Genomic DNA, 49,567 nt, shown 5'->3' with positions numbered 1-49,567 from the left:
CGCGCATTCGGCCAGGAACACGCGGCCCTGCGTCACGCTGAGCCAGGCCAGGCCGCAGCGCGCGCGCGCGCCCTGGTGCACGGCCAGCAGCAGGGCCTCGGCCTTGTCGGACAGCAGCTCGCTGTCGGTCAGCGTGCCGGGCGTGACCACGCGCACCACCTTGCGCTCCACCGGTCCCTTGGCCGTGGCCACGTCGCCCACCTGTTCCGCGATGGCCACCGACTCGCCCATCTTGATGAGCCGGGCGAGGTAGTTCTCCAGCGCATGGAAGGGCACGCCCGCCATCACCACCGGCTGGCCGGCCGACTGGCCGCGCTGCGTGAGCGTGATGTCCAGCAGGCGCGAAGCCTTCTCGGCGTCCTGCCAGAACAGCTCGTAGAAATCGCCCATGCGGTAGAACACCAGCGTGTCCGGGTGCCCGGCCTTGAGGGCCAGGTACTGCTGCATCATGGGGGTGTGGTTTGAGAAGTCATTCTCCATGACTTGTGTTTTTACGTAAGCTGTTGAATTTTCTATATTTTTTGTCACTACTCAGCTTTCTTGTCTTGTCATGAATCGCATAGAACCGCACAGAACCGCACAGAACCGCCATTTTTGCGTAGCAAGAATGTAGCAAAATAGAGACCCTCATCACGCAATTTTGGGTGGGTATATGCGCTTCATCTTCACACGCGACAACCTCAAAAAGCTGACCCCGTCCGTGCGCCCTGTGGTGGCAAACGGCAAGATGGTCGGCCTAACTGACGTTGACGAGCCCAAGGCTTACATTGTCTCTGACAGTGGGCCCAACACGCCGCCAGGCCTGTGCTTGTATGTGGGGACGAAGCGTAAGACCTTCTACCTCCAAGTCCGCGTGGGGGGGAAGGTCACGAAGGTGGCCTTGGGTGACTATCCCCGGCTAAATGTGAACACCGACGACCCCCTCACTGATGTCCGACAGATTGCTGGGGATGTGCGTTTCTCGATGAAGCGGGGTGAGGACATTCAGGAACTCCGTGCCGAGGAGCGGGGAATTGTGGCCACTACCCTGGGGCACGTGATGGCGAATTATTTGGAGCAGTACAAGAAGGGGAAAGACCCCCGGCCCAATTCGGTAAAAGCCATTGAGGCGGCCATCCGTCGATTGAACCCGTGGCTTGGAAAGTCGCTGCGCACGATCGGCGTGAAGTCTGTTCAAGAAATCTGGCAACGCATTGCCGAGGAACAGGGACATCGCACGGCAGCAGAACAGACGTTGATGTGGTGCCGCGCTGCGTTTAACGTTCACATTGAAGACCAGCAGGCCAACCGAAACCGGGCATCCTTCGATGGCGAGCTGTTGGTCAACCCGTTCAATATTGCTCGCAGACACATGCGCACACGCGCAGAGTTAGAAGCTGAGTACGAAGACCGGAAAGTTCGCAACCCATTGGAGAACACACCTGAGAAGCTCGGGGTGTGGCTGGATGCGCTTTGGGCAAAGCGCCAGCGCAACCGCGATGCGGTGGACTACATGCTGCTGACGTTGTTGTTGGGTGCACGCAAGAGTGAGACAGCCAAGCTGGTTTGGCGTGATCAGCTGTTGGCGGAGGGCTTAGACGAGACGGAATTCAGCGTGCTGTCGCTTCCCGAGGGGGTGGAATGCGGCCAAGTTACTTTTAGGGGAACGAAGTCCGGCACAACCCACAGCGTGCCGCTCGGACGCTTTGCCACCTGGCTGATGAGATTGCGCCAGCAAGAGCAGCCGAACCAGCTCTACGTTTTCCCCGCGTCGTCCAAAAACCCCAAAACCGAGTCTGCCCACTACAACAGCCCTCGTGAGTTCGTCGCATCCCTTCGTTCAGCGCTAGAAAAAAAGAGCATGCAGGTGGCTTGGAGTGACTACGCCGCAAGCCGGGGTGCGGAGATTGCCGCGTCAGTAGAAGCCCAAGAGGAGTTTGAGCGGAGATACCGACCCCAGTGGGTGTTCACCATGCACGATCTCAGGCGGACCTTTTGCACCGTCGCCGTGAATATCGAGGGCATGCCCTATGCTGTTGTTCAGCAGCTCATGAATCACGGGCAAATGGGGAACGTAACCGCGCGATACGGTAAGCCCAATCAGGACACCCTGCGCCGATACATGCAGAAGCTAGAAGACGAAATACTCCGGCATGCCACAGTGCTGCCGAGACTTGACGGGGAGGCAGTCAGTGAGCATTGAAGATATGGATGCGGGGCAAAACGCTCTGTTGGCCGAGGTCATGGCGCTTTCGCCGGAAGTGCGGCGGGTCAAGTTGCTCTCAGCCGCAAAAGCCGCGCTGATGCTCGATATGTCAGTGAGCACGCTTGAAAAGCGGCGCAAGAAGTTGAAGCCACCGCCCCCAGCACCCAACTGGGCTGGCGGTAAAAAAGGCGACGAGGTGAAGTACCTGGCGAGCACCCTGGTGGAGTACATCGCGGGAGAGCCGATCAGCCAACCCAACCCCTACCCGTCCATGGAGCACCTGCCGATTGCCAAGAACGCAGCTGCTTCACGCAAAAACGGCCTGGGCATCCTCGGTATCAGGCGCCATCTAATGAAGTTCGGCTCCGTGATGGAAGTCGCTGATGACGATGCGGTTTGGCCGTTTTTTGTGGAGCAGCAGGGATTGGTGATAGCACCTTGCTGGGAAAACGTTCAGACCACTGCGGAAATGTTCATGGATGACCGCATTGAAGTGGTTTGGATGGATTGGGTGGCCGCTCTCGCAGGCGTTTGGGTCGACGAAGCCGCGCGAGGCCACTGGTTGACGGTTGCCGAGGAGGAGTCTCCCGGCCTGTGTCAACGCGTGGACGAGTCCAGGCGTGCAAAGCTCCTGGCTCTCTGACTGGTTGCTTTTCAATTCCCCATGAGACCAGCGGGTATGTCGTGGTCTACCGGTGCAATAAGAGGCACCCCATCCAGTGCCATGCGGACCCTGGCTGCCACAAATTCTGGCGGCATTGTCTCGATGAGTTGCTGCAACTCTGGCAACAGTGTCTGAGCCTTGGAAACGAGGTTCGGAAACCCGCGATACGCATCAACACCCTCTGGGGTCGCAAATGCTTCGAGTGCCGTGCGCGCGGAAATCAGAGACTTGTGCAGAAGCAAAAAGTCATGACGAAGTCGGGGGGATGGTGGTGCAGGACTTGGCTGGACGTGGTCAGACATGGCATCGATGCTTTGTTGGGTGCGATGGTCAGGCATTGGTGTTGTAGTCCAACCCCGCAAGAGTAGAGTCGTCTAACTCCTCATCATCTGACCTATAGACGGGCGGCACCCTCATCTCTTCATAGATTCTCAGCATGCCTGGTCGTGCATTGAAGTCCTGATCTGTCAGTTCGAAAAGGATCTCTACCCCCAACCTGAAACTGCCTGTCCCAGGGGGTAGACGCGGCGACAGCCTATTTATGTACAGGTGGTGCTTGTGGCCAGCCAGCAATACTATGGTCTTGCCATCAATCGTGCTGCAAACCCATTCGCCTTGGAACGAAACGCCGTCAACTTCAACACTCCAAAGTCCAGCACAGTCATAACGCTTGAAGTACTTCCCCTCGCCAAGGGTAAATTTAATCTTGGATAGATCGCGTTTTAGCCGCTCACGTGGGTTGACGATCTGCTTTTCCATATGGTCGATCCATTCCGTCAACACGGTTTCGAGTGGCTTATCAATGAGATATCGGTCACCTTCCGATGTCTCGTGATCCCACGGAAGATATCCAGCGTGTCCGCCGTACAAATGAAATCCAGTTGCATCTATCAGCGGACCGTCGCATAACAGGGCGTCAATCACCTGGCGTTGACGCTTAGATCCTTTTTGGATGTTCGCACCTTCAAAGAACCAGTCGATGTACTTGTGAAATCTTCCGAGCTCTTCCAGGCGCTCCGCCCGTGCCTCAATCGCAGGCCACACCCCAGCTGCGTTCTGGACCTCGGGTAGCTTTACCAAAAACTTGAATCGCTTGCCCCTCTTCTGGGGGTGCTCCTCGATAGGAAGTAACATTAACGCGACCTTCAAGGGACGCTGCTTGCACCCCACAAGAACCTGGCAACCCCACTTTTTCTCGAATCGCTGCTTCCACTTACCGCCTTCCGAATCTGTTCGGTCAAGTGCTTGCACGATGGAGTCGGCCACTCTTTGGGCCTCCTCTGTTACACCTTGTTGGTCATGCCCAAGATCGATATCGTCGCTCACCGATTGACCATTGATCGGGTTATTGTTTTGCTCATTCATCATTGATTGCTCCTATGTGCAACCAGATTCGCAAACCGATCCCCGATCTGTCAAGTGGGTACCCCGAAGCCAGTATTCATGCGGGTTTGCAAGCCATCATCGGTGTGAATGACGCCTGTTGCCCCCGAAAATCTTGGGCATGTCCTCGATCCCCAGGTTGCTGTGTCACCTTTGATGGGGTGCTCCGCATCCCACTCCACAGCTCACTGGACCTGTCGTACCAGGCTGGGCAAAAGGCGCTGATGGACTTCAACTCAGTGGGCGTGAACTGGTCCACCAACTCATCCCACCAAGCCCTTTGCCAGCCTTGGGGAGATCCAGCCAAGCGGTTGATGTCTGCTTGGAAGGTTTGCCAGGTGTACGTGCTACCCAGTCGTTGACAGCACGAACGGCGGTACTCGAAGTCCGCTAACTGTTGGGGCGTCAACACCTGCTCAACAGCCCACCGCGCTTGCAATTCAAGCTGCTGGAATGCCGATAAGGCTCTGGCCGCTTGTGCGTGGTTGGGCTCTCGGACTGTTCCGATCAGCGCATCCCGCACCAGCTCCTCAAAGAATGCTCTTCGCAACGGAGGTACAGCGCGCAGAGCAACTGCAAGACGATGTGGCCTGCGTTTGGCAGCGAAGACCAGGTCCTTGATCAGCAACGATTCGATCAGCGATTCGTTGTTGATGGGCTCCGGCAACTCCTTACCTTGCGTCATACGTTGCAAGCGCTTGCGCAGGATTTCCGGGGTAAAGGGTCGGTCAATCGCGGTTGCCAGGCGCTGACAGGCTGCAACGATGTCGGTTTCTGAGCCACCAAGATGGGACAGCTCGGGAAATGACACCAGCACCTCACGGAATGTTGCCGATGGCACTTTGAGCGCTGTCGCTTGAACGTCGGGTGCCGATGGGGTTGCACGCTGCCGGAATTCAGGCAGCCTGGATTGGGCCTGCTCGATCAGGGCCTCCAACTCCCCCAAGAGCTGGGGCTTGTTCTTGCCCACCCATTCCTTCACGCTGAACGCAGCCCGAATAACGTGGGGTGGATCGGCAGCGTCCAAGCAGTCCGGCAGACGTTGGTGGGCACGGCTCACCACCCACATCAGTTCTTTGGCCAGCAGTTCTGCCAAGGGGTTTTCTTGGCTCTTCCGAATGCGCTTGTACTGCCTCAGGAAAACTGACCAGGACCAAGATCGACCCAGCGTTTCACGCCATCGGGCCAATACGTTGAACGCTGTTTCTGCGTCAGGCCAGGCAAGCAACAGTTGACGCCGTGCATCTGCGTCAGACTGGTCGGCCAGTGCGGCATCGTCCAATGCTTTTGAACGCAACGCCAGTGGGTATGTGCGTGAAGGTTGCGCACCTTGATTTGCGGGGGCGAATCCTTCCCACGAACCAATGTGTCGCACCATCTGAACGCCACAGACACCGGCACGCAAGTGCACATGGGCACGTCGTTGGCGCTCCAATCGTCGGCGGTGGTTTCGCTCTTGGGCCTTCTTGTTGCGCGCGATCACCTCTTCACGCTTCTGAGCATATTGGGGGTTCGACTGCTCCACATGAGCGGGGCCGACATGGGTCGTCGCCTCTCTTTGCAGGCCCAGTTCTGCAAACGACTTGTGCGTGACCCGCTCTGATCGTCCTGCCCGTTGTAAGGCTGCGTTGCAGTGGTCTGCCCAAGATTTTCTCCACCCATAGAGGACCTTGAAAGTGTCGAGGGCACGGTTCTTGGGGCCGAATCCGTCAGCAGTCCAATGCCGGGTCGTACACATCATGTGGACATGCGGGTTGCCTGGCTTGTTGTGGATCGCGTAAGTCACCAGCACCCCGTGCGGCGTGAGTTGCTCTCGAATGAAGTTTTCAATCAACCTCACCCAGGCCTCTGGGGAGGCACCATCAGCGATTTCTTTGGGGAGGGCGCATTCAAATTCCCGAAAGATGGCAGCGTCTTTGCGCTTCTCGGACTGGTGAACGTGCTGCCACAAGGCTTGTGCACTGTCTTTCCAAGCAGGACCAAAGCTGGGGGTGATGGTTGCGTTGTGGATGACCTCACGGCTTTTCGAGGTGCTGTCGTAGATGTGCTGGGTGACTGGATCGATGATTCGCGATCCCGTGCGGTAGGCCAGTGCGCGCAGCGCATGGAGCTTCTTGTTTTTGGCACGCGAGTGCATCTTGACGGTGAGGTGGTAGATGCTCATAGCGCACCCCCGAACACTGAGAGGGTGGCACCTGTCTCATCAAGCTGGCGACCTCGACAGCGTGGTTTCCGATGTATGTGCGGGCGACCTCGACCGTGAAAGTTGAAGTCTCGACCACCGAAGGGTGGCGCACCAAAGCGTTGTCCCGAAGGGGCAATGCATAAGTGCGCTTGGACAAGTCCCGTGACCGGGATGAATGGCAATGAATGGGGCATGGAAAGGGTCTCCTTGCCATCCAAGGTGCCAGATGCTGCTCAAAAATGCAGCAATTTATGGGGGCTGACCGCCCGGATCGAGGCTGAGCGGTAGTGCGTGTTTGGCTCGTGGTCGAATCGACGTCGTTTAGTAGGCGAAACGGTGTCGAATCGTGGTGCAGACGACAACCTATCGTCGGCGGATCGCCGGGGATGTGGTGTGGGGCGTGGGTGATTGTCGAAACGACGTCGTTTAGTGGGCGAAACCTTGCTGATTCGTTGCTGTTTGGATCACTTCTGCACAACAAGGCTAAGCCTTCCTAGCCGCTATCAAATTGTCGTTAGTACAAGAGCCACACATGCAGCGCGGCACTACCGATAAGATGCTCACAGCTACCGGACTCGGAAGCTCATCACCGCGCAGACAAACAACACAGGGGGGGTCAATGGCAGCCAAGGTTCAGGTCAAATCGTTGTCTTTTGGAATGCCGCCTTTCCGGAAATTAGGCAACATCAACATCGATTTTGCTGAGCGGCTCACGCTCATTGCCGGACACAACGGGATCGGCAAATCAACCATATTGGGCTTGGTCGCCAACACCTTTGGTATGACTGACCGTAGTGGCCCCAAGAGCTACTTTGGGGAACCGTTCTACGCCAATATTGAGCGGATTGTTTACTTAGCCTTGGCTGAGGTGGCGGAGGCCCAGAAGGACCCATCAGCGGCGCCCGTTGTCACAGCTTGCGCGAACGGCACGGAGATCAAAAAACGCTGCTCAATGACTCATCGCTCCATTTGGAAGCGTGCTCGCGTCGTCCCTCGAACCATAGACAAGACCGAAGAAGACACCGTTGGGCAGGACGCCAAGATACCGCTACCAACCATATACCTTGGGATGCGACGCCTCGCCTCGATCGGTGAAGCTGACGAAAAAGAAGTTGCCAGTAGCAAAATGGATATGCATCCAGCCGACAGCACACTGATGGTCGACTTCGTCAGTTCAGTGATCCATGGCTCCGAACTGAACATGGATGTGACCCATCAAACCATTAGAGGCTCCAAGAAAAAAACCGCTCAACCTGGATACACCCGGCATGAAGCACTAGCCGTCTCCATGGGTCAAGATAGCCTAGCCAGCATGGCGACAGCGCTGGCGTCGTTCAACCAGTTGAAACGAGAAATGGGCCAAGAGTATCCAGGGGGGCTATTGGTCATTGACGAAATGGATGTCGGCTTCCATCCACACGCAGTTGAACGACTCGCCAAGTCTCTCAAGACCTATGCTAAGCAACTCGATCTGCAAATTATTGCTACCACGCACTCGCCTCGTCTCATTGAAGCGATACACCCAGATGGAGATGGGAATGCAAATGCACCTGACAAGGTGATTTACCTTCTTGACACCAAGTACCCCAGATTGGCTGACGATCAATCGCTTCGCGCCATGCTTAACGACATGGCCATGAAGCCAGACGATAAAAAGTCAACACGGAAGGTAAAGCCTACCCTAGCTGTCTACTTTGAGGACGATGAGGCAGCACAGTTTTGCGCCAGCCTGATCCCGACGGCGAAGAAGAACGCCCTGTCCAAAAAATATGGAGTTCGGATCAACTGGATACCGTTGGGCATTGGGGGATCACATTTGGTCAAGCTCCCAGAAAAAGATCCGCTGTTCCTGGACAGGGTCTTGGTAGTGGATGCGGACACCACAGTAACCCAGGAGGCATCAGCCAGAGGCAACATCGTCAAGTTACCCAACGTCCCCGGAACGACGGGTGTTGCCCGATCGCTGGAAAACACGATCAAACAATTCCTGCGCGACATCTCTAACACCCCCGACGGTCCATTGCGAAAAGCGCTGTTGGCACTCAACACGCCAAACCCTACCAGTGACAAGGTCCACGTCAACTTCTTCCAAGATGGTGATGGAGAAAGCACGAAACGTGAAAAAACCAAGATCTGGTGGAAAAAGCACTGGACCAAGTTAGACGCTTGGGGTGTGATTGGGCAATGGTCCGTAGTCTATGAGGCAGAGGTTGAGAAGTTTGAAGTTGCGTTTGAGGCAGCACTTAGTCGTACCGCAAGCCGGATGAAGAACAAGGGCTGAGGTAAGCTGCTCGACTACTTGCCTATCCATGTATTCCAACAAGCTATACACCCCTCTGCGCTACCCCGGCGGCAAAGCTCGCTTTGCGCCGTTGATCGCAGAGGTCATCACGACTAACAACCTTGCCGGTGGACACTATTTGGAGCCATTCGCAGGAGGTGCCGGTGTTGCTCTGTCACTGCTGATCGACAGCATCGTTGAACATATCCACATCAACGACGCAGACTCCGCTATCGCAGGGTTTTGGCGCGCTGCCACACGCCAAACAGCTGAATTGGTGCAAATGGTAGCCACCGAACCCATCACAATGGACGCATGGCACCACTGGCGTGGCGTGATGCTGGGGCAGCAAGCCGGAACAGAGCTGGAACGTGGCTTCGCCACGCTATTCATGAACCGGACCAACCGTTCGGGCATTCTCAAAGGCGGAGTAATCGGCGGCAAAGCTCAATCGGGTAGCTACAAAATCGATGCGCGATTCATGCGTGATGAGTTGTGCTCGCGACTAGAACGAATTGGCCTGCATGCCGATGGCATTCACGTTTACGAGGAAGATGCGCACGAGTTGCTGCGTCGCTGTCACCAGTTTTTGCCATCTAAGTCACTTATTTACCTAGACCCCCCCTACTACGTCAAAGGCGCGGGCTTGTACCGCAACTACTACAAACACGACGATCACTTGGAAATAGCGAAGCTTCTCGGGAGCGCTCGTTTCAAGCGACCCTGGATCGTGTCTTATGACAACGCAGAAGAAATAAGAGAGATGTACGCATACGCGACACCGTATGCGTACGGCCTCCACTACACAGCGCAGCGTCGTTATACAGGCTCCGAAGTCATGTTTTTTAGCAGCCGTCTTCAAGCACCTCTGGATGCGATGGCAAAAATCGCCGCCTGACGCATGAGGCACCTACCGTCGAAGCGCTGACGCACATCGCTGTGGCCTTCTATACCGACAAACGTTGACCCCAGCTAAGGCAATGCAGCATGAGAAAGATATCTCCTCAGGACATCCGAGATGACTTCCAGAAGCAGCTAGCAGATCTGACTAACTTCTACCGTGCTGGCACGTCCGCCTTGATATCCGAAAAGGATCAATCCACGCTGACTGAACACAGCCTCCTAGCATGCGCCGTAGCTTGGGAAGGATTCATCAGTGACATGTTCATCGGGTACATAAACGTCGATCCAACTCGCTTCAAGCAGCATCTGGAAGACTCTTTTGCAGAGCACCTTCAAACACAAGAGAAGTCGAAGCGGGTATTTGAGGCTTTTGGCAAGCTTCAATTTCCCGCACATCTGAGCAAAGCGGAAGTCCAGTCTCTTGCCAACAATACAGGCAATAACATCACGTTCCCGAACTTTGCAGATCTCGAGGAACGATCCAAGAGGTGGCTGGTTAAGCAGCACGCGGACAACTTCAAGGCACTATCGAAGCCTCAAAAGGCCTTGGTCGATGCGGTCATCGGACTCAGGAATCATGTCGCCCACAGAAGTCATCGCTCTGGTGAAGCCATGAACGGACTTCTTGCTGCTGGCGCTCTGCACACGACTGGCATCAAGCGTGGGGCAAACAATGTCAATAACGTGGGGGCGTGGTTGAAGGCGAGTCCGGTGGGATGTAACGAGTCGCGGATCGAGATGATCATCAAAGCCTTAGGAGTGATTGGCGCATCATGCTGATGTTATGGATGAGGCCCGTTGCTCACCCACATCCCATGGCTCAGCCCTATGCCGCGCCCCAGCTCTCCCCAAACACCTGCGCCTGCCTCAACACCAGGTCCACCGCCTCTTCCTGCAAGTCCGGCGGGTACTTGTACTTGCGCAAGATCCGCTTGACCATCAGCCGGAGTTTCGCCCGCACGCTCTCACGTTCCGACCAGTCCACCGTCAGGTTCTGGCGCAGGTTCTCGGTCAGTTCGTGTGCGATCTTCTTGAGGGTTTCGTCGGTCAGTTCTTTGACCGCTGATTCATTGGTGGCCAAGGCGTCGTAAAAGCGCACCTCGTCCTCAGTCAGGCCCAGCATCTCGCCTCGGCTCGCCGCCTCGCGGAACTTCTTGGCCATCTCGACCAGTTCTTCCATCACCTGCGCGGTTTCAATCGAACGGTTCTGGTAGCGCTTGATCACGTTGCCCAGCAGGTCGGAGAACTTTTTTTCCTGCACCACGTTGCTGCCGAAGCGGCTCTTGATTTCGCCTTCGAGCAGGCGTTCGAGCAGTTCCACCGCCAGGTTCTTCTCGGGCAGGTTTTTCACCTGGGCCAGGAATTCATCGTCCAGCAGGCCGATGTTGGGTTTGTCCAGGCCCACGGCATCAAAGATGTCCACCACCTGATCGGACACCACGGCGTTGCTGATGATTTGGCGGATAGCCTCGTCGCGCTGTTCGTCGGTGCGCTTCTTGGCGGTGATGTCCCGCTTGGTCAGGATGACCTTCACAGCCTGCATGAAGGCGACTTCCTCCCGCACTGCCTTGGCTTCGTCCAATGTGCAGCACAGCGAGAAGGCTTGGGTCAGTGCCAGCGTGGTGTCGGCGAATCGGCGTTTACCGTCTTTGCCGCCCTCTTCACGCAGGCCGAGGATGTGGTTGGCGGCACGTGCCAGGGTTTGGTGCCCCCCGGTCAAGAAGTCGCTGTAATTGCAGCCATGCAGCATGGATTGCAGGACATCGAGCTTTTCCATGAGGACGCTGTACGCCTCGCGGGCATCAACCGTGGGGCTGCCCCGGCCTTTGCTGGCTGTGTACTCCCTCATGGCGGCTTTGAGTTCGTTGCCAATGCCGATGTAGTCCACCACCAAGCCGCCCTGCTTGCCTTTGAACACGCGGTTCACCCGCGCAATCGCCTGCATGAGGTTGTGGCCCTTCATGGGCTTGTCTACGTACAGGGTGTGCACGCAGGGGGCATCGAAGCCCGTGAGCCACATGTCGCGCACGATGACCAGGCGCAATGGGTCGGCTGGGTCTTTGAAGCGCTTTTCCAGGCGTTTTTTGATCTTGCCGTCGTAGATGTGTGGGCGCAGCAGGGCTTTGTCGCTGGCTGAGCCGGTCATCACGATCTTGATGGCGCCTTTCTCGGGGTCTGGGTCGTGCCAGTCGGGGCGCAGCTTGATGATCTCGTCATAGAGGTGCACGCAGATGTCACGGCTCATGGCCACGACCATGGCTTTGCCCGATTGGGCGGTACTGCGCTCTTCAAAGTGCGCCACCAGGTCAGTAGCCACGCTGGCCACGCGGGGTTCGGCTCCAACGATCTTTTCCAAGGCGGCCCAGCGGCTTTTGAGCTTGGCTTGGGTACTTTCTTCTTCGTCCTCGGCCAGCTCGTCCACTTCGTCGTCAATGGCGGGCAAGTCTTCGTCTTTGAGGCGTAGCTTGGCCAGGCGGGACTCGTAGTAGATAGCCACGGTGGCACCATCTTCCTTGGCCTGCTGCATGTCGTAGACGTGGATGTACTCGCCAAACACCGCACGGGTGTCGTGGTCGGTACTGCTGACCGGGGTGCCAGTGAAGCCCACGAACGTGGCATTCGGCAAGGCATCGCGCAGATGCTGGGCGTAGCCCGCCTGGTATTTCTCTTCGCCAGGCTTTCCTTTGAGGGTTGCCTTGAAGCCATATTGGGTGCGGTGGGCTTCGTCCGCGATCACCACGATATTGCTGCGCTCGGACAGCACCGGGAAAGTGTCTTCATCCTCCCCCGGCATGAACTTCTGGATGGTGGCAAAGATGATGCCGCCCGAGGGGCGGTTGCCCAGCTTGGCGCGAAGGTCCGGGCGGGTCAGCGCCTGGGTGGGCTGCTCGCGCAACAGGTCTTGGGCCAGGCTGAACACGCCAAACAGCTGTCCATCGAGATCGTTGCGGTCGGTAATGACCACGATGGTGGGGTTCTCCATCGCGGTTTCTTGCATCACGCGGGCGGCAAAGCAGGTCATGGTGATGCTCTTGCCGCTGCCCTGGGTGTGCCACACCACGCCGCCCTTGCGAGAGGCGCCGGGTCGGGAAGCAGTCACCACTTCTTCGATGGCAGCACGCACCGCATGGAACTGGTGATAGCCCGCGATCTTCTTGACGAGCTGCCCGTCATCCTCGAACAGGACGAAGTAACGGATGTAGTCCAACAGGTACTGAGGTGCCAGCACACCACGCACCAGTGTTTGCAGTTCTTGAAACTGCCCCAGTGGGTCGATGTTCACCCCATCAATCGTGCGCCATGCCATGAAGCGCTCGGCGTTGGCAGAGAGCGACCCCATCAAGGCATCGGTGCCGTCCGAGATCACCAGCACTTCGTTGTACTGGAACACATCCGGGATTTGCTCCTTGTACGTCTCGATCTGGTCGAAGGCCTTCCAGATGTTGGCGTTCTCGTCGGCGGGGTTTTTGAGTTCCAGTAGCACCAGCGGCAGGCCGTTGACGAACAAGATGATGTCGGGACGGCGGGTTTTGTGGGGACCTTTGATGGTGAACTGGTTGACCGCACACCATTCGTTTTTCTCGGGGTGTTCCCAGTCGATCAAGCGAACAAAGTCGCCGCGTGTTTCGCCGTCCTTCTGATACTGGACGGGGACACCGCCCACCAGCAGCTTGTGAAACGCCCGGTTGGCCGACAGCAGGGACGGGATGCCGAGGTCCGTGACTTGCTTGATAGCGTCTTCGCGCGCAGCCACTGGGATGCCGGGGTTCAGGCGGTTGATGGCTTCGCGCAGCCGGAAGGGCAGAACGACCTGGCGATAGTCGGCACGCTCGGGCGAAGCACCATCGAAGGCAATGTCGGGGCCGTAGCGGTGGGTGTAGCCCACCTCTTGCAGCCAGGTCAGGGTTTCTTGTTCGAGTTGGTCTTCGGTCATGACTTCAAGTCCATGCTGATTTGCTATGAAAACTCACTCGTTGGGTCCCCAGCAAGTCCACCCAGATCAATTATTTGAATGATTCGATCAGGAGAGACGGTCTTTCCTTCGCCGCAAAAAGTACACGGGAAGTGGGATGTAACACCCATCGGCTCGCCTATCCAAGCCCTAAAAACGTATTGCCAGAGGTTCGTGATGTAAGCATCTGGATCGGACGACTTCCCGGAGAACTTCACCACCACAGGCTTCAGCTTGTTACGCAATGACTCCAAGATGGGAGCTGCGTAGCAAACCCCATATTTGTCAGCCCAGGAATTGCCCATAAAAAACTCAGGCAACGAATAGTCCATGCCCGCTTGATCGGCATACCTCGCGTTGTCAAACACATCAAAAGCATAAGGGCCACCGGCACCAGGCCCTTCGCAGCACTCTCTATCCCTGATGTTTGCCATCGCGATGGCGTGATCATCGCCATCAAGCGAAACTATCCCGGCAATCTTGTTTAGAAAGGCTTTGGCCCCTTCATGCGAAGCCAGTAACCCATCTTCAAACCAGTCTGCAGAGCCGTCATACGCTGTGCGATGGTAGTACGCCACCTCACCGAACTCCCAGTCAGGTCTCGCACTCAGATGCTGCGCCATCAGTGACGGAATGTACGGAGATTGAAATAGGTCATTCCACGAATCAGGCGATTCCAAAATAAAGGTCGGCCAATTCCCATCGGCAACCCTTGCGACCTCCCCAACGTCCACCCGATAAATTCTCGCCAGAGACCGAACGGCATCAGCCTTGTCATCGCAACTAATGTGAGTCATCCGATTGCGCACATGAGTTCGTTTTGCGCCTCAGGCAACCTAAGCTGGCCGGAGATCAGTCGAGGTAGCAGGGTGTCGCGGAGGGTGGAGAGGGTCATCGCCTTCTCGGTATTCATGCGAATGGCCTCATGAATCCCAGACGCCACTAAGTTGAATGAATCCAGAACAGGGTTGGGTGGAATCACTGTGAGGTAGGCCGAGACGATTGCTTTCGAGATGTTTTGCTGTGCGGCACCATTCGCTCTGCTGTTAAACCAGTCGCGTCCGTTGAGCAGCGTCCAAAACAAGAACCATGGGCCTACTTCATTTCTAGCGACCATGCCGGTACAGGCTTGATTGAAGGTCGCAGGCTCCACGAGTATTCCTAGCCTACCGACGGTCGGTGCAGCATAGATTGCCATCAACACGGCATCCTTAGGCAACAACTTGACAGACGATCCGATCAGCGCAGCATTTGTGATTCGCTCAGATGGCTGCAACAAGAAACCGTCGTGAAACTCTCCTGTCTTGAACCAAGGTATGGTTCCTTGCTCCCAGTACTCCGTCTTCGATCTGCTTGGCGTACCACCGTTTGTAACGGTCGAGCAGATATCGTCAATGCATCCGACCCTCCACCCCCTCGGCACCTCCCCCAACTCCGACGTTTCAAACCCATCGGGAAACAGCGCCGCAGTGGCCTCATCCATGCCTTCGGGCGTGCGGCCTTCCATTTTGGCGCGCACGGGGTCGAAATCGACGAACCAGGACTTGAACAGGGCCTGGGCGATGGCTTCGAGGGTGGCGTTGGTCTCGCGCAGGAGGGTGATACGGTCGTCGATGCCACCAAGCAAGGCAGCTATTGCACGTTGAGTTGCCAGTGGCGGCAGAGGAACAACGAAAGATTCAATATGTGCCTTTGTGATAGCTCGACGCGAACCGCCTGCATTGAACGACTCAATGTATGACTTGATGGTCGGGTGGGTAAGGTAGCTCACCACATATCCAGGGTCTGCTTGCTGCGAGTCCAGCCGGATGATTGATACGTGCTGATTGACACAAGCCGGTAGAGCTGTCGCAGGGACGAGGCAGGCTCTACCGAAGGTAACTCCGTCGCCCGTGATGTTCAACAAGATGTCATTTTTTTCGAGACGCACACCCCTTAGTGAATCAGCTTGCTCGTCTGAAATGAACGCAAGTCCAGCTTCGGAAAATTCGCGATCAAAGACGTTTTGACTTCTAACCAATGCAAATTTCGTGCGTGTCTTTTGGTAAGCAGCTTGTCCACCAGTGGGCGTAGCGCCAGAGCCGATCTTCTTGCAAATTGACTTCAAAGAAACAAGCGTCCAAGAGGGAGGGCATTCAATTGGCGAGACGAGGTCATCAGAACTCATACCCCAGCCCCCCCAGCTTCGCCCGAATCACCGCATCCAGCTCCGCGCCTTTGGCCATCTGCTCGCCCAGCTTCTCAGTGAGCTTTTGCATCTTGTCGGCAAAGGCTTCGTCGTCGTCCTCCACCTCTTCCGCGCCCACGTAGCGGCCCGGGGTGAGCACATGGCCGTGCTGGGCAATCTCGGCCAGGGGCACGCTGCGGCAAAAGCCTTTCACGTCTTCATAGCTGCCTGCGCCCGGCTCGCCGCGCCAGGCGGCCACCACGGCTTCGATGCGGGCGATGGTCTCGTCGGTCAGCTCGGCCTGCACACGGCTGATCATGCGGCCTTGCTTGCGGGCGTCGATGAACAGCACCTCACCCTTGCGCGCTTTTTGTTTGGCCAGGAACCATAGACAGGCGGGGATCTGGGTGTTGAAGAACAACTGGCCTGGCAGGGCCACCATGACTTCGACCACATCGGCATCGACCATGGCGGCACGGATCACGCCTTCGTTGTTTTGGCTGCTGCTCATGCTGCCGTTGGCCAGCACAATGCCTGCACGGCCCGTGGGCTTCAAGTGGTGCAGCATGTGCTGCAACCAGGCGTAGTTGGCGTTGCCGTGGGGTGGGTCGCCAAACTCCCAGCGTGGGTCACCTTCCAGGCTACCGTGCCACCAGTCAGAGATGTTGAAGGGTGGGTTGGCCAGGATGTAGTCGGCCCGCAGGTCGGGGTGCTGGTTGCGGGTGAAGGTGTCGGCAGGCTCGCGGCCCAGGTTGTAGTCAATGCCGCGAATGGCCAGGTTCATGGCGGCCAGGCGCCAGGTGGTGGGGTTAGCCTCTTGGCCGTAGATGCTCACATCGCCCAGCTTGCCGCCGTGGGCTTCGATGAACTTCTCAGACTGCACAAACATGCCGCCCGATCCGCAGCACGGGTCGTACACCTTGCCTTCGTGCGGGCTGAGGATGGCGACCAGGGTTTTGACGATGCTGGCGGGTGTGTAGAACTGCCCACCTCGCTTGCCCTCGGCGCTGGCGAACATGCCCAGAAAGTATTCGTACACCTGGCCCAGCACGTCGCGGGCAATAGCAGCGTCTTCACCAAAACCGATGGTGGAGACCAAATCGACCAACTCACCCAGCTTGCCATCAGGCAACTGCGCACGGGCATAGCGCTTGTCGAGGATGCCTTTGAGCTTGGGGTTCTCGGCCTCGATCAGGGTGAGGGCGTCGTCAATACGCTTACCAATGTCGGGTTGCTTGGCGGCATTGCGCAGCGCCTCCCACCGCGCACCTTCGGGCACCCAGAAGACGTTGACCTCCTTGTAATAGTCGCGGTCTTCCAGTTCGGCTTCAATGTCGGCGGGGTCGGCATCGCCGTAGAAGTATTCGTCGTCTGGGTTGGTGAGACGGGCCGTCAGCTCGGCCCGGCGGGCGGCGAAGGTGTCAGAGATGTATTTGACGAAGATGAGGCCGAGCACCAAGTGCTTGTATTCGGCGGCGTCCATGTTGGCGCGTAGCTTGTCGGCGGTGGCCCAGAGGGTTTTTTTGATGTCGTCGAGCATTGAGACGGGAATTGGTTGGCCGCCCCGCTCAACTACTTTGGGCGCGGACGGAGCATGTAGAAATCGTTCACACCATCTTACCGTCACGATCACAGATGGATACAGTTCCGGCGACTGGTTGGCAGGGTGTTGCGATGGCGCGTCCAACGTGCTTGCCAGCCCTCCGACTGAGATCCACGTTGTCCGAGCTTGCGGCATGTCACCCTGTGCTGACTGAGGTAAAAATGCAGTCAGCCACTCACTGAGGAACCTATGGCCAAGAAGACCCCAGACACTGCTGAACGGAAGAAGACAAAGGCAGAGAAGCAAGCCGAGGAGGAGTTGCAGAGGAAGGTCATGGCGACCTTGTTTGAACGCAGCAGAATGCAATCACGCTACGAGGAAACCTTGTGCGCAGACATTTACCTGCGCAGTGGGCATCGCGACCATGACCTGTCGCCCGCCAACCCGGAGGGCAAGGATTTGCGGGATGCCATCGAGAAGCTGAATGCGACCCCGAAAACCATGCCTCTTTTGCGACAACCCCTGGGAGCTGCCAGCACTGCGCTTGATCGACGGTTGGATCGCGTCCTTCATGGAATCAAGGTAACAAGGGACCCAAGCACCAGGAAGGACACCGGCATCGACCTCGGTCCCCTGGTCCCCCCCGATACGCCCCCGAACCAGATTCCATGGCGGCGGTATCGGAGACTGCGCAAGGGCCACATTCCGTTTGTCGCGCATAGCGTGGATGGGACCTCGGTGGTGGGCGGCATGTGTACCGTCTCCACACATCCCGAAGCTTTGGTCTCTTCCGGCAAGAGCTTGGCGCGGTACCTCACGGCGTTGGAGCACGTAGCACTGCCGCAGAACAAGAAGGTGGACTTCACCTTCGTTCTGCCAGGACTTGCGCTTCCGCAGGACAACAACGAGCCCAGCCCACCCGATGAAGCAAGCGATCACGAGCCAACGGCAGATGACTTCTTACCCCTGCTGGGACACGGTCACAAGGGAGATAAGAAACTGGCACAACTGCTGACGCTGCTTGTTCACGAATACTTCGACAGGGAGCTGGTGGATCAGGCCAATGCCTTGAAGGTACTGACGGTGCTGTGCGCGTTACCGAATCCCCAGTCCAGAGCCCATGTTCGATTCTTGACCATGGGCGTGAATTTTGAGTGGGACCGGGAAGCGTTTACGCAGGATTTTGCAGGTGCCACCTGGAAAGTCGTCGCGCCTCTGATCCGCCACTTTGCGAGCCAAGAGAAAGAGCTTGCGGAGCTGGATGACCAAGCGGTGCTGCTGCCTTCGTTGGCGCTGATCGTCAAACGATTGCGGGACATGAAGGCTCTCCAACTCGGGACTTTGAATGAGCGGCAGGTCAAGTTCTTGCGAGCACTGGCCAAGTACAAAGCACCTTGACGAATAGCGGGCAGCCAGGCTTACAAACCCCCAGCATTCCTTGGCTCGTACGTCTTCCCCTATTCCTGAGAGACGATCTACCCAAGTACCTCCGATCCGTCATACCCCCGGTGATGACCCGACGCCGTTCCAGCGGCGGAGTGGTCTTCACCACTCACCATAGACCTGTCTTAAACAGGTCTTTGATGAGTCTTAGATCAACGCTTCAACCTTCTTGGAAGCCGCACCAGCATTGGGCTTTACCTCATGGTCAGGTTCCGTCACAACGCCTATGGTGTCCGTTGCAACGCTGGGGGTCTCCGTCACAACGTCTGAGGTTGGCGTTACAACATCTTCGTCAGTACTGCCCACAAACCGGGGTTTGCGCACCCGCACCATCCGATCAGCATCATTGAGCCAGCACACCCACCCAGGCAGCCCTGCAATGGCCTGGACAGCCTCCTTCAACGTCCTGATGCGGCTTTTCTTGGCTGAGGCCGTGCATTCCTCTGTGCCCCAGACGTGCGGCAGCAGGGTTTCCAGCTTGATTTTTCGGACTTCACCAGAGAACGCCCATGCTGACAGCCAGGCATGCAGACGTCTTGCGGGCTTGGACTGCAACAAGCGCTGCTCACGCATGTTGATCCAGTTCACACCGCTTCGGGATAGGCAGCCTGCTGACAGTTCAGGGTTGAGGAATACGAAGAGACGGGCAGGCGCCTTCCCCGTGAGCACCGCCGACAACAGCGTGTATGAGCAAGTCCCCCAGTGGCTGCCGCTGCCTGCGTAGTACAGCGATGCCTCACACGTTGTTCGGAGCAACCTGCGAACGCTGTTGCGCACAACCTCGGTATTCGGCCCCGTAGCGGTCATTCCAATGCCCCGCGCAAGTGATGGGATCGTGACTTCCACGCCCACCAAGACAGACGGTGTACTGAGATCAGCAAGGTTGCTGGCGATCTGTGTTTCGGTCTTCACAGCCTGGTACTTGATATGCCTGAGTGCGGTGGCGAAATCCTCAGGGTGCTGTGCTGGGAAAAACGTATGTCTGTGTTCGCCAGGCGTCCCAGCCAACTGACACAGGTGGTACAGGACCAATTGGTCCGTGATGTCCAATGCCTGCTCTGACGTCCAAACGCAGTCCACAAGCGTCTTGCACACCCCGTTCCGGATCGCGCTGTTAGCTGCCTGAATTCCGGCAGCTCGGGTGCCGTGTTGGATGGGCCGAAACAGGCCGTCTGTCATGACGTACAAGGGATGCACGGGGGCGTGGTCCATGTAGTCGATCACGGGTTCGACCTGTCCGTTTGCGCCCAACCGTGGCTTGGGCGATGGTTTCAATGAGGGCTGCTTTGCTCTGGCCCCCGCTGGCGTGTTTCTCTTTTGCTGCATGTGATTTTTCCTGATCGAGGCTCGCACCGATGTGCCCAGCCGCAACCGGGCGCACGTCGGCTCGAACTCTGGTGAATCACATGCGCTGGGGTGTTGTCGGTGTCTTTCTTGGACAGTTGTGACGACATCCCGGAATCATTTCCGGGGGCTAGGGAAACCACATTAGCAAGCGCACTCTCGTTTGCGCAAGTGGGGGACGGCATCCCTTGCCACGGACATTCGGACAGGGTCATGGGCCGCATTCATGCTGCCTGGCTGCCCTTGACAAACGGTCTGAAATTCGTAGACTGGTAGGCATATGCACAGTGATACCCACTTCCTCAATCACACCTCCACGGATCGCTCGATCCAGTGCATACGTTCGCGCTAAGCGGACGATTCTTCTCCCCCCGTTTCGTCCGCGTCCATACGCACGCACCAAGGGTTTGGTGCGCGCCGAAGTTTTGACTTTTCAAACTGGAACGCGACATGCCTCACACTTTTAGCGCCTCTTCTGCGGCCTCCAAGCAGAAACCATCCTCGACGGCAAAGTCCGTCACGACATACCCCCTCGATCCTTGCGTCGAGCTGTTCCCAGCAATGAACTCCGACGAGTTCAACGCCCTGAAACAGAGCATCGAACGCAACGGTCAATCCGAGCCCATCTTGCTCTTCCAGGGCAAAGTGGTCGATGGCCGCCATCGCCTCAAAGCCTGCCAAGAACTGGGCATCGAACCCAAGGTTGAGACGCTGAGCGTCAAGAACTACGAGCAGGCCAAATCGATGGCCTTCGCACGCAACATCAACCGCAGAAACCTGACCACAGGACAACGGGCTTTGATGGCGGCTGCGTTGTGCACTCGCAAACCAGGTCAGGCCAAGTTTTCAGCAGCGACGGAGCCACCACTGTCTCAAACCCAAGCGGCTGACCTGTTTGCCGTGAGCCGCGATTCGGTTCAACGGGCTGTAAAGGTGTACTGCGACGGCGGCAAAGAGCTGAACCGGCAACTGGCATCGGGCGAGACCACTCTGAACGAGGCGCATGTCGAAGTCACCGGGTCCAAGCGCATCAAGGACTCTGTGCTTCTTCAAGCAGCGAAGCTGGTTGCGCGACACAAGGAACAAGAGAGCGCGAAATCCCGCCTCGCACGCCTGAACCGTCAAGCCCTTCTGAGCCAGAAGAATGCGGCACTGCCCACGGGCAAGAAGTATTCCCTCTTGCTTGCAGACCCTCCATGGAACTATGGCATGTCCAACGACCGCTCTGCGTCCCGGATGCTGCCGCACAACCATTACCCCACCATGAGTACGGATGACATCTGTGCGATGGACGTGCAGTCTTGCGTGACGAAGGACGCCATGTTGTACCTGTGGTGCCCCGCATCCTTGCTTCCAGAAGGCTTGCGCGTCATGCAGTCCTGGGGTTTCGAGTATCTGACCAACTGGGTATGGCACAAGAACGGCGGCAAGCTCACGTGTGCGGGCGGCGTTGCAGTGGCACACCATGAATTGCTGCTGGTCGGCAAACGTGGTCAAGGCCTGACGATTGCCAGCAACAAGGCTCGCGAGTCATCCGTATTTGCTGCACCAGTGACGCAGCACAGCGCCAAACCAGCGCTGGTACATGAACGCCTGGAACGCCTGTACCCCTCCGTTGTAAACCGCATTGAGATGTTCGCCCGCAATGCACGCAGCGGCTGGGATGCGTGGGGCAACCAGAGCCAGCAATCGACGGCAGCTGTGCCAGTCGTGCAAACCACCTTGCAAACGGGGGCCAACGATGAAGCTTTCGCGCACGCTGCCTGAATTCGGCAGGGTCGTGCGGCACTTCATCGTGTACGGCGCCTGCACCAAGCGAATACAGCACGGTCGCTGACAGCGGCCTAACCGGGGCATGACTTGCATGAAAGCGCAACCGTGATCCGGCTTCTTTACCAAGCCTTCCTGCACTGATGTGCGAACGCGCATGAGCGCGGGGATACCCGTTCTCGCTTGACAGATCGACGATCTGTTTGCAAACCCAATTACCAAAGGATTCAACCTATGAAACATTCTCAACTAAACGAAACCGATTTCGACTTCTCGTATCTCGAGGACGAAGGCAAAAAACCCATCAAGCTTCTCGAAAAAACGACGAGTTCGAATGCTGAACCTAAGTTCGATGAACTTGGGTGGCCTTTCCTCTGCGTCTCTCGAAGGGCGCAGTTCGCTGCATCTATCAAGACCAGCTGCGAAAGCTCGCAGGCGTGGCGGCAATGGAGAGCCGACTTCCAGCGGAAATGGCGCTGTCGGGTATGGCTTATCCACGATGGCTCCGATGACTCCGATGGCTATGCGCCCATCACTACATCCCTGCTGATCGCACCACAAGTTGATTCACGCCACCTAAAGTTTCAACAGGCGGCTTTTTTGGTTGAGTTACCTGGTGTTGTCGATGTAGACGGAGTGATGGCATCGGTGCGCGAACGACAGGACCGGCTGACGAAAATTGGTCGCCTGTTTCGTCTCACTTATCCTGGTGGCATCGTTCATTGTGGTGAGCAGGCTCTGGCTTTGGGTGAATTGTTCTCGCAATGGTCCGGCCACCTGAGAGACCAAACGGGCGTCATGCTGCTCAAATGCCGTGTAGGTGATAACGCGCCTTACTGGATTTACCTTCGTCATAGCGGTAAGGGGACCTTGGTCAACACTCCACTCGAATGCCATCTGAGGCCTGCCATCAAGGAAATTCGGCGGCAACGACGGTCACTTCGTGCTTCACATATCAGGCAACTCGGTCCCACAATTGCGTTCGCGAAGTCTGCTACGAATCGTAAGACTTGGACTGCCTCATTAGGAACTTTGCCAATCAGCGGAGAGTGGCGTTACGACACGATTGCAGGACGCACCGTAGTACAACTGACAGGTCCGTTCACCATTTATGTGGCGCCCATTTCGACCTCTCAACCGATGGAGGACTGGTGTAGTTGGACCTACCGCTACTCCCTTCGGTTGAGTGCGGAAGAGCTGGGTGTTGCTCAATCCATGTTGGATTGTTTCGCCTCATTGCGCACGCCTTTGGCGCGCTTCGTGACGTCAACAATCCCAATGGTTCAACTGCCGTCCAACATTTTCACGTCTGGCTATCTGCGGTCTAGGGCTCTTCCACGACGACGTAAAGCAAAAAAGAAATGAACAGCTGACAGGCTGTAAAGCCTCTCATCTTCCACCACAACCGCGCACCGCTCGTCAGCGGTTGATGCCCCGTAAATGGTTGCACGACCCCAAGCTCGTTTGGTAGCTTGGGCTATGAAACCATTCAAACACCTGATCCCAAGGCACGGATTCGAGCCGTGCCCACATGAGCAATCCCGGTATCACCCCTCTTTGTACGAGGGGGTCGCATGCTAGGACTTCTGCTTCACCTTCTCACCGAATCTGACGCCCCCCCTGTTGAGAGGCGCTACCAGTACGTTCGGGCCATTCACCGCCAGACATTGACGTCGCTGGCACGCGCACGACAAGACCCCAGAACCCAACCCCGGATGCTGATAGCGCTGGAACGGGCTGCCGACGATTTCGAGGAGGAGCTGCGTCGGCTCGAACCCTTGCGCCTTCACCACCGGCCAAGCGCCTATGACACGTCGCACCCCGAATCGAGGTGCGGAGAGGGGCGCTTATGAGTGCATTGAGCTACCACGTGCAGCACATGCCGGACCCCGCGTTTTGGCAGGCGCTGGCTGACCACCCCAAGCCACATGGTCAGTACCCATGTCCGTTGACGCTGGGGTCGCGCATAGCTTTTGTGTTCGCACCTTTCAACACCCAGGAGGGCTATGCGGATTTCGGAAATCCGAAGAGGGGCATGCACTTGGTGGTGCCTTCCACCCCTGCACCCATCACGTCCATTGGGTACTTGTTCGGGCCACCCACAGGCATGAGTCGCCGGATGTTCGTGGCCTTCTTTTATCGCTCCAACGAGGCGGTTCTGGCCGAGTGCAGTCCGATCGTGATGCTGCACAAGCCACTGGGACTGCGCTTGCAAAGTGGAGCGGTGTACACCGATTTCAGCGTGGCCTCAGCGGTTCTCAAAGGGGATGACGCGCCTATCAATCTTCTCTATGCCAGCCCATCAAACCCGGATTTGAGCTTGGTGATCAGGGAAGAAGCGGACCTCGCGGGCAAAGCCAATCTGAGCATTCAGTTGCGGGTGCCGATGCTGGTGTCGATGACGGTGAACCCACCAGCGCAAGCGCGATTGCCGATTTGAGGGGGCCGGATGACTTCGACAACCGATTCCCAATTTTTCGACCCGATGCCAGCACTGGTCTGGAACCTCGTTTGCCGCATGTTGGGTCCCATCTACACCGAAGCCCAACCCCACTCCGTTTCGGTCTTTGACTGGTCACAAGCGGTGTGGGATCAAGCGCTCGACATTGCGCGAGAGCACAGGCCACTGCCCCAGGTGCGACCCCCTCGCAATCGCGGACTACTCGACAAATCGCAGCCCTCACCGCCTTCCCCTGATGTTGGAGCGTTCGAGCTATGAGCACGTTCACTCCGTTTTTCTTTCCCCTCCCACGACATGAAGCCCATGACTCACCTCGTGACCTCGTCCTGTTTCCTCCTGCTGCCGCGCAGCAGGGCTCCACCCACCCATTCAACGAAAGGCAATCCCATGAAACGCACTACCGCCAAGTCCCCAAAAGAACGGACTACACCCGCATCAGCCGATCCCGGCAACGTCACTCCACCCAAGCGCTCGGTGGAAGACGTCAACAACCAGCTTTATCGAGAAGCTGCGCAGCGCATCCTTCAAGCCATTGAGGCTGGCACCTCGATCTGGCAAAAGCCCTGGATTGCTCCATCCAGTCATCGCCGCCCGTTCAACGCGCACACGGGCCTGAACTATCTGGGCATGAACCGCGTGTTGCTGATGACCGAGATGATGGCGAACGATTGGACCGACACCCGGTTCATGACGTACAAGCAAGTGCAAGCCTTAGCCCAGGACATGAAGCGCTCGGGCACACCTGACGATGAGTTGCCCTACGTGAAGAAGGGTGCGCAGTCGATCACCATCTACAAGGTGGGCAGACAAGAAATCAAGCGGCCTCGGGTTGATAGCTCTGGCAAACCCGTGCTGGATCAAGCAGGCCAACCCATTGTGGACAAGGCACTGGGGCGCACGTTTTTACAGACGTACCGGGTTTTCAACGCCAACAACATCGCCAATCTGCCACCGTTACCGGAAGTCGAGCGCAAACCCACTTGGGAAGTACATGCAGAGATCGAGGCGCTGGTCAAAAAGCTTGGAGTGCCAGTCTCTTATGAGCCTATCAGTCAGGCGTTCTATCAACCAGGCCTGGATCGCATCACGGTTCCTGAACGCTCGCAGTACAAAGACTCTGTCACAGATGGCGTGGTGGTGTACTCAGCGGCTGCCAAGCATTACTCCGTGCTGTTGCATGAGTGCTGTCATGCAACGGGACATGAGTCGCGGTTGAAGAGAGAGATGTCGGGCGGTAGAGGCTCCGCTGAATACGCCAGGGAGGAGCTGATCGCTGAAACAGCCTCGACCTACCTCATGTGCGAGCTGGGGTTGGAGTCCGATGAGGTCATCAACCAGCATGCGAGTTATCTAGAAGGCTGGGCCAAGCTCATCAAGGATGACCCAAGGGCGCTGTTTCAGGCGTTCTCCGCTGCTGAAAAAGCTGCGGACTGGTTCATGCAACGGCATGAGAGACAGTTGGCCGAGGCACCACAAGTCCCCCCTCAGCCTGCACCCTCCTTGGTTCAAGGCTTTGGAATACCACAGCAGCAAGTTGGCGGCATCGGCCAAGGATTGGTGGCGGTAGCTCAGATGCCTTCGTCGGCTGTCCGGATCAACGGGCTTCGACCCGCAGGGGAGTTGCTGGATGCGGCGGTCGCTGGCCTGAATTCCGGCAGCCTGGGGCCTGCATGAACGCTCTTGTAAATTTCCGACAAAAGTTTCTTGGTTTCACCTAGGTCATAAAGCTGGTATGGCAAAGCTATCATCATTCCCAAATGGGTAGGGATAGCACGTGGACGGCTGCTGGCGGCTCCGGATCGGCTACTTCCTACCGAAGTGCGGGCCACCGAACAGACCAAAGCTGACCTGAGATTCGTATGTCTTACAGCCTTCCAATAAGAGTGCTCGAAGCGCTTAGCCGCAAGTCCTCGATCAACCCTTTTCAAGAAAACGTCGCGAATATTCTGGTGTCCGCTGTTGATCTGAACAAGAAGCGGCGTGTCATGTATTCCGCCGAATGCGCGCCCCCATCTTTGCAATCGTTCGAAGGGCCTTGGCGCGAGTTGGCGTGTCTTGATCTCAGCCCGACGGGATTGTTCTTTGCCCAAAACCGTTCGCGTGAAAGCATCGCGCGGGTTTGGAGCGCGTACAGCACCTACGCGGAAGTTATAGATCCCAGCGAGTGCAAAGAGCAAGGCATCTATCCCACCAAGGAAGTTTCGAGAGTGCACTTTCGTCTTTTGGAGGCATACGGTGCGTTCTTTGATCACTGCCTGCATCAGAACCGCCGAAACCCCTATCCACCAAGCGTTCGCCACGGTTTCACCCTCAAAGACGTGGCGCGAATTTTCAACGCCCCGATGCTGTTGCAGGACGCGTGCGATTTTTTCTTGGCCTCCCCAAGGTCGAAGGTGTCCGATCTCTACACCGCATTGGGTCTGCATCCTCGAACGGGTGAGAGACGCTTTGCAGCGGAAGGTATTCCAGCGATGGCCCTCAAAAGGGCCTGCGCTATCTCCTCGGCATCCCGCTATATCCTTTGGTCTGACCTGACGTTGGCTGAAATCGCAGCCAAGTGTGGGTACACAGACGGGGCGCACCTGCACCACGAGTTCAGGCGTTCGACTGGGGGAATACCGCCAGCTGCATATCGCCGAGCGGTGCGCGTTCAACATTAGCGACTTGCTTTGGCTCATCGGGGACCACACCATCCATCCGTCGCTCTTTTGTGCTGATTTGGGGTTCGTATGTCGTACAGCCTACCCATGCGGGTGCTCGAAACACTTCACCGCAAAGCATCGGTCAACCTGTTTCAGGAGAACGTCGCCAACGTTCTAGCATCGAACGTCGCTTTGGACCGAAAGCAGCGCATCATGAACGCAATGGAGGGTGCTCCTCCCTCGCTGCAATCTATGGAGGGACCTTGGCGCGAGTTGGCGTGTCTGGATCTCAGTCCCACGGGTCTGTTCTTTTCGCAGACTCGCAAGTACGCAGGGATTACGGAGATTTGGAATGCGTACAGCACCTACACCGATGTTCTGGACCCCAGCGTATGTCAAGAACAAGGCATCCATCCGACAAAGACCATCTCGAAAGTGCACTTTCGTCTCTTGGAGGGATATGGAACATTCTTTGATCATTGCCTGCATCAGAGCCGTCTCAACCCGTATCCACCAAGCGTCCGTCACGGATTCACTCTCAAAGACGTAGCGCGCATTTTCAACGCCCCCATGCTGTTGCAAGACGCCTGCGATTTTTTCTTGGCTTACCCCAGGTCGAAGGTTTCCGATCTCTACACCGCATTGGGTCTGCATCCTCGAACGGGTGAGAGACGCTTTGCATCCGAAGGAATCTCTGCACTGGCGATCAAGCGTGCCTGCGCTATTTCGTCGGCTTCCCGCTACATCCTGTGGTCAGACCTGACCTTGGCAGAAATTGCCGCTAAGTGTGGATACACAGACGGGGCGCACCTACACCACGAGTTCAGGCGGTCAACTGGGGGAATACCGCCAGCTGCATATCGCCGAGCGGTACGTGTTCAACATTAGCGGCGACACTGCCCCCAGGTGTGCTGTTTTACACCTGGAATGAACGTCATCCACCACACAGATGGACAGTGTGCAAGCATTGCGCGTGATGCCCACTGAGGCATCACTCGCACAATGAGCTTGTCAAGGAACGCAGAGGTAAGTCTGGCCAACGGTCCCGCAGGATTTTTTCGCCTCTTCGCTTTGCCCAGTTGGAGTTTGTGTTGTGGTTGTTGCTTCCGGCTGAGGCCGTGGAACCTTGCCTGAGGTCTGCGCATGAATCGGCGTCAAGGCAGCGCTGCAAAGGAGGAGCGCGAAGGCGATGTCTTGAAGTGGCTTGATCACAGTCTGCCCCTCTTTCATTCGTCTCGACCACTACTGCATGTCAGCTCGACAGACCCAACCTTCAAAATCCCAGTCTGTACCGGCCCATACTCTTTGATGGTCACTTCATAGCCAGCGGTCGCTGGCTGAATCAGCCGCCGATCTGCACTTGCTTGTCGAAGCATCGGGGTTGCGTAGTCGGGAAGGGCCACACCTTCGCGAAGTGCACTGACGGCCACAACCGTTTTCTTCTCGCTGACCCACGCCACCATAGGCTCACCATTGGGCGAGCTGCACATGAACCAGGAATGAGCCGCTGGCAAGTCCTGAGGCCAAGCATTGCGCTGAGCATGTGCATTCAGTCCGCAACCCAATCCCACCGCCGCGAGCGCGGCCATCCGAATCAAACGCATGAAAAACTCCCTGTTGAAAAACGTGGGTGCTAAGCACTTCTTGGTGACGTGCGAGCACTGACAACGAGGGAATTGTTGTTTGCGCGATTTGTAAATCCGCGACCCGGAAATCAGTGTCTTCCCGGTCTGGTGACCTTTTTGCGTGATGGGCATGTCCGCCAAACGGACTCTGCTGATCCTCATGGCATCGAACTCCTCAGCGCCATGACCGTGGGAATGTGGCTGGCCAAGGGCCTGGACAGTAAGCACGCCTGTCCGCAACGAATCAGCAATGGGTTCGTGTCCATGTCCCAAGTGCTGAATGGGCAGGGCGCGGTGTATCAAACATGAGAGCTTGATCGTTGGGCGCGTTAGAACGTTGCGGGGCGTGTGCTTCGGCACCCCACTTGTGTTGTCTCAGGTGCGTTTGTTATGTTGGTCTTCAAACCAAATGAACTAAGGAACACTACATGACAACAACATCACAGCACTCTGTATCAGTATCTGTCGAGCCTGACGATAGCCGCTGCCGCTACTGGGCCAAGCGTATCGATTCCAACACGGTATTGGGCTTACCTAGTACCTTCAACGGAGCCAAAGACATCCCTGGGGCGTTTTTGCCGCATGGCGAAGATGAGTTAGCCGTGGGCGACTTTCTCATTGAGGGGGAGCAGGTATATCACCGTCATATCGAACGGGGGTGGACATATCGCATCGCGTATATGGGGATCGACGGCACATTGCAGCGCGTAACGCCAGCCAAGGAACACAAGCAGGCGATGAAGTCAGCAGGTATGCCCACGGATTGGCTCAAAGGTGCGGGCCAACTCGCAGCCTGCGTGCGTCTGATCCATGGCTTACGCATGGGCTTGAATGCAGGGGCGGTGCCTATCGAGACATCGGCGGTGCCGGTATCAATGGATGACTATGCCCGCGTCGCGCAGTTGTGTGAAGTGTGGTTTCAGCCGAACGGAGATGAGGCTCAGCCTACGCCTTGGTCCATCTACCAACAGGCGGTAGCGGTAGCGCGAATGACCAGTCTGCCGGACGTGTATGAAGAGCTACCCAGTCTGACGGAGTTGCTGTCCGATTGATGAGCGGCCCAACCTGAACGCCAAGAAGCGTCAAGAAACACCAATGCTGTGTAGCCAGGATGTAGCAAAAAAACTGCCAAAGATTCAAGTTCTCCTATGAAAACCGGCGTTTTTATGGGTACTGCTGCATCATGGGGGTGTGGTTCTCGAGCGTGTCGGACATGCGTTGGGGCGGGTATGAGGCGTGCACTGTAGCAGTTCGTTTTGCGGGTTTCCCCTAGCGAATCTCCGCGGGGGCGTTGGGCGTTCCGTTACGTTTGGACATACTTTGTGTGCACAATGGGGGTCGCCCCTGCGGTGGCGGTTTGGTGTGGCATCTTTTGGCGAATGGTTTCAGTGCAACCGTGATTTCATCCGAACTCCTGACCGATCTTCTGACAGCTGATAGCGAGGGCGCCGTGGCGCCCTCTGCGCAGGTGCGTCTGCAGGGCCTTGTCGATGCGCTGCCGCTGCCGCTGATGGAGTTCCGTCTCGAAACGGACCGCCTGGTGCTGGTGGCCGCGAACGCTGCGGCGCGGCGCATGCCCGGCCTGGGCCGCGTGCGCACCCGGGGTGTGGATGCCGACGAGGTGTTCGACCAACTGCGCGGCACCGCCATCGTCGAGCAGCTCGGGGCGGTTGCTCGTCTCGGCGTGCCGCTGGAGTGCCGCCCCGTGGTGCGGGAGCCGGGCCGGCCGGTGCTGGCCTGGGAGCTGTCCGCCCGGCGCGTCGCGGGCTGCAGCATCATGGTGACAGTGCGCGATGTTTCCGAGGTCGAAACGCTGCGGGCAGCGCTGGCTGCCTGTGAGCGGTCCCTGGAGGAAACGCGCCGCGAATTGCGCGAACAGAGTGACGTGTTCAACACCATGGAAGGCCTGGCGCGCACCGGGCACTGGCGGCGCATTGAAGACCCCGGCGAAACCGTGCTGCTGTGGTCACCCGGCCTGTGCGACATTGCGGGGTTCGACCGCCAGGAATGGGTGAGCCCCGAGCGCGCGGTCAGCGGCATCTTGCCCGAGGACCGGCATGTGTTCGAGAAGGCCCGCGAGAAGGTGGCGGGCGCAGACATCGAATACCGCTGGCGACGCCCCGATGGCGAAGTGCGCTGGATGCGCTCGCGCGTGCGCCGTGCCCGCTCGGGTGATGGCATGCGGGTCGAGATGGGCGTGGTGCAGGATGTGACGGAAGAGCACCGCTCGGCCGAGCAGTTGCGTGAGCAACTGCTGTTCATCCAGCGCATCGCCAGCCGCATCCCCGGCTTCATCTACGAATACCGCATGCACAACGATGGCGCCAGCAGCGTGCCGTACATCAGCGATGCGGTGCGCGAATTCATGGGCGTGAACCCCGAGGACGTGATGCGGGACCACGGGCTGCTGATGCGCAGCGTGGTGCCCGACGATGCCGCGCACGTGCGGCGTTCGGCCGTGGCCTCGCTGCGCAACCTGGCGCCGTGGCAATGCGAATACCGGGTGTCGATGCCGGACGGCAGCGTGCGCTGGCACATCACCAACGCCATTCCGCACCGCGAGCCCGACGGCTCGGTGGTGTCGCACGGTTTCACCATGGACATCACGGACCGCAAGCGCGCAGAGCAGGAGATAGAACGCCTGGCGTTCTACGACGCGCTCACGGGGCTGCCCAACAGGCGCATGCTGCTCGACCGGCTGCAGCGTGCGGTGGCCGCCACATCGCGCACCCAGCAGTTCGGCGCCTTGCTGTTCATTGATCTCGACAATTTCAAAGACCTCAACGACACCCTGGGCCACGACATGGGCGACCACCTTCTGTCGCAGGTGGCCGCGCGGCTGTTGGCGTGCGTGCGCGAGACGGACACCGTGGCGCGGTTCGGTGGCGACGAATTTGTCGTCATGCTGGAGACCCTGCGCCCCGAACTGACCGAAGCTGCCAGCCAGGCAGAAATCGTGGCGGAAAAGCTGCTGGCCAGCCTGAACCAGCCGTTTGCGCTGGGCGGCCAGCAGCACTACAGCACGCCCAGCATTGGTATCACGCTGTTTGGCGACGAGCGGCTGTCGGTGGACGAGCTGCTCAAGCGGGCAGATCTGGCCATGTACCAGGCCAAGGGCGCGGGGCGCAACACCCAGCGCTTCTTCGATCCGGACATGCAGGCCGCCGTGAATGCGCGCTCCAACCTCGAGGCCGACCTGCGCCAAGGGCTTGCACGCGGCGAGCTGTGCGTTTACTACCAGCCCGTAGTGGACCACCGCGCACGCTTGCTGGGAGTCGAGGCGCTGGTGCGCTGGCGGCATCCCGTGCGCGGCATGATCAGCCCTGCGGATTTCATTCCGCTGGCGGAACAGACCGGGCTGATCCTGCCGCTGGGTCAGCAGGTGCTGCAGACGGCCTGCGGGCAGTTGCAGCGGTGGGGCGAACGCAAGCAAACCCGGCACCTGTCGGTTTCGGTCAACGTGAGCGCACGCCAGTTTCGCCAGCCGGGGTTCGTGGCCGAGGTGCTGCAGACACTGCAGGGCTGTGGGGCCGACCCCCGAAAGCTCAAGCTGGAGCTTACCGAGAGCCTGCTGCTCGGCGATGTGGAGGACACCATTGCGCGCATGGAGCAACTCAAGCGCGAGGGCGTGGGGTTTGCCCTGGACGACTTCGGCACGGGTTATTCGAGCCTGAGCTATCTCAAGAGGCTTCCGCTCGACCAGGTCAAGATCGACCAGGGTTTCGTGCGCGATGTGCTCACCGACCCCAACGATGCGGCCATTGTGCGCACCATCCTGGCGCTGGCCCAGAGCCTGGACCTCGAAGTGGTGGCCGAAGGGGTGGAAACCACAGGGCAATTGGCGTTCCTGCGGCTGCACGGCTGCGAAGGGTTCCAGGGCTACTTGTTCGGGCGCCCGGGCCCTGTGGAGGATATTGATGCGTATCTGTCGCACGAACTTTAGGAGCCCGGCGCTGCTTGCAGGCTGTTGGGACGTCGCCGCATGACCGTGGGCAGCTCCGGGGGGGGGCAGTTTTTCGACCGGGTGCTGGAGCACCGGGCACGTGGCGTGCGGGGTTTCGTGTTCGTGTTGGTGTTTGCGCTGCTGGGCAGCTGGCTCGTGGTCGAGGCAGCGGTGCATTGGCGGGAATCGCAGCGCAGCGTGGAGCGTTCGCTGCTGCTCGATCAGGCCGCCCAGGCGGTGGCGGGGCAGGTGCAAGGTGGCGGGCTGCTGGGGGCCGTGTCTTTGTTGGGGCTCAGCGAGCCCCTGCTCAAGGACATGGCCCGGGGCCTTCTGGCGCCGGACGATAGCGCCGCGCTGGAGCGGCTGGCCGTGGCGCGAGGCCGTTTTTTGATCCAAGGGGTGTACGTGATGGCCGCCGATGGCACGGTGGTGGCCCATGAAACGCCGGGGCAGAAGTCGACGGGCATCAACCTCGCATTCCGTCCCTATTTTCAGCAGGCCATGCGCGGTGCCGCCACCGTGTATGCCGCCATCGGCAGCAACACCAAGGAGCGGGGGTTGTATTACGCGGCCCCTCTCTACGAAAGCGAGACGCCCAGCAGCACCATCATCGGCGCAGTCATGTTCAAGGTGGGGTTCCAGTCGGTGGATGTGCAGCTGGCGCGGGTCGGCCTGCCCACGCTGCTGCTGTCGCCCCAGGGCGTGGCGTTTGCGTCGACCCGGCCCGAGTGGATGTTTGCCATGGCACCGCCGCTCACCCAGGCGCGCATCGACGCGGTACGCGCCTCACGCCAGATGGGCCACCATTTCGACAATGGTGTTGCCTCGGCGCTCCCGTTCTCGCCCGACGCTGGCGAGGTGGTGATTGACGGGACCACGTATGCGGTGGGGCAGCGCAGTCTCGACTGGAAAGACCCCGGCGGCGCCTGGCAGCTGCTGGTGCTGGATGACACCAGTGCGCTCATGTCCCCGGGCACTCGGCTGCAGGTGGGCGGTGTGGCTTTCGTCGTTCTGAGCCTGCTGGGGCTGCTGGTGCTGGACCTGCTGCTCAGTCGCAGGCGGGTGGCAGCCGCGCGTGAGCGGTTCCACGTGCTGGGTGCGGCGCTGGAAAGCAGTCCCGTCGCGGTGGTGATCACCGATGCCGACGGCCTCATCGACTGGGTCAACCCGCAGTATGAGCGCAACACCGGCTACCCGCTGAAAGAGGTGCGGGGCAAGAAACCCTCGCTCGTGTCGAGCGGCCAGACACCCCAGCGAACCTACCAGCAGATGTGGTCGACCCTGTTGTCGGGGCAGTCGTGGCAGGGGCAGTTCGTGAATCAGCGGCGCGACGGCAGCATTTACTACGACGAGGCCACGCTGTCGCCCGTGTTCGACAAGGCCGGTAAGCGCATTGGCATGGTGGGGCTGCACGAAGACGTCACCGAGCGCATGCGGGCCCAGAAGGAGTTGCAGCGCCGCGAGCGCCTGCTCAATGAGCTGCTCGAGCAGCAGACCGCCATTTTTGACAATGCGCCGCCTATCCTGCTGGTATGCGACGGCCGGATACGGCAGTTCAACCCCGCGTTTGTCGAGCTGATGCGGGGCACCGCCACCGAGCTGCTGGGCCGCGACATTGCCGTTCTGTTCAACGGTGCCAGCAGTTCGGAGCGGTTCACGGCGCGCGTGGCGCCCCGGCTGGCGCAGGGCCAGGCACTGCGCGAAGAAGCCACGTTGTGCCGCCTCGACGGCAGCTCCTACGCGGCACGGCTGGCCGGCCGGGGCCTGAAGATGGAAGGCTGCCTGACTGCGTCCATCTGGGTGATCGAGGACATCACTGAAGCTCGCCAGGCCGAGGTGGCCATGCGCGAGGCCGCCGAGCGCCTCGAAATCGCCCAGGAGGCCGGCAAAGTGGGCGTGTTCGACGTGAACCTGGAAAGCGGCCGGGTTCTGTGGTCTGACAAGCTCGTGGCGATGATGGGGCTGCCTCCGGGCGACCAACCGCGTGGCAAGGACGCCTGGCTCGCATGCCTGCATCCGGACGACCGCGATCGCGCCCGCACCCATTTCGATGAATGTCTGGCCGGAACCGCCACCACGGCGCGGGCTTCGTGGCGCATCGTGCGGCCCGGCGGCGAAGTGCGCTGGTTCCTGGAGGCCGCACGCATATTCCGCAACGCCGATGGCAAGGCGGTGCGGGTGGTCGGGGTCTATGTGGACATCCACGACCAGAAACAACTCGAAGCGCAGGTGGCCGAGCAGCTCGATTTTCAGCAGGCCCTGATCGACGCGATACCGGTGCCGCTTTTCTACAAGGATGCGCAGGGCCGCTACATCGGTTTCAACGCGGCCTACGAGCAGGCCTTCGGGGTGCGTCGCGAAGACCTCATCGGAAAAACGGTGCTCGACCTGCAGTTCCTGGCACAGGCCGAGCGTGAGCGCTTCGATTCGGACACTGGCGCCGCGGTGGCGGGCGAGCAGGCCGTGCACCGCGAGGTCGACCTACCCTATGCCGACGGCGCCATGCACCACACGCTTTTCTGGTTGCACGGTTTCTCGCGGGCTGATGGATCGCCCGGCGGCGCCATTGGAACCTTTGTCGACATCACCGACCGCCAGAAGGCTGAACAGGATCTGCGCCTGGCCAAGGAGCTTGCCGAGGAAACCACTGCCCTCAAGTCGAATTTCCTGGCCAACATGAGCCACGAAATCCGCACGCCCATGAACGCCATCATCGGCATGTCGCACCTGGCCCTCAAGTCGGGCCTGAACCCGCGCCAGCACGACTATGTCAGCAAGATCCAGCAGGCGGGGCAGCATTTGCTGGGAGTCATCAACGACATTCTCGATTTCTCCAAGATCGAGGCCGGCAAGCTCACGGTGGAGAAGCACCCCTTCGTGCTCGATCGCATGCTCGAAGGCGTGGCCGACGTGGTGGGCTACAAGGCGGGCGCCAAAGGGCTGGAGCTGGTCTGCGACGTGGCGGCCGATGTTCCGCCCAATCTGGTGGGCGACTCCTTGCGGCTGGGCCAGATCCTCATCAATTTCTCGAACAACGCCATCAAGTTCACCGAGCGCGGAGAGATCAGCATTGCGGTGCGGGTGCAGGAGCAAGACGCCCAGCGCGTGCGTTTGCGCTTCGAGGTCCGGGACACGGGCATCGGCCTCACCCCTGAGCAAATGGGGCGTTTGTTCGAGAGCTTCCAGCAGGCCGATGCCTCGACCACGCGCCGCTACGGTGGAACCGGGCTGGGCTTGGCCATCTGCAAAAGCCTGGCCGAACTCATGGGTGGCGAAGTGGGCGTGGACAGTGAATATGGCAAGGGCTCGACCTTCTGGGTGAGCTTGCCGCTCGAGCGCGGTGCACCGGCGCGCCAGCTACAGCCACCCGCCAGTCTGCGCGGGCGCCGCGTGCTGGTGGTGGACGACAACCACACGGCCGCCACCGTGCTGTCCGAGATGCTCCAGTCGATGGGTTTTCACGTGGACCAGGCATATTCGGGTCTCGAGGCCCTCGAGACCCTGCGCCAGGCCACGCAGCAGCAAAAGCCCTATGGCCTGTTGCTGCTGGACTGGCACATGCCCGGCATGGATGGCGTTGAGCTGGCGGGACACATCCGCAGCATGGGGCTGGCCGAAATCCCGCAGATGCTGATGGTGACGGCCTATGGACGCGAAGACGTGATGCGCGCGGCCCGCGCCCAGGGAATCGAAGCCGTGTTGATCAAGCCGGTGAATGCATCGGTGCTTTTCGATACGCTCATGCAGCCTCTGGAGAACGCTGCCGTCGTTGCGCAGCGCGCGCCCGCTGTGGCCCCCGACAGCGAAGCCCTGCCGCAGGCGATCCGGGGCGCGCAGGTGCTGCTGGTCGAAGACAACGAACTCAACCAGATGGTCGCCGTGGAGCTGCTGCGTGACGCGGGTTTCGCGGTGGATGTTGCCGGCAATGGCGAACGCGCCCTTCAACTGCTTGACGGCAAAAACTACGACGTGGTGTTGATGGACATGCAGATGCCGGTGATGGACGGCGAGACAGCCACCCGCCGGTTGCGTGCAGATCCGCGCCATGCCGATCTGCCCGTCATCGCCATGACCGCCAACGCCATGGAGGCCGACCGCCAGCGATGTTTTGCCGCCGGCATGAACGACCATGTGGCCAAGCCCATCGAACCCTCGGTGCTGTGGGCGGCACTGGCGCGGTGGATTCGGCTACGCGGAGGTTTGGGCGTGGCTGGTGCCTCCCCAGCGCTGCCCGTCACGTCTGCCGCAGAGACGCAGGCTGTGCCCGCATTGGTCGGGAGCCTTCTCTCCGTACCCGGCATCGACGCGGGCCTGGGCCTGCAGCGCGCGCTGGGCAAGCCCGTGCTGTACGACGCGCTGCTGCGTCGTTTCATTGAAGGGCATGGGAGCACGGTTGACGCCGTGCGCGCGGCCCTGGCGGGCGATGATCTGCCCCTGCTTGAGCGGCTGGCCCACACCTTGCGCTCGGTGGCTGCCAATATCGGCGCTGTGGGTGTCTCCACGGCGGCGCAGGAACTTGAAGAGGATGTGCGGCAATCTGCAGCGGCGCCGCAGCTCGGGCAACGGATCGACGCACTGGCGCAGAAATTGCTGCCGCTGCTGGCAGGACTGCGGGCCTGGGCCGAGCACACGCCCGCGCTCGTGGAGGTTGTACCCCAGAGCGCCCTGCACGGGAGTGGCGATGAGCTCGCGCACCTGCGCAGGCTGCTGGAGCAGGACGACTCAGCGGCCGTCGAATATCTGCAACACAATGCGGTTACCTTGAGTACGGTGTTGGGCGCGGCTTTCGAGACCGTGCAAGGGCACGTAGCCAGCTACGATTTTGAAAAGGCACTGGAAGCATTGGCTGCCGCCGAGGGTTCGCCAATGCCGGGCGGCGACGGCACGCCCCGGTGAATGGCATTTAGGAAAACCCGTGGACAACGCGCCTTTTTCTTCGAGCCAGACAGAGCATGTGCAAAAACCCATCGCCACGGTGCTGGTGGTGGACGACACGCCCGAAAACCTCACCCTGATGGGCAGCCTGCTGCGTGAGCATTTTCAGGTCAAGGTGGCCAACCAGGGCGACAAGGCGCTGAGGATTGCGCTTTCGGGTACGCCGCCCGACCTCATCCTTCTGGACATCATGATGCCCGAGGTGGACGGCTATGAAGTTTGCCGCCGCCTCAAGGCCCATCCGTCCACGCGCGATATTCCGGTGATATTTCTGACGGCGCGGTCCGAGCCCGACGACGAGCAGGCCGGCCTGGCGCTCGGTGCGGTGGACTACATCACCAAACCCATCAGTCCGCCCATCCTGCTGGCGCGCGTCAACACCCACCTGACGCTCAAGGCCACCGCCGACTTCCTGCGTGACAAGAGCGCATACCTTGAGCGCGAGGTGGCAATGCGCACCCTCGAGGTGCAAGCCATCCAGGATGTGACCATCATGGCCATGACCTCGCTGGCGGAAACGCGCGACAACGAAACCGGCAACCACATCCGCCGCACGCAACTGTATGTGAAAGCGCTGGCAGAGCGGCTGCGCCACCACCCGCGCTTCGAGCCCGTGCTCAACGACCGGATGATCGAGCTGCTGTACAAGTCGGCACCGCTGCACGACATTGGCAAGATCGGTATTCCCGACAGCATCCTGCTCAAGCCGGGCAAACTCTCCGTGGAAGAGTTTGAAATCATGAAAACCCACACCACGCTGGGGCGCAACGCCATCGAGGATGCCGAGCGCCGCCTGGGAATGCGTGTGGCGTTCCTGAGCGTGTCCAAGGAAATCGCCTACAGCCACCAGGAGAAGTGGGACGGCTCAGGCTACCCGGAGGGCCTTGCGGGCGATGCCATTCCGGTGTCGGCACGCCTCATGGCGGTGGCGGACGTGTACGACGCGTTGATCAGCAAGCGGGTGTACAAGCCCGCCTTCTCGCACGACCAGGCCTGCAGCACCATCGTGCGTGGCAAGGATTCGCATTTCGACCCCGATATGGTCGATGCGTTTGTGGATATTGCCGAAGACTTCCGCAGCATCGCCCAGAAGTACCCTGACCCGACCTGAGTGGTTGCGCGACCGCCTGCTGGCCTGCGCCGCCCGGTGTCAATTGTCAGAGCGGAGCGTCTTCGCCCGGTGCGGCGTCGGCGGCAGGTGCTGCATCGGGCGCCTCGGTGGCCGCGGGCTCGGCAGCGGTGGGCGTGTCTGCGGCGAGGGCCTGGCGCACGGCCGCCTTGTCGCCGGCGCTTGCAAACTTGCTGTACTTGCCCAGGATGGGAACGAGTTGGCCGTAGACGCGCGGGTTGCCCGCCATGCATTCGCGCTGCTCCATGAAATCGGCCTCGCCCGTGAAATTGCCCACCAGGCCGCCGGCTTCGGTGATCAGCAATGACCCGGCGGCCACGTCCCAGATCGACAGGCCGGTTTCAAAGAAGCCATCGGTGAAGCCCGCGGCGACGTAGGCCAGGTCCAGCGCGGCAGCACCAGGGCGGCGCAGGCCGGCGGTGCGCTGCATCACGTCGCTCATCATGGCCAGGTAGTTCTTGAAGTTGTCGCCCGGGCGGAAAGGGAAGCCGGTGGAGATCAGGCAGTCCTTGAGCTGGGTGCGCTTGCTCACGCGGATGCGGCGCTCGTTCAGGTAGGCGCCGCGCCCCTTGGTGGCGGTGAACAGATCGTTGCGCGTGGGGTCGTACACCACGGCCTGTTCGACCTTGCCCTTCACGGCCAGGGCGATGCTCACACAGTACACGGGAAAGCCGTGGATGAAGTTGGTGGTGCCGTCCAGCGGGTCGATGATCCAGACGAACTCCGAATCCTTAGCGCCGTATTCCTTGCCCGACTCTTCGGCCAGGATACCGTGGCCGGGGTAGGCCGTGAGCAGCGTCTCGATGATGATCTTTTCGGACGCGTGGTCCACTTCAGTCACGAAGTCGTTGATCTGCTTTTGCGAGATCCGCACCGATTCCACGTCAAGTGCCGCGCGGTTGATGATGGCGCCGGCGGCGCGTGCGGCCTTGATGGCCACGTTGAGCATGGGGTGCAGGTTGGACGACATAAATTGTGAGAGAAGGACAAGGGGCCTTGCAGAAGAGGCCTGGACCGGCGATGCGGCGACAAGGGGCAGGATTCTACCCCTTGCGCCCACGGAAGGCTTAGCGACGGGGTACAAGGCCCGGCCCGGGATGGGGTTCCTGCCCGGCCCGGGCGGCGCTGGGGGCCTGGCCCATCTGGCCTCAAACCCGCAGGGTCAGGGCAGGCGCAGCCACTGGCCCTCGGGCACCGTGGTCTGCTGCACGGGGCCGTTGCCCAGGCTGAATTCCACCAGCAGGCTCTTGCGCACGCCAGGGGCGGGGTCGACGCCGGCAAGGTTGTTGTCCACCGAAACCTCAAGGCGGCCGTCGCGGGCATAGCTGCGCAGGCGTGCGGTGATGTCCACCTGGCGGTAGCCGTCGCCGTAGAGGGCGCGCTGGACATTCACCCGCCCGTAGCCGCCATCGTTGGGCCTGCCGCCCTGATCCCAATGGCCGGCGCTGGCCCCTGTGAGGCGGGAGCCGTCGATCCAGCTGCCTTCGGGGTATTCGACGAATTGCGACTGGCCGCCGTAGCCGCCGCGCAGCTGTATCTGCAGCGTTTTGCGCTGGCCCGGCGCGGGGTCGCCATTGAACAGCTCGTTGGTCAGTTGGAAGCGCTGGTTGCGCCGCACCAGTTGGCGGATGCGGGGCGTCACGTCAATGCGCGACTCCTCGGTGCCGTAGGTGGCCTGCAGGATGTCGTCATTGCCCCGGTCCGCGTTGCCGTAACCGTCGCCCGGCCTGCCGTTGTTGCCATAGCCCTGGCCCCAACGGCCGGAACTCCAGCCCGTGAACTGGGCGCCATCCACCCAGCTGTACTCGCTGTAGTCAAAGGTGCGGGGCTGTCCGTCGGGGCCGCGTGCATGGATGCGCAGCGTCTTGCGCTGGCCGGGTGCGGGGTCGGCATTGAACAGGTCGTTGGTGAGTTTGAAGCGCTGGTCGCGGCCGGCCAGTTGCCGCAGGCGGTCCGTCACGTCGATGCTGTACTGGTCGGTGCCATAGACGGCCTGTAGGATCTGGTACTGGCCGTCGTCGCGCTGCGCCCAGGCGGTGGAGGACAGCAGCAGGGTGAACATGAGCAGCAACCAGCTGCCCAGGGTTCTGGCGATGGGTAAGGGAGCGTGCATGCGGGCCTCGTTGTTGGTGTAGTTGGAGAAAGTTGAATGCCATGCCGTGCGTGCTACCAGAGCGCCACGGGAGCCGGTGAACAGGCTCTTAACGCATGGAGCGGGCGGCCAGTGCACCCGCCCAGCGCCAGGAACAGAGTTTTACACCAGCGCACCGCGCGGGGCAATGCGGGCCCTGGCGGCCGCTCCGGGCCGCCATCGTGCTGCGCCCGCCCTGGCAGCGGCGACAATGGCGTCTGCTCCGCTGGCCCGCCGGCTCTCTCTCATCTTGTCCATGCGCACCCGTTTCATCCTCATCCAGACCAGCCACGCCGGCAATGTGGGCGCCGCCGCCCGCGCCATGAAGACCATGGGTTTTGACGATCTGGTGCTGGTGGCTCCGCGCTGGCCCAACGTGCTGCGGCGCGAGGAAACCATCCAGCGCGCCAGCGGCGCCCTCGACGTGCTGGAGAACGCGCGCATCGTCGCCACCCTGGACGAAGCGCTTGACGGCATGAGCCACCTGTGTGCCACGGCCATGACGCCGCGCGACTTTGGTCCGCCCACGGCGGCCCCGCGTGCACACTTCGAAATGCTATTGAAAAGAGAGCGGGCGACGCTCAATGGACAAGCGCTACAGGCACAAAATGCTTCAAATCCTGACGCCGCAGGCCCCGAGGCGGCGGGTGCCGAGGCGGGCGTCGCCTTTCTTTTTGGCTCCGAACGCTTCGGCATGGCCAACGAGGACGTGTACCGCTGCCACGTGGCGCTCTCCATTCCCACCAATCCCCGGTTTGGCTCGCTCAACCTCGGCGCCGCCATTCAGGTGGTTGCCTACGAATGGCGCCAGGCGCTGGGCGGGTTTGCGGTGCAAGCGGCCACCCCCGATCGCGTGCAGGCCGATGCCGCGCAGGTGGCCGGCATGCTGGCCCATTGGGAGCAGGCACTGGCCGCCATTGGCTTTCTCGATCCCGCCGCACCCAAGAAGCTGATGCCGCGCCTGAACCAGCTTTTCAACCGCGCGCAACTGGGCGCCGAAGAAATCCACATCCTGCGAGGTGTCGCCAAGGCCATGATCGAGGCGGCGCAGGCAAAGCGCTAGACTGCATTTCCAAATTCCAAGAACAACGAAGCCATGCTTGCCCGCCTGCGTTCCGACATCCAGTGCATCCTTGATCGCGACCCCGCTGCCCGCAGCACCTGGGAGGTGATCACCTGCTACCCCGGTCTGCACGCCGTGTGGCTGCACCGGCCGGCGCACTGGTGCTGGGGTCATGGCTTGAAGTGGCTGGGGCGCTTCATTTCGCACTTTGCGCGCTGGTTCACGGGCATCGAGATCCATCCAGGTGCCAAGCTCGGCGAGCGCGTGTTCTTCGACCACGCCATGGGCGTGGTGGTGGGCGAGACGGCCGAAATCGGCGACGGCTGCACCATCTACCAGGGCGTCACGCTGGGCGGCACGTCGCTTTACAAGGGCGCCAAGCGGCACCCCACGCTGGGCAAGGATGTGGTGGTGAGCGCTGGCGCCAAGGTGCTGGGCGGCTTTGAGGTGGGAGATGGCGCCAAGATCGGCAGCAACGCCGTGGTCATCAAGCCCGTGCCCGCAGGCGCCACGGCGGTGGGTATCCCGGCGCGCATCATTCCTTCCAAGGAAGGCCAGAGCGCTGACGTGACCGAGCCGCAGCAGCCGCGCAAGTTCACGGCCTATGGCATCACGCAGGAAGACGACCCGCTCTCGCAGGCCATGCGGGGCCTGATCGACAACGCCTCGTCGCAAGAGCACCAGATCGCGCTGCTGTGGCAAGCCATCGAGAAACTGTCGGCCACCCAGCAGACGCGCGACTGCGTGCCCTGCGACGCGGCGCTCAAGGAACAGTTCGAGGCCGGCAAGCTCAACGAACTGGTGGGCAAGTAGGGTCGGCAAGGCGGCGCCGGCGTTGGTGCCCTGCCTCGGGGGGAATCTTCCGGTTCGGCAACGCCAGCAGTGCCGTGCTCACGGGCCCCCCGCGAACGCGTCGGGCAACCGGTCACTCTGGTGTGTGCCAAGGCGCGCCGTATCGCTCCAACTCTGGCGTAAAACCGTGCCTCGCGCGCACCAGACCACAGCCCGCTCATGCAGTCGTGCTGTTTGCGGAGGCTTCATCGTTGCGTCGCCGCTAACCTGGTTTCAGGCATCATCCGCCGCCAAGCCCTGCCGCGCCAACTGACGGGTTGCACAAGTGCTTGATTGGTGCCCCGCGTTGCGCCCGGCGCGAGCGCGCGATGCATCCGCACGATCTCAGCCCTAAGGCTGTTTTTCGTAGAAGGCCACCAGGGGTTTGTCGAACACCGAGTGATCGAGCTGCCACAGCCCCAGGGGGCCGCGCAGCAGCGGTATGGCGTATTCGCTGCCCACGGGGAACTGTTGCCAGTAGTCCCGGGCCCGGGGAAAGCGCAAAGCGGGCAAACCCAGCACCTTGTCCTTGGGCGCCAGATGGGCCACCTGGATGATGCGGTAGGTGTGGTTTTGCGTGGGTGCCGTGGCCAGAAACTGGTCGATCCGCTTGGCGGCGGGCAGCGCAGCGCCCAGCAGGGTCCAGCCCAGCATGAGCGCAAGCACCATCGACTCGCGCGCGGGCACCTGGCCGGCCAGCAAAAAGCGGTACACGCCCATGCCGCAGGCCGCAAGAGCCGCCACGGCACCCATCCATGTCACGGGGTGGGTGAGGATGGCCATGATCTGAGCGTCCATCAACTCGAAGTGTGAAACCACGAAGGTGTCGAGCAACGCAAACAGCAGCAGTCCAAAAAAGAGTGTCATGACCGCCAGGCTGCGCGCGCTTTTTTCCAGTGCAAAGTCGCGCGTTTGTTGCACATCAAGGGGCGTGGCCGGAAACGCCGAGCGGAAGATGTCGGCCAAAGCCTCGCGGGAGGGCAGGGCGTTCATGCCCGTGTCCGCACAAAACAGCACGGGTCCCTTGGGCGTGGTGAGCTGGGCCCAGTGCAGGTTGCCGGCCCGAAGCGTGCGGTTGCCCAGCCATTCAACGCCGCATTGGCTGCGAGCGATGCGCGAGTCGAAATGGCGTGCGCCCTTGAGCCAGAAGCCGGTGATGCGCAGGTGGTCTCCTTCGTCGATCAGAACGCCCTTGGCTTCAAAGGGCATGAGGCGCAGCCACTTCCTGAAAAACGCGGGGCTTGCCAGATTGACGCGCCAGTAGCGCTGACCGTGCAGTTGATCGACCAGCGTGTCCTGGCGCCGCTTCATCGACCGGTTGCGCCAGTACAGGGTGACGAACAGCGCCAGCAAGGCCAGATGCACGGGCGCCAGCAGCAGGGAGGTCTTCATGGGACGGCTGGTAAAAATGGGTGGGAGATGTGCAAACGCCCCGCAGCATGCCTGCTGCGGGGCGTTTGGGCAAACCGTTTTTGCGTGGATCAGTGCGGCTTGATCGCCACCTTCAGCACGCCATCACGCTGGTTGGCAAACAGGTCGTAGGCCACCACGATGTCGTCCAGCTTGTAGTGGTGCGTGACCAGCACGCCCAGATCGACGCGGCTGGAGGCCACCACGTTCATCAGGCGGCGCATGCGCTCCTTGCCGCCGGGGCACAGGGCCGTGTTGATCTTGTGGTCGCCCAATCCGGCCGCAAAGGCCGACAAGGGAATCTTCAGATCGCTCGAATAGACGCCCAGGCTCGACAGCGTGCCGCCGGGCTTGACGGAGCGCAGCGCCGATTCAAACGTGGCCTGCGTGCCCAGTGCCTCGATGGCCGAGTCGGCGCCACGGCCGCCGGTGATCTTCATGATCTCATCGACGACATCGCAGTTCTTGAAATTCAGCGTGACATCGGCCCCCATCTTTTGCGAGATGCCCAGGCGGTGGTCGTTGCCGTCCACGGCAATGATGGTCGTGGCGCCCAGCAGACGGGCGCCCGCCGTGGCACACAGGCCGATGGGGCCCTGCGCGAACACCACCACCGTGTCGCCGATGCGGATGTTGGCATTTTCCGCGCCCTTGAAACCGGTGGACATGATGTCGGGGCACATCAGGACCTGCTCGTCGGTCAGCCCATCGGGGATGGGAGCCAGATTGGCCTGCGCATCGGGCACCAGCACATATTCGGCCTGGGTGCCGTCGATGAGGTTGCCAAAGCGCCAGCCGGCGGTGGCCTTGAAACCATGGCAGCCGCACAGGCCCTGCGGTATCAGATAGCTGCCGTCCTGCGACGGCGCTCCGTCCTGTGCGGCATACGAGTTGAAGTTGGGGCAGATGGCGCCGGCGATCACGCGCTGGCCTTCCTGGTAACCCTGCACGGCACTGCCCAGCTTCTCGATCACGCCCACGGGCTCGTGCCCCACGGTCAGGCCCTTGGCCACCGGGTACTCGCCCTTGAGGATGTGCACGTCCGTGCCGCAGATGGTGGTGGTGGTGATGCGCACCAATGCGTCATTGGGGCCCACGTCGGGGATGGGCTTGTCGACCAGCTCGATGCGACCCGGCTCGACAAAGACGGCGGCTTTCATGCGTGCGGACATGGGCTCTCCTTGAGCAGTTGAGGGAAAACCCGAGGCTACGTCCGAGACCCTGGCCGTGGCAAGTGGTTCGCAGCCAATCTTGCTTCAGATCAAGTAATTGGCGGACTGATTGTCTGGCCGTGCCACCATCGTTCTGGCGCAATGCGGCCGCCTTGACCAGGCGAACGCCTGGCCCCGCGGTAGCGTTGCTTGGCCGTGCCAGCGCACGGGCGCTCGGCGCCGCGAAGGCGAAGGCGAAGGTGGTGCGTGAACGCTCTTGAATATATAGCTGCAGGCGCCCATGGCATAAGCGCTACAGGTGAACTTGGCAGTTTCTTTACGCGCTGCGCGGTTGCCGCACCGCGTTCTTGGGCCGGAAGGCCTTGCACACGGCGTCGTGGGTTTCCAGATAGGGCCCGCCGATCAGGTCGATGCAGTAGGGCACGGCGGCGAAGATGCCTGGCACGAGCTGCTGGCCGGCAGCGTCCTTGAGGCCTTCCAGCGTCTCGGCGATGGCCTTGGGCTGGCCGGGCAGGTTGATGATGAGGCTCTGGTCGCGCACCACGGCCACCTGGCGCGAGAGGATCGCGGTGGGCACAAAGCGCAGCGAAATCTGGCGCATCTGCTCGCCAAACCCCGGCATTTCCTTGTGTGCCACGGCCAGCGTGGCCTCGGGTGTCACATCGCGCAGCGCGGGTCCGGTGCCACCGGTGGTCAGCACCAGGCTGCAGCCTTCATTGACCAGCGCAACCAGCGTGGCGCTGATGGTGTCCTGCTCGTCAGGGATCAGGCGCGGCTCGAAAGTGATGGGGTTCTGGAGCGCGCGCGTGAGCCATTCCTGCAGCGCGGGCAGGCCCTTGTCCTCGTAAACGCCGGAGCTGGCGCGGTCGCTGATCGAAACGATGCCGATCTTCACCGGGTCGTGGGCTGTTTCATTCATCGTGGTCTTCTTCCTCGGACTGTTCATCGTCATCGGGATCGGGTGCGCCACCCAGGTGCTCGCGCACCAGCTGGAACAGTTCGCGATAGGCGCGGCCTTTGCGCGGGGCAAGGCCTTGCGATACCGCGGCCTTGTCGGCTGGGGGCGCATCCTTGCGGGCCTGGCGAATCAGGGCGCGCAATTGCTGGGTGTCGGTGTCGGGGTGCTCGGCCATCCAGGGGGCCAGGGCGCCGTCGTCGGCAATGAGGCGGTCGCGCCAGTGCTCGGCCAGGTGCAGCGTGAGCTTTTCGGTGGCCGAGCCCTTGTGCTGCTCTTCCAGCGCCTGGCGTGCAGCCAGCACGATTTCGGGTTCGAGCTTGCGCATGAGCTTGCCCACGTATTGCATCTGGCGGCGTTTGCCTTCGAAGTTGGTGATGCGCTTGGCCTCGGCCAGCGCCTCCACCAGCTTGTCGGGCAGGCCCACGGCGTCGAACAGGTCGGCGCGCAGCGTCAGAAGTTCCTTGCCCAGGTCTTGCAGTTCGTCGCTTTCGCGTTTGAGATCGGTGCGACTGGCATCGGTCGTGCCTTTGAGTTCGGCCTTGAGCTGAATGTCCATCTCGCTGCCTTCGGCAACGAACTGGCCTCGCACAAAGTAGCCTTTTTTGGGTTTGCGTGACATGGGTGGGGGCAAAGATAGGGGGCGCAGAAGGATGAAACAGGGCGGCGCCACAGCGGCAAGTATCATAGCCGCCGCTATGAACAAACCCTCCACCCGCGCCGCGCGCCCCACAGGCGCCCGGGCTGCCGCGCAAGCCCCCGCCACCACCCGCACCCCCGACAGCGGCTTCAGCTACAGCCGACCGTTTTTTGAGGCCTTGGTGGACCGCGCCCTGGCGCACGCCAAAAAGCTGGGCGCCACCGACGCCGGGGCCGAGGCCTCCGAGGGCTGTGGCCTGTCGGTCAGCGTGCGCAAGGGCGAGCTGGAAAACGTCGAGCGCAACCGCGATAAGTCGTTGGGCGTGACGGTCTACATCGGCAATCGCCGGGGCAACGCCAGTACCTCCGATTTCTCGGACAAGGCCATCGAGCAGACCGTGCAGGCAGCCTACGACATTGCCCGCTTCACCGCCGAAGACCCCATGGCGGGCCTGCCCGATGAGGCCGATATCGCCCCGGCCGATACACACCGCGACCTCGATTTGTTCCACCCCTGGGCCATCACCAGCGAAGAGGCGGCGCAGCTGGCCAAGGCCTGCGAGGCTGCCGCTTTCAAGACCCATCGCCGCATCACCAACAGCGAAGGTGCAGGCGTGTCGGCCCAGCAAAGCCATTTCTTCAGCGCCCATACGCGCGGTTTTCGCGGGGGCTACGCCAGCTCGCGCCACAGCTTCTCGGTGTCACCCATCGCCTCGTTGCCGGGCCGCAATGCCGAGATGCAACGCGATGCCTGGTACAGCTCGATGCGCGATGCGGCCGAACTCGCGTCGCCCGAAGCCGTGGGCCGCTATGCCGCCCAGCGTGCGCTGAGCCGGCTGGGCAGCCGCAAGATCCCTACCACCCAGTGCCCGGTGCTGTTCGAGTCATCGCTGGCTGCAGGCCTGCTGGGCGGTTTTGTGCAGGCGATCAGTGGAGGCGCGCTGTACCGTAAAAGCAGTTTCCTGCTCGACTCGCTGGGCAAGATGGTTTTCCCCAAGCACATCGACATCCTCGAAGATCCCTTTGTGCTGCGCGGCAAGGGCAGCTCGCCGTTCGACGAGGAAGGCGTGCGCGTGGCGCCGCGCAAGGTGGTGCAGGGCGGTCGCGTGCAGGGCTACTTCCTCAGCAGCTACTCGGCCCGCAAGCTGGGCATGAAGACCACGGGCAACGCCGGAGGCTCGCACAACCTGGTGATGGCCTCATGCCTCACACAGGCCAGCGACGATCTGGACGCCATGCTGCAGAAGCTGGGCACGGGCCTGTTCGTGGTGGAACTGATGGGCCAGGGCGTGAACTACGTGACGGGCGACTATTCGCGCGGTGCCAGCGGTTTCTGGGTGGAGAACGGCCGCATTGCGTTTCCCGTGCACGAGATCACCATCGCCGGCAACCTCAAGGAGATGTTCAAGGGTATCGAGGCCGTGGGCGCCGATGCCTACAACTACGGTGCGAAAACAGTGGGTTCGGTTCTGGTCAACCGCATGAAGGTGGCTGGCAGCTGAGCAGGCCCTCGCTGGGCGGCCTCCGGGCCGTTGCCACGAAAAGCCCTCGCGCACGGCGAGGGTTTTTTTACCTGTTCAGCGCTCCGGGTGTGTGCTGCGCTGGTATTGGAGGGCGGTTTGCAAGGCGCCCGTCCTGGATTCACTGCGCAGCCTGCGCGCCGGCCAGCAGGGCATGGAGCGCCTGCAGCAGCACCGCGGTGGCCTCGTCCGCACCCAGCAGGTCCGCACTGACAAAAGCGCCATTGACCAGCACCGCCAGTTGCGCCGCGAGCTGGTCGGGCCGGGGCTCGCCCAGCCTCTGGGCAGTGGACTGCATCCGGCTGCGCAACGCCTGCATGTGCTGCTGGGCGACCCGACGGGCGGGATGGTCTCCCTTGGTGATCGCTGCGGTGCAGCGCATGCTCGCGCTCTCGTTTGCCCGCAGCGGTACGCTGGCTCTGGCACAGGCGGTGGATGCCGCCGATATGTCGCAGGCGCTGGACGGCCGGGCGCTGGAAGTGCTTGGTGATGCGTTGCACGCGTGAGCCGACAGCGTCCGCCTGCCCCGGCGTGGGCCTGCACCGGTCGCAGGTGCGTTGGCATCCCACAGCATCCGCGCCGGGTCTGAAAGAGGAAGGTGAAGTGACGCAGCTGCGCCGGGTGGTCTGGAATAGCCTGCCGCCAGGCAGACAGGGGTGGGTCAGTGCCCTGCAGCGACGGACCCCCGACGGTGCATTGCCGCGCCGCTGACCGGCTTCGGTCATGTGGACGCCACGTTCGGCTTCGCTTCTGTCGTCCCCGGGGTGTCTGGCCAAGGGGCCTGTGTGGTGTGGCGATTCGGGCGGGCGGCCCCTTTCTTCCGTTACCACTAGGCAACGGGGCAACGGGGCAACGGGGCAACGAAAAGGCATCGCCAGTGCCCGCCTGGCGCGGCCCTTTTCGGTCCGTCAGTCGTCGAAATAGCCCGCCTGCGCGAGGTTGTCCAGCAAGTCCGGCTGGCGGGGCGACCAGCCCAGGCGCTGGCGTGTCCACGCGCTCGACGCAGGAGCGTCCATGCGCGCGAAATCCGTAAACCAGCCGAAGTGCGCGTGGGCTTCGCTGGGCGGGATGTCCACCACCGGCAGCCCAAGTCCCAGACCGATCCGCGTGGCAATGTCCCGCAGAGCGATGCCTTGCTCGGCGACGGCATGGAAGCTTTCGCCGATGGCGTTGGCCTCGATCGCCAGGCGGTACATCCGCGCCGCATCGAGGCGGTGCACCGCGGCCCAGCGGTTGAGTCCCCCCGCAACGCAGGCCGATCGGCCGGTCTCCTGCGCGATCCGCACGAGCT

36 protein-coding genes and 2 pseudogenes are annotated in these 49,567 nt (G+C 60.5%); 20 read left to right on the top strand and 18 right to left on the bottom strand.

Translation table 11 applies throughout. The annotated features are described in order from the left end of the window. A pseudogene (locus tag ACDELDRAFT_RS03795) lies at positions 1-480 on the bottom strand (DNA mismatch repair protein MutS); the annotation flags it as partial. 172 nt (positions 481-652) lie between these two features. On the opposite strand from ACDELDRAFT_RS03795, the gene ACDELDRAFT_RS03790 reads away from it, so the two are divergent. Together ACDELDRAFT_RS03790 and ACDELDRAFT_RS03785 are read left to right on the top strand one after the other, a co-directional pair. Then, positions 653-2,182: an integrase family protein gene (locus ACDELDRAFT_RS03790; protein WP_005793602.1), complete on the top strand. Its 1,530-nt coding sequence runs from the start codon at positions 653-655 to the stop codon at positions 2,180-2,182. Next, complete coding sequence (locus tag ACDELDRAFT_RS03785; protein ID WP_157764880.1) at positions 2,172-2,828, top strand: hypothetical protein; 657 nt, start codon at positions 2,172-2,174, stop codon at positions 2,826-2,828. Before ACDELDRAFT_RS03790 ends, ACDELDRAFT_RS03785 begins: the two co-directional genes overlap by 11 nt. Positions 2,829-2,839: 11 nt before the next feature. Here ACDELDRAFT_RS03785 and ACDELDRAFT_RS24925 read toward each other — a convergent pair whose 3' ends face one another. The 3 genes from ACDELDRAFT_RS24925 to ACDELDRAFT_RS23910 all read right to left on the bottom strand — a co-directional run bounded on the left by ACDELDRAFT_RS24925 (position 2,840) and on the right by ACDELDRAFT_RS23910 (position 6,396). After that, positions 2,840-3,151, bottom strand: a complete 312-nt coding sequence (locus tag ACDELDRAFT_RS24925; protein WP_157764879.1) for a hypothetical protein — start codon at positions 3,149-3,151, stop codon at positions 2,840-2,842. A gap of 28 nt (positions 3,152-3,179) precedes the next feature. After that, complete coding sequence (locus ACDELDRAFT_RS03780) at positions 3,180-4,217, bottom strand: hypothetical protein (RefSeq protein WP_005793598.1); 1,038 nt, start codon at positions 4,215-4,217, stop codon at positions 3,180-3,182. Between the two features lie 73 nt (positions 4,218-4,290). Beyond that, positions 4,291-6,396 carry a MobA/MobL family protein gene (locus tag ACDELDRAFT_RS23910; protein WP_005793596.1) on the bottom strand — a complete coding sequence of 702 codons (2,106 nt, stop codon included), beginning with the start codon at positions 6,394-6,396 and terminating at the stop codon, positions 4,291-4,293. Between the two features lie 640 nt (positions 6,397-7,036). Between ACDELDRAFT_RS23910 and ACDELDRAFT_RS03765 the strand changes: the two genes are divergently transcribed. From ACDELDRAFT_RS03765 to ACDELDRAFT_RS03755, 3 genes are all read left to right on the top strand, one after another. Continuing rightward, positions 7,037-8,698 carry an AAA family ATPase gene (locus ACDELDRAFT_RS03765; protein WP_005793594.1) on the top strand — a complete coding sequence of 554 codons (1,662 nt, stop codon included), beginning with the start codon at positions 7,037-7,039 and terminating at the stop codon, positions 8,696-8,698. 28 nt (positions 8,699-8,726) lie between these two features. Then, positions 8,727-9,596: a DNA adenine methylase gene (locus ACDELDRAFT_RS03760; RefSeq protein ID WP_005793592.1), complete on the top strand. Its 870-nt coding sequence runs from the start codon at positions 8,727-8,729 to the stop codon at positions 9,594-9,596. 89 nt (positions 9,597-9,685) lie between these two features. Further along, positions 9,686-10,381 carry a hypothetical protein gene (locus ACDELDRAFT_RS03755; RefSeq protein WP_005793591.1) on the top strand — a complete coding sequence of 232 codons (696 nt, stop codon included), beginning with the start codon at positions 9,686-9,688 and terminating at the stop codon, positions 10,379-10,381. 46 nt (positions 10,382-10,427) lie between these two features. On the opposite strand, the gene ACDELDRAFT_RS03750 is transcribed toward ACDELDRAFT_RS03755, so the two are convergent. The 4 genes from ACDELDRAFT_RS03750 to ACDELDRAFT_RS03735 all read right to left on the bottom strand — a co-directional run bounded on the left by ACDELDRAFT_RS03750 (position 10,428) and on the right by ACDELDRAFT_RS03735 (position 17,260). Continuing rightward, entirely contained in the window at positions 10,428-13,535 is a 3,108-nt protein-coding gene (locus ACDELDRAFT_RS03750; protein ID WP_005793590.1) for a type I restriction endonuclease subunit R, read from the bottom strand. A gap of 23 nt (positions 13,536-13,558) precedes the next feature. Then, positions 13,559-14,131, bottom strand: coding sequence for a hypothetical protein (locus ACDELDRAFT_RS03745; protein ID WP_232504713.1), 573 nt, complete (start codon positions 14,129-14,131; stop codon positions 13,559-13,561). A gap of 215 nt (positions 14,132-14,346) precedes the next feature. Then, positions 14,347-15,720 carry a restriction endonuclease subunit S gene (locus tag ACDELDRAFT_RS23905; protein WP_081470079.1) on the bottom strand — a complete coding sequence of 458 codons (1,374 nt, stop codon included), beginning with the start codon at positions 15,718-15,720 and terminating at the stop codon, positions 14,347-14,349. Beyond that, positions 15,710-17,260, bottom strand: a complete 1,551-nt coding sequence (locus ACDELDRAFT_RS03735) for a class I SAM-dependent DNA methyltransferase (RefSeq protein ID WP_005793586.1) — start codon at positions 17,258-17,260, stop codon at positions 15,710-15,712. The genes ACDELDRAFT_RS23905 and ACDELDRAFT_RS03735 overlap by 11 nt, the downstream gene beginning before the upstream one ends. Positions 17,261-17,512: 252 nt before the next feature. Between ACDELDRAFT_RS03735 and ACDELDRAFT_RS03730 the strand changes: the two genes are divergently transcribed. Next, entirely contained in the window at positions 17,513-18,661 is a 1,149-nt protein-coding gene (locus tag ACDELDRAFT_RS03730) for a hypothetical protein (protein WP_005793584.1), read from the top strand. Between the two features lie 192 nt (positions 18,662-18,853). On the opposite strand, the gene repC is transcribed toward ACDELDRAFT_RS03730, so the two are convergent. Beyond that, the gene (repC, locus tag ACDELDRAFT_RS03725; RefSeq protein WP_157764875.1) at positions 18,854-19,930 is read right to left on the bottom strand and encodes a replication protein C, IncQ-type; all 1,077 of its coding nucleotides are present in this window, start codon (positions 19,928-19,930) and stop codon (positions 18,854-18,856) included. A gap of 570 nt (positions 19,931-20,500) precedes the next feature. Here repC and ACDELDRAFT_RS03720 point away from each other — a divergent pair. The 6 genes from ACDELDRAFT_RS03720 to ACDELDRAFT_RS23895 all read left to right on the top strand — a co-directional run bounded on the left by ACDELDRAFT_RS03720 (position 20,501) and on the right by ACDELDRAFT_RS23895 (position 27,811). Further along, a complete protein-coding gene (locus tag ACDELDRAFT_RS03720) occupies positions 20,501-21,817 on the top strand; it encodes a Spo0J and IME4 domain-containing protein (protein WP_005793581.1) in 1,317 nt (438 codons plus the stop codon). Positions 21,818-22,054: 237 nt separating this feature from the next. Beyond that, positions 22,055-23,185, top strand: coding sequence for a hypothetical protein (locus ACDELDRAFT_RS24920; RefSeq protein ID WP_005793579.1), 1,131 nt, complete (start codon positions 22,055-22,057; stop codon positions 23,183-23,185). A 484-nt stretch (positions 23,186-23,669) separates the two neighbouring features. Next, positions 23,670-24,260, top strand: a complete 591-nt coding sequence (locus tag ACDELDRAFT_RS03705; RefSeq protein WP_005793577.1) for a hypothetical protein — start codon at positions 23,670-23,672, stop codon at positions 24,258-24,260. Between the two features lie 408 nt (positions 24,261-24,668). Next, complete coding sequence (locus ACDELDRAFT_RS03700) at positions 24,669-25,955, top strand: ArdC family protein (protein ID WP_005793575.1); 1,287 nt, start codon at positions 24,669-24,671, stop codon at positions 25,953-25,955. Positions 25,956-26,140: 185 nt separating this feature from the next. Next, positions 26,141-26,941, top strand: a complete 801-nt coding sequence (locus ACDELDRAFT_RS23900) for a helix-turn-helix domain-containing protein (RefSeq protein WP_081470077.1) — start codon at positions 26,141-26,143, stop codon at positions 26,939-26,941. An 87-nt stretch (positions 26,942-27,028) separates the two neighbouring features. After that, positions 27,029-27,811 carry a helix-turn-helix domain-containing protein gene (locus ACDELDRAFT_RS23895; RefSeq protein WP_157764873.1) on the top strand — a complete coding sequence of 261 codons (783 nt, stop codon included), beginning with the start codon at positions 27,029-27,031 and terminating at the stop codon, positions 27,809-27,811. A gap of 338 nt (positions 27,812-28,149) precedes the next feature. On the opposite strand, the gene ACDELDRAFT_RS03695 is transcribed toward ACDELDRAFT_RS23895, so the two are convergent. Further along, complete coding sequence (locus tag ACDELDRAFT_RS03695; protein WP_157764871.1) at positions 28,150-28,680, bottom strand: hypothetical protein; 531 nt, start codon at positions 28,678-28,680, stop codon at positions 28,150-28,152. Positions 28,681-28,976: 296 nt separating this feature from the next. Between ACDELDRAFT_RS03695 and ACDELDRAFT_RS03690 the strand changes: the two genes are divergently transcribed. The 4 genes from ACDELDRAFT_RS03690 (at position 28,977) to ACDELDRAFT_RS03675 (ending at position 38,537) form a co-directional block, all read left to right on the top strand. Beyond that, positions 28,977-29,600, top strand: a complete 624-nt coding sequence (locus tag ACDELDRAFT_RS03690; RefSeq protein ID WP_005793568.1) for a hypothetical protein — start codon at positions 28,977-28,979, stop codon at positions 29,598-29,600. 344 nt (positions 29,601-29,944) lie between these two features. Further along, positions 29,945-32,491: a putative bifunctional diguanylate cyclase/phosphodiesterase gene (locus tag ACDELDRAFT_RS03685; protein WP_040327989.1), complete on the top strand. Its 2,547-nt coding sequence runs from the start codon at positions 29,945-29,947 to the stop codon at positions 32,489-32,491. A 39-nt stretch (positions 32,492-32,530) separates the two neighbouring features. Further along, positions 32,531-37,387, top strand: coding sequence for a PAS domain S-box protein (locus ACDELDRAFT_RS03680; RefSeq protein WP_005793565.1), 4,857 nt, complete (start codon positions 32,531-32,533; stop codon positions 37,385-37,387). A 19-nt stretch (positions 37,388-37,406) separates the two neighbouring features. Then, entirely contained in the window at positions 37,407-38,537 is a 1,131-nt protein-coding gene (locus ACDELDRAFT_RS03675) for a response regulator (RefSeq protein ID WP_005793563.1), read from the top strand. 46 nt (positions 38,538-38,583) lie between these two features. On the opposite strand, the gene ACDELDRAFT_RS03670 is transcribed toward ACDELDRAFT_RS03675, so the two are convergent. Both ACDELDRAFT_RS03670 and ACDELDRAFT_RS03665 read right to left on the bottom strand, forming a co-directional pair. Next, entirely contained in the window at positions 38,584-39,525 is a 942-nt protein-coding gene (locus tag ACDELDRAFT_RS03670) for an inositol monophosphatase family protein (protein ID WP_005793562.1), read from the bottom strand. 192 nt (positions 39,526-39,717) lie between these two features. Next, complete coding sequence (locus tag ACDELDRAFT_RS03665) at positions 39,718-40,668, bottom strand: hypothetical protein (protein WP_005793560.1); 951 nt, start codon at positions 40,666-40,668, stop codon at positions 39,718-39,720. A 274-nt stretch (positions 40,669-40,942) separates the two neighbouring features. Here ACDELDRAFT_RS03665 and ACDELDRAFT_RS03660 point away from each other — a divergent pair, with 274 nt between their 5' ends. Further along, positions 40,943-41,749 carry an RNA methyltransferase gene (locus ACDELDRAFT_RS03660; protein ID WP_040328013.1) on the top strand — a complete coding sequence of 269 codons (807 nt, stop codon included), beginning with the start codon at positions 40,943-40,945 and terminating at the stop codon, positions 41,747-41,749. A 33-nt stretch (positions 41,750-41,782) separates the two neighbouring features. Continuing rightward, positions 41,783-42,562, top strand: coding sequence for a serine O-acetyltransferase (gene cysE / locus ACDELDRAFT_RS03655; RefSeq protein ID WP_005793557.1), 780 nt, complete (start codon positions 41,783-41,785; stop codon positions 42,560-42,562). A 369-nt stretch (positions 42,563-42,931) separates the two neighbouring features. Here the strand turns inward: cysE and ACDELDRAFT_RS03650 are convergent, their stop codons facing one another. The 4 genes from ACDELDRAFT_RS03650 to yjgA all read right to left on the bottom strand — a co-directional run bounded on the left by ACDELDRAFT_RS03650 (position 42,932) and on the right by yjgA (position 46,739). Continuing rightward, positions 42,932-43,972 (bottom strand): hypothetical protein, encoded by a 1,041-nt coding sequence (locus tag ACDELDRAFT_RS03650; RefSeq protein WP_005793555.1) that lies wholly within the window; start codon positions 43,970-43,972, stop codon positions 42,932-42,934. Positions 43,973-44,061: 89 nt separating this feature from the next. Continuing rightward, on the bottom strand, positions 44,062-45,162 hold the full coding sequence (locus tag ACDELDRAFT_RS03645) for an NAD(P)-dependent alcohol dehydrogenase (RefSeq protein WP_005793553.1): 1,101 nt from the start codon (positions 45,160-45,162) through the stop codon (positions 44,062-44,064). A 316-nt stretch (positions 45,163-45,478) separates the two neighbouring features. Next, a complete protein-coding gene (mog, locus tag ACDELDRAFT_RS03640) occupies positions 45,479-46,081 on the bottom strand; it encodes a molybdopterin adenylyltransferase (RefSeq protein ID WP_005793552.1) in 603 nt (200 codons plus the stop codon). Continuing rightward, the gene (gene yjgA / locus ACDELDRAFT_RS03635) at positions 46,074-46,739 is read right to left on the bottom strand and encodes a ribosome biogenesis factor YjgA (RefSeq protein WP_005793550.1); all 666 of its coding nucleotides are present in this window, start codon (positions 46,737-46,739) and stop codon (positions 46,074-46,076) included. The genes mog and yjgA overlap by 8 nt, the downstream gene beginning before the upstream one ends. Before the next feature lie 76 nt (positions 46,740-46,815). Between yjgA and pmbA the strand changes: the two genes are divergently transcribed. After that, entirely contained in the window at positions 46,816-48,258 is a 1,443-nt protein-coding gene (gene pmbA, locus ACDELDRAFT_RS03630) for a metalloprotease PmbA (RefSeq protein ID WP_040327986.1), read from the top strand. 139 nt (positions 48,259-48,397) lie between these two features. Here pmbA and ACDELDRAFT_RS03625 read toward each other — a convergent pair whose 3' ends face one another. Beyond that, positions 48,398-48,658 carry a hypothetical protein gene (locus ACDELDRAFT_RS03625; protein ID WP_157764869.1) on the bottom strand — a complete coding sequence of 87 codons (261 nt, stop codon included), beginning with the start codon at positions 48,656-48,658 and terminating at the stop codon, positions 48,398-48,400. Here ACDELDRAFT_RS03625 and ACDELDRAFT_RS25970 point away from each other — a divergent pair. Beyond that, a complete protein-coding gene (locus ACDELDRAFT_RS25970) occupies positions 48,657-48,782 on the top strand; it encodes a hypothetical protein (protein WP_005793544.1) in 126 nt (41 codons plus the stop codon). The genes ACDELDRAFT_RS03625 and ACDELDRAFT_RS25970 overlap by 2 nt on opposite strands. Positions 48,783-49,184: 402 nt before the next feature. On the opposite strand, the pseudogene ACDELDRAFT_RS03620 reads toward ACDELDRAFT_RS25970, so the two are convergent. Beyond that, a pseudogene (locus ACDELDRAFT_RS03620) lies at positions 49,185-49,567 on the bottom strand (3-beta hydroxysteroid dehydrogenase); the annotation flags it as partial.

Origin of the sequence: Acidovorax delafieldii 2AN (genome assembly GCF_000175235.1) — a bacterium.
Taxonomy (GTDB): domain Bacteria; phylum Pseudomonadota; class Gammaproteobacteria; order Burkholderiales; family Burkholderiaceae_C; genus Acidovorax; species Acidovorax delafieldii_B.
Note: the sequence above shows the minus strand (reverse complement) of the source record. Positions and strands in the feature narration are given on the sequence as shown.

Bases quoted from the DNA above. Each gene is read 5' to 3' on its own strand.
- ACDELDRAFT_RS03670 (WP_005793562.1), bottom strand. From the start codon at position 39,525: ATGTCGTCCAACCTGCACCCCATGCTCAACGTGGCCATCAAGGCCGCA.
- ACDELDRAFT_RS23905 (WP_081470079.1), bottom strand. From the start codon at position 15,720: ATGAGTTCTGATGACCTCGTCTCGCCAATTGAATGCCCTCCCTCTTGG.
- ACDELDRAFT_RS03665 (WP_005793560.1), bottom strand. From the start codon at position 40,668: ATGCACGCTCCCTTACCCATCGCCAGAACCCTGGGCAGCTGGTTGCTG.
- cysE (WP_005793557.1), top strand. From the start codon at position 41,783: ATGCTTGCCCGCCTGCGTTCCGACATCCAGTGCATCCTTGATCGCGAC.
- ACDELDRAFT_RS03700 (WP_005793575.1), top strand. From the start codon at position 24,669: ATGAAACGCACTACCGCCAAGTCCCCAAAAGAACGGACTACACCCGCA.
- ACDELDRAFT_RS25970 (WP_005793544.1), top strand. From the start codon at position 48,657: ATGCTCGCGCTCTCGTTTGCCCGCAGCGGTACGCTGGCTCTGGCACAG.
- ACDELDRAFT_RS03645 (WP_005793553.1), bottom strand. From the start codon at position 45,162: ATGTCCGCACGCATGAAAGCCGCCGTCTTTGTCGAGCCGGGTCGCATC.
- mog (WP_005793552.1), bottom strand. From the start codon at position 46,081: ATGAATGAAACAGCCCACGACCCGGTGAAGATCGGCATCGTTTCGATC.
- ACDELDRAFT_RS03660 (WP_040328013.1), top strand. From the start codon at position 40,943: ATGCGCACCCGTTTCATCCTCATCCAGACCAGCCACGCCGGCAATGTG.
- ACDELDRAFT_RS23895 (WP_157764873.1), top strand. From the start codon at position 27,029: ATGCGGGTGCTCGAAACACTTCACCGCAAAGCATCGGTCAACCTGTTT.
- ACDELDRAFT_RS03790 (WP_005793602.1), top strand. From the start codon at position 653: ATGCGCTTCATCTTCACACGCGACAACCTCAAAAAGCTGACCCCGTCC.
- ACDELDRAFT_RS03735 (WP_005793586.1), bottom strand. From the start codon at position 17,260: ATGCTCGACGACATCAAAAAAACCCTCTGGGCCACCGCCGACAAGCTA.
- yjgA (WP_005793550.1), bottom strand. From the start codon at position 46,739: ATGTCACGCAAACCCAAAAAAGGCTACTTTGTGCGAGGCCAGTTCGTT.
- ACDELDRAFT_RS03650 (WP_005793555.1), bottom strand. From the start codon at position 43,972: ATGAAGACCTCCCTGCTGCTGGCGCCCGTGCATCTGGCCTTGCTGGCG.
- ACDELDRAFT_RS03680 (WP_005793565.1), top strand. From the start codon at position 32,531: ATGACCGTGGGCAGCTCCGGGGGGGGGCAGTTTTTCGACCGGGTGCTG.
- ACDELDRAFT_RS03765 (WP_005793594.1), top strand. From the start codon at position 7,037: ATGGCAGCCAAGGTTCAGGTCAAATCGTTGTCTTTTGGAATGCCGCCT.
- ACDELDRAFT_RS03705 (WP_005793577.1), top strand. From the start codon at position 23,670: ATGAGTGCATTGAGCTACCACGTGCAGCACATGCCGGACCCCGCGTTT.
- pmbA (WP_040327986.1), top strand. From the start codon at position 46,816: ATGAACAAACCCTCCACCCGCGCCGCGCGCCCCACAGGCGCCCGGGCT.
- ACDELDRAFT_RS03730 (WP_005793584.1), top strand. From the start codon at position 17,513: ATGGCCAAGAAGACCCCAGACACTGCTGAACGGAAGAAGACAAAGGCA.
- ACDELDRAFT_RS24925 (WP_157764879.1), bottom strand. From the start codon at position 3,151: ATGTCTGACCACGTCCAGCCAAGTCCTGCACCACCATCCCCCCGACTT.
- ACDELDRAFT_RS03695 (WP_157764871.1), bottom strand. From the start codon at position 28,680: ATGCCCATCACGCAAAAAGGTCACCAGACCGGGAAGACACTGATTTCC.
- ACDELDRAFT_RS03755 (WP_005793591.1), top strand. From the start codon at position 9,686: ATGAGAAAGATATCTCCTCAGGACATCCGAGATGACTTCCAGAAGCAG.
- ACDELDRAFT_RS24920 (WP_005793579.1), top strand. From the start codon at position 22,055: ATGAAACATTCTCAACTAAACGAAACCGATTTCGACTTCTCGTATCTC.
- ACDELDRAFT_RS03625 (WP_157764869.1), bottom strand. From the start codon at position 48,658: ATGCGCTGCACCGCAGCGATCACCAAGGGAGACCATCCCGCCCGTCGG.
- ACDELDRAFT_RS23910 (WP_005793596.1), bottom strand. From the start codon at position 6,396: ATGAGCATCTACCACCTCACCGTCAAGATGCACTCGCGTGCCAAAAAC.
- ACDELDRAFT_RS03750 (WP_005793590.1), bottom strand. From the start codon at position 13,535: ATGACCGAAGACCAACTCGAACAAGAAACCCTGACCTGGCTGCAAGAG.
- ACDELDRAFT_RS23900 (WP_081470077.1), top strand. From the start codon at position 26,141: ATGTCTTACAGCCTTCCAATAAGAGTGCTCGAAGCGCTTAGCCGCAAG.
- ACDELDRAFT_RS03780 (WP_005793598.1), bottom strand. From the start codon at position 4,217: ATGATGAATGAGCAAAACAATAACCCGATCAATGGTCAATCGGTGAGC.
- ACDELDRAFT_RS03760 (WP_005793592.1), top strand. From the start codon at position 8,727: ATGTATTCCAACAAGCTATACACCCCTCTGCGCTACCCCGGCGGCAAA.
- ACDELDRAFT_RS03690 (WP_005793568.1), top strand. From the start codon at position 28,977: ATGACAACAACATCACAGCACTCTGTATCAGTATCTGTCGAGCCTGAC.
- ACDELDRAFT_RS03720 (WP_005793581.1), top strand. From the start codon at position 20,501: ATGCCTCACACTTTTAGCGCCTCTTCTGCGGCCTCCAAGCAGAAACCA.